This is a genomic window from Streptomyces sp. NBC_00075 (assembly GCF_045041225.1).
GTDB classification, from domain to species: Bacteria; Actinomycetota; Actinomycetes; order Streptomycetales; family Streptomycetaceae; genus Streptomyces; species Streptomyces adonidis.
Genome location: NZ_CP108243.1, coordinates 11,189,150 through 11,244,847 on the forward strand (window position 1 = coordinate 11,189,150; position 55,698 = coordinate 11,244,847).

The following is a 55,698-nucleotide window of genomic DNA, read 5'->3' on the forward strand; positions in this document are numbered from 1 at the left end:
GTCCAGCCCCAGGTGGCGGGCTTTTGCACGATACGGCTGTGAATTGCCTGTCCGCCCCGGCGGCCTTTTCGCTGGTGGTCATCGCGCCCTCCGTTCCCAGTGGTCTTCGCTCCAGAGACCACTGGGAAGCGGAGCGGTGATCGTGAATCCCGCGCTCCCCGGGAATCCCCGTGGATCCGCCGACGGTAAAAGAGACCGTCCCGTCGGATTCTGGTCCATACCTGCCGGGAATATGCCAGGCGAATGCCTGGAGACTGGCCGGAAAGGCGTGGTGACAGAGTGTCAATAGTGAAGATACTCAACTGGTAGAACACTGCACGACCGAGTGAGCCGCAGGGAAAGCGAGGCAGGACCGGCACGCGATCGGGGGAAAGACCGTGCACGACGAGTTCCTTTGCCATGTCACGGCGTACGGCGTCTGCGCGGGTCGGCGAATAGGCGTACCGCTGGGTACGTATCGCGCGCCCACCCTGGCGCTGGCCCTGTGGTGGTTACGGGACCGGGCGAACTGGATCGCCGAACGGCTCGATCCGCAGCCCGAGGAGCAGTACTTCCCCCCGAACTCACTCGTCCCGGTCGCCGGCACCGTGCCCGACGTCCCCGGTCTGCTGCGCGCCTGGAGCATGGACCAGTACCAACAGGAGCTGGTCGCCGACGAGTTGGCGGCCGGCCGGCTCGTCCGGATCGCCACGTACGACGAGACCACCGAGTACGAACTGCTCGCCGAGTCCGTCGACGCCCTGCGGATGCAGCGGACCACCCCGGCGCTGGTCGTGCCGGTCGCCTAGGTTCCGGGACTGCGGAGCCCCCGGGCTGGCCAGGCGTATATACGGACGAATCGCTAGAATTCTGGGCATGGCAGACCGGTCGGTTGCGCCGCCTGCGCCCGAACTCGTCCTGGAGACGGAGTCGGGCTCCACGCTGATGAGTCCGGGCCACGCCTACCACGTCGGACGTGATCCGCTCAGTGAGATCGTCATCGACGACGCCCGGGTCTCCTGGCACCACGCGGTGCTGCGGCAGGAGGACGGCCACTGGACGGTCGAGGACGAGAACAGCACGAACGGCACGTACGCCGACGGTCTGCGCGTCCATGAACGGGACATCGGACCCGGCAGCGTCCTGCGCTTCGGCAGCCCCGCCGACGGGCCGCGCGCCGTCCTCGTCAGCCCGCCCCCGCCGGCCCGAGAACGCCCCTCGGCGGTCTCCATGCCCGGCCTGACCGGCACCTTCCGGCAGCCGACCACCGTCCGGCCGCTGTCTGCCCGTACCGTCCGCATCGGTCGCGCCGCCGACAACGACCTGGTCGTCGACGACCTCCTCGTCTCCCGCCGGCACGCCGAACTGCGCGCCGACCCGGACGGGACGTACGAGATCGTCGACCTGGGCAGCCACAACGGCACGTTTCTCAACGGCGGGCCCGTCGCTCGGGGGATCGTCGCGCCCGGTGACATCGTCGGCGTCGGGCACTCCGCGTTCTGCCTGGTCGGCGACCAGCTCCAGGAGTACGTCGACACCGGCGAGGTCTCCCTGGACGTCCAGGACCTCACCGTCGCCGTCGACCACGGCCGCAAGACGCTGCTGGAGGGCGTGTCCTTCCCGGTGGGGGAGAAGTGCCTGCTCGCGGTCGTCGGACCCAGCGGCGCCGGCAAGTCCACCCTCCTCAACGCCCTCACCGGCCAGCGCCCCGCCGACCACGGCACGGTCCTCTACGACGGGCGCGACCTCTACCGCGACTACGCCGAACTCCGTCAGCGCATCGGTCTCGTCCCGCAGGACGACATCCTGCACGCCCAGCTGACCGTGCGCGGAGCCCTCTCCTACGCCGCCGAACTGCGCTTCCCGCAGGACACCGCGAAGGCGGAACGGAGGGCGCGGGTGGACGAGGTGGTGCGCGAACTCGGCCTGGAACAGCGGGCCAAGCAGCCCGTGCACAGCCTCTCCGGCGGACAGCGCAAGCGGGTCAGCGTGGCCCTGGAACTGCTCACCAAGCCGTCGCTGCTCTTCCTCGACGAACCGACCTCGGGCCTCGACCCCGGGATGGACCGCTCGGTGATGCACATGCTGCGCGGCCTCGCAGACGACGGCCGGACCGTCATCGTCGTCACCCACAGCGTGCTCAGCCTCGACGTCTGCGACCGCCTGCTGGTGCTGGCCCCCGGCGGCAAGGTCGCCTACTACGGGCCGCCCGAGGACACCCTCGCCTTCTTCGGGTACGAGCAGTGGCCCGAGGCGTTCGAGGCCTTCGAGCGCGACCGGGAACGGGACTGGGCGGGGGACTACCGTGCCTCGCCGTTCCATCGGCAGTACATCGTCAACTCGACCTCACAGCCCCGGCTGCCGAGTCCGGGCCCGGTCGCCGCCGCCCCACCCCCGCCCAAACCGCAGAGCTGGGGCGCCCAGTTGAGCACCCTGGTCCGCCGCTACACGGCCGCGCTGAGCGCCGACCGCACCTTCCTCGCCATCATGATCGCGCTGCCGTTCGTGATGGGCGCGATGGCCAGGGCGCTGGCGGGCGGCAAGCTGGACCGGGAGACGGCGATGAACGCGCTGCTCATCCTGTGCGTCGGCGGCGTCCTGACGGGGGCGGCAAACGCCGTGCGCGAACTGGTCAAGGAACGGGTGATCTACCAGCGCGAACGGGCTGTCGGCCTGTCCAGATCGGCGTACCTGATGTCGAAGGTCGTCGTCCTCGGGACGATCACCGTCGCCCAGGCCGTCGTACTGACCCTCGTCGCGCTGCTCGGCGTCGACCTCAACGCACCCGGCGGTGAAGGTGTGTTGATGCCGCCCCTGGTGGAGATCACGGTCGCCGTCGCGCTGCTCTCCTTCACGGCGATGATGCTCGGGCTGCTGGTCTCGGCGCTGGTCCGCAAGGAGGAGGTGACGATGCCGCTGCTCGTGCTGCTGGCCATCGTCCAGGTCGTGTTCTGCGGAGCCCTGCTTAAACTCGACGGCGTCCCCGGTATCGAACAGCTCTCCTGGCTGGTGCCCTCGCGCTGGGCGCTCGGCGCGATGGCGGGCACGATCGGGCTGTCCCGGATCGTCCCCGGGGAGCTGACCGGCGACCCGCTGTTCGAACACTCGGCCGGGGTCTGGCTGCTCAACACGGGCATGCTGGTCGTGCTCTCGGTGGTCTTCGGCTACCTGGTCCTCCGGCTGCTGCGGCGGCACGAACCGGCTGTCATGCGGAAGTAGAAGGGGGCGGGAGAGATGGGGTGGGTGAGATGACGTCCCCCGGTTTCCGGATCACCGGGTTCCGGCCCACGCACGTCGTCCCCGGGGACGGCCTGGCCGCCTGGGAGGAGCCGGACCCGTCCCGGCCGACGGTGCCCCTCGACGCGCTGCTGCCGGTCGAGCTGGTCGAGCGGCGTGGTGACTGGGGGCACGTGCGGTGCGCGAACGGCTGGTCCGCCTGGGTCGACGGACGGCTCCTGGTCGCCGTACCGCAGGACCCGCCCGCCGAGGGCGCCCCGCTGGCCCGCACCGCCGACCCACGGCCCCTGCTGGCCCGAGCGGAACAGGCGCTGGCTCGGTATCGCGCCGCCGTGGAGGAGCTGACCGGGGGCGGGCTCGACCGGGAGTCGTTCCAGGGGCGTACGCACGGACAGCGGATCGGGATCGTCGTCGACGGGGAGTCCGTGTGGCTGTACGACGCCGAGCACGAGCGGTGGGTGTACACCGACGGCACCCGGCTCAGCACCTACGCCGCCGACCGGGAACCCGCCGCCCCCGCGCACGAGCCGACCCAGGTGGTGCCCGACCTGGGCCACGCGCCCACCCAGGTCGTCAGGGACGACGGCGACGGCGGCGGCCGATGAGCCGCGACCCGGACCGCGACACGCGTTCGCACGCGGGACGCCCCTCCGACCTGATCGGGAAGCAGCTCGCCGGCTACCGCGTCGAGGCGGAGATCGGCCGGGGCGGCATGGCCGTCGTCTACCGGGCCAGGGACCTGCGGCTCGACCGGACCGTCGCCCTGAAGCTCCTCGCCCCCGAACTCGCCCGCAACGACACCTTCCGCAAGCGTTTCACCCACGAGTCCCGGGTGGCCGCCGCGATCGACCATCCGCACATCGTCCCCGTCTTCGAGGCCGACGAGAAGGACGGCATCCTCTACATCGCGATGCGGTACGTCGAAGGCAGCGACCTGCGTCATCTCCTGGACCGCAAGGGCCCGTTGACACTCACGGCCGCGACGCGCATCGCCGCCCAGGTGGCCTCCGCGCTCGACGCCGCCCACGAACACGGCCTCGTCCACCGGGACGTCAAACCCGGCAACATCCTGGTCGCCCGGGGCACCGACAGCGACCACCCCGAGCACGTCTACCTCACCGACTTCGGCCTGACGAAGAAGTCGCTGTCCCTGACCGGCTTCACGACGGTCGGCCAGTTCGTCGGCACCCTCGACTACGTGGCCCCCGAGCAGATCTCGGGCCGCCCGGTCGACGGCCGCTGCGACGTCTACGGCTTCGCCTGCGTGGTCTACGAACTCCTGGTGGGCCACCCGCCGTTCCGACGCGACGACGACATGGCCCTGCTGTGGGCCCACCAGTACGACGAGCCACCTCCGCCGACCGAGGAGCGCCCCGAACTCCCGGCCGCCGTGGACCCGGTGTTCGCGAAGGCCCTGGCCAAGTCCCCCGACGACCGCTACGACTCCTGCCTCGACTTCATCGCCGCACTCCGCGCGGCCCCGACCTCGCACACGGGGCACACGACCACGAAGGTGGTCCACCTGCCCGAGCCCACCGAGGAACCCCCACCACAGCCTCCGGACTGGGCCCGCCCGGTGTTCACCCGGCACGGTCACCGGCAGTCGGGATGACAGGCCCCGGGGCGCGTGCGGTCGGCGCTAACTCTGCCCGAGCCCACCCAACGGCACCCGTCGCGCGGACACCTTCCGGTACGAGATGCGCCAGCCGCCGTCGACCCGCACCACCGTGTCGTCGTACGTCACCGAGCCGCACGAACCGTCCGCCATGACGCCCAACCCCTTGGAACGGGCGCGCACTTGGCCGTCGGAGCCCTCGGTGACGACCACGTTCGTGACGTGATGGGCGACGGGATTCGCCGCGCCGCGGGCGAGTGCCGCCTCCGTGAGCGAGGCGAGACCGGTGACCAGGTCCTGGCCGAAGTCGGCGAGGTCGTACACCACGTCCGGGGTGAACACCTCCGCCGTGCGGTCGAGGTCCCCGTCGTCGACGAGGTGACCGTGCAGTGCGATCAACTCCGTGACGGCCAGCCGGTCTTCGGCACTCAACGCCATGGCGCCACGCTCCCATGCCCGCCGGGCACCCGCCTAACGGTTTTCGACCTCGCCCCTCCGACGCACCCTCCGGGCAAGGAGTGCCCCCAGGAACCCCGTGACCAGCCCCCAGAGCAGCGCCAGACCGAGCGCTCCCCACAGCTGGGGGCGCAGGAACAGGCTGCCCGAGAGGTTGCCACCGAAGTCGCCGAGGCCGAGGACGGACAGGCCGTAGTGGGCGTCGATCCGGCCGATCAGGCAGATCATCAGGACCGTGAGGGCCAGCGCCACCGCCATGTGCACGGCGTGCTGCCAGGCCCGCATCCGGGCCGGTGAGCGGGCCGCCATCAGGAACGCGACGGCCAGCAGCAGGACCGCGTCGACCACCACCAGCCACCACACCCTGCCGTCGTAGTCGGCGAGGGTGCTCAGGTTGAGCCTGGCCGTGTCGTCGGTGCGCAGGACCTGGTCGAGGACGTGCGGCATCGGGAGTCCGAAGGGGCCGTCCACCCGGCCCTCCCAGGTGGCGCCCAGGCCGGTGGTGAGGGCCAGCCAGACCAGGTTCGGCATGCCCAGCAGGACCAGCGCGAGCGACTGCGCGGGCTGGCCGCGTGTCACCGCCACGACCAGCGCGATCACGGTCCCGAGGGCCACGAGGACGAGCAGCAGCACGACCATGGCGTACGCGGCCGGACGTACCGACTCCTGGAACCGCAGCAGCCGCGCCGGCAGCGGGGCCCCGCGCGAGACCAACAGGGCCAGCACCAGGACGCCCGCCAGCCACACCACGCCCGCGAGAAGCGTCAGCGGTACGTCCGTCTCGAAGCCGACCTGTGGTGAGGCGCCGAAGATGTCGCCGATGTCGCCGAGCGTGCCGTCGCCCAGCGACACCGCGAAGGTCTGGCGGGCCGCGAACGCCAGACCGGTCAGACCCAGCACCCACAGAACGGCGATCCGAGCCGCCCAGCCCGCCAGCTCACGGGCCCCGGCGACGGCCCGGTGCCGCAGCGGGCGCAGAAAGCCCGCCCCGGTCACGAGCGCCCCCACCAGCGTCACCGACAGCGGCATCACGGTCAGACCGCCCGCTGTCTCGGCGAGGCCTCCCGCGTCGCCCGTGAGGTCGACGGTCCCGCCGACCGCCGTCACGACGGTGGCCGCGACGACCCGGGGGAACGCGCCGTCCGGCAGATCGCCCGCACCGGCCGCCCACAGCCCCAACCCGGCGGCCAGCACCATGGCGGCCAGGCCGGTCAGCACCACGGCCAGTGCCTGCACCCAGCCGTGCCGGGAGACGGTCCGCTCCTCGCCCAGGATCGGCACGGGAGCGGGGGTTCGCGTGCTCACCCTGCCACGCTAAGCAGCACTCGGGCGGTGCGCCTGTCGGGGCTCCCGCCGAGCGGATCGACGGCGTCCGCTTGCGGGCGGCCCGGGGGCGGGGCGCACAATGGGCACGTTGTGGAAGAAAGCGGCGTGAATCGGGGTGAGTGCCGCAGAAGCCCACGTCGGAAGAAGAGCCCGTGAGCGTCGAACAGCCGTCCTCCGACCGCCCTAGCGGACCGCCCTCCGGCCCCTTGTCGGGCCCCTCCCAGCCACCCGCGGGCCCACCGTCCCAGCCGCCCACCGACGGCGGAAGCGGCGGAGACGGGGGAGACGGTGGCGGCACGGGAGAGGGACCCGGGCGTGACCGGCCCTGGTGGCGGTCGGCGCCCCGCATCGCCGTGCTCGTCACCTCGGTCGTGGCCGCCGTCGCCCTGATCGTCGTCCTCACCCGCTCCGACGGCGGCTCCGGGGGCACCTCCGACCAGGCGGGCGGCGAGGTCTTCCTCCAGGCCGCGGACACGTCGGGCCCCGACCCCTTCACCGAGTCCACGGCCAAGGACAGTTCCGCCCCGCCGGCCACCACCCCCACGGCGACCGTCTCGGAGACAGCCACCGCGAACGTCGTACGGCGCGTGGACGGCGGCGCGGCCGGCCTGTACGGAGGCACCCGCAAGGTCGCCAGCTGCGACGTGGAGAAGCAGATCCAGGCGCTCCGCGCGGCCCCTGCGAAGAACAGCGCGTTCGCCTCGGTCCTCGGCCTCCAGCCCGCCCGGGTCCCCGGGTATCTGCGCTCACTCACCCCCGTACAGCTGCGCATGGACACCCGTGTCACCAACCACGGCTACCGCGACTCCGCCGCCACCACCTACCAGGCCGTCCTCCAGACCGGCACGGCCGTCCTCGTCGACGACCGCGGACGCCCGCGCGTGCGCTGCGCCTGCGGCAACCCGCTCACCGACCCGGTACGGCAGAGTGCCGCGCGCCCGCGAGGCGACGCGTGGCCGTCGTACCGCACCTCGAACGTCGTCTACGTGGCGCCCGCCGTCACGGTCGTGAACATCTTCGTCGTCTACGACCCCGACCGCCGTGACTGGTTCCACCGGCACCCGGGCGACACGGGCGGCAAGGACAGGAAGACCGATCCGCCGGTCAAGGATCCGACCCCGTCCGTGAGTTCGTCGGAGAGTTCGTCGACGCCGTCGCAGGGGTCCTCGGAGCCCTCGTCGCCGGACTCGTCGGCGCCTGAGTCCTCGAAATCCTCGGAGTCGACGTCCGAGGCGCCCGGTCTGCTGCCGCAGCGGTCACCGGTGCCGTGCGTGTCCTCGCCCACCGCCTCGCCCGCGCCACCGGCCGCGACGGACACCGCGAGCCCGTCCGCCACACCCTGCCCGTCCGCATCGAGTGCGCCTCCCTCCTCCTCGTCCCCGGCCGTCGGGTCGTCGTCTCCGCCCGCCGAGAGCCTGTCGGAGGGGGCGCCCCGGTCGGCCTCCACCTCGCCGTCCTACTGAGGTTCCGTCAGGGGCGAACGCAGCCTCCGGGGACAGGGGGACTGCGTCGCGCGGCTCGGGGTACGAGCAGTGATGCGACCGGGTCCGGCTGGACCGGTCACCGAGAGAGAAACGCATGATCGACCACCTGGGCGGAGCAGTGATACCGACTGGTTTCGACGCGCCCGTCGAACCGCTGCGACGGGCGACGCACTTCACCGGCGAGCCGGGCTGCATCGCGGAGGCACGCGCCTTCGCCGAGCACTTCCTGGAGCAGCTGAGGAAGGAGTGGTGTGCCCCGGCAGACGGGCGTGCCGACGGTGAACTGGTGCTGGTGGTGAGCGAGTTGGTCACCAACGCGGACCGGCACAGTCACGGACCGTACGTCCTCGAACTCGAGGGCACGGACACCGCCGTGACGGTGTCCGTGTACGACAGCAGCGCCGCGCTGCCCCTGCGCTACCCGCGGGACCCGGAACGGATCGGGCGGCACGGTCTGGAGATCGTCCACGCGCTCGCCACCGAGGTGACGGCGCGCAGGGTGCCGGTCGGCAAGTACGTGCGGGCCGTGCTGCCGCTCAACCAGAGCCAGGCAGCCGGCCGGTCATCGGCGCAACCGGCGAGGCAGGCGTAGTCCGAGGACTACGCCTGCCTCCGTGGCGGGGGCCGGGTGGGTCAGGCGTAGTCCAACTCGCCGAGCATGCCCTCGCGCAGCCCGGTGATGATGCGCTTGATCAGCCGCGAGACATGCATCTGCGAGCAGCCGAGCAACTCGCCGATCTCCGCCTGGGTGGCCTCCTCGACGAACCGCAGATGGATGATCTGCCGGTCGCGATCGCTGAGTTCGGCGAGCAGCGGGGCGAGCGACTGGAAGTCCTCGACCAGCCGCATCCCGTGCTCCTCGACCCCGATGAAGTCGGCCAGCACCGCTTCGCCGCCCTCGGGCCCGTCGCCGGTCAACGCGGCGTCGAGCGACGCGGAGTTGTAGCCGTTGGCGGCTATCTGGCCCTCGACGACCTCTTCCTCGGGCAGGTTCATCAGGGTGGCGAGTTCGGCGACCGTCGGATCGCGGTCCAGCCTGCTCGCCAGTTCCTCACGGGCCTTGGCCAGCTCGACGCGCAACTCCTGGAGCCGGCGCGGAACATGCACCGCCCAGGTCGTGTCACGGAAGAACCGCTTGATCTCACCGATGATGTACGGCAGCGCGAACGACGTGAACTCCACCTCGCGGGACAGCTCGAACCGGTCGATGGCCTTGATCAGGCCGATCATCCCGACCTGGACGATGTCCTCCATGTCGTCGCCGCGGCCCCGGAAACGCCCGGCGGCGAACCGCACGAGCGACATGTTCATCTCGATCAGGGTGTTGCGCGCGTACTGATGGTCGTGCGTGCCCTCTTCGAGTTCGGTCAGGCGCTGGAAGAACTGGCGGGACAGCTCCCGTGCGTCACGAGGGGCCACCTTTCGCGGTTCCGGGACTCCGGGCAGTGGGGCGTCACCCGTCCTGGTCCTGGCGGTGTCCTCGACGACCTCTGCCTTCGACCGGATCATGGCGGTGTCCATTACCTGTTACCTCTCCCACGAAACATCACACTACGGATGATGGAACCGTTCCGGAATGCGCGTACCCGGTCAGCCGCCGAGCATGCCACCTGTGATGTTCCCTACCAGGAACGGGTGGACGCCAGGTGTGAAAAGCCCACGGAACGACGGGTGTTGACCTGGGAGTAAGGTCCGTGGCGCCGGTCGGGGCGGCGGCGTAGACGCCGTGGGGCGATTGCTGGCCGGCGGTCGGGGGATCGGCGTAGGGGACCCGCTTGCTCAGGACACCCGGGTCGCCGTGATCAGCTCGTAGAGGTAGCGCTTGGTGATCCGGCCGTCGTACCGCGTCTCGATCAGGTCCCGGATGCAGGCGAGCAGGCCCTGTCGGGAGGGCGCGTCGAGGGCGCGGTGGCCCGAGTAGGTGAGCAGGACGTCGCTGTACTCGTCGACGGTGTACGCGATGTCCCGGGCGTGGCGCCGGACGGTGACGTCGGTGAAGTGCTCGGAGCGGTCCCACTCTTCGGTGTCCGTCGCGGTGTCGGCCTCGTCGACCTGTTGCAGATCGGGCGGCGTGGCCGGGTCCCACTGCTCGTAGCAGCGCTGCACCCGATCGAAGAAGTCGACCGTGCCGCCCTTGACGTGGTGGGTGGTGACGACGGCGAACGTGCCGCCCGGCCGTAGTACCCGGGCGACCCTGGGCAGTCGTGTCGCCGGATCGAGCCAGTGGAACGCGGTCGCCACGACAGCCAGGTCGAACGGCTCGGGCGGCAGCGGCCACCGCTCGAAGTCGGCGACCGTCACCTCCGCGAGCGGGAACGCCCGCAGGTTGCGCCGGGCCACGGCCGCAAGCGAAGGACCCAGTTCGACGGCCGTGATCCGACAGCCCAATTCGGCGAGCGGGACGGTGAGTTGGCCCGTGCCGGGGGCGATCTCCAGGACGCGGCTGCCCGGACCGAGACCGGCCGCGTGGGCCAGGTCGGCCACGAGGGCTTCTGGATACCGGGGGCGGGCCCGGTCGTACAGTTCCGCCGCCTCGTCGAAGGTGTCACGCAGCATGCTCGCTCGCCCCTTTTGCCCGTTCGCCCCGCCGTGGTGATTCCACCCAGGGCAGAATGCCGATCCCTTCCCTCCGAGGCGACGGCTTTTAGGCTGAAGGGGTGAGCAATCAAGCGCCGAACCAGGCCCGCGTGATCCCGCTGCGTCCGAAGACCACGTCCGCACCGGCCCCCGCCGCCCCGGTGGCCCCGCCGGTGCCCACACCCAAGGAGCCGCTCTTCCGCGACCTGGTCGGCGACGTCCTGCGCCGTGAACGGCTCGCGCAGGAACGCACGTTGAAGGACGTGGCCGACGCGGCCAGGATCTCCATGCCGTACCTGTCCGAGCTGGAGCGGGGCCGCAAGGAGGCCTCCTCGGAGGTTCTCGCGGCCGCCGCCCACGCCCTCGGCCTGGGCCTGGGGGACCTGCTGTCCCTGACCCAGACCGAGCTGACGCGGCACACGCTGAGCCGTACGCGTACGCGTACGCGGACGACCACCGGCACGCCGTACAACGGGCTCTGCCTGGTCGCCTAGCGGACCGGCCCCGTCAGGCCCTGGCCAGACGCCGGCTCACCACCTCGTCGGCCAGGCCGTACGCCACCGCCTCCGCCGCGGTGAACACCTTGTCGCGGTCCATGTCCGCGCGCAGTGTCGTCACGTCGTGGTGCGTGTGCCGCGAGAGCACCTCCTCGACCTGTGCACGGATCCGGACCATCTCCTTGGCCTGCACGGCCAGGTCGGAGACCATGCCCCGGTGTCCGCTGCTCGCCGGCTGGCCGAGCAGCACCCGCGCGTGTTCGAGGACGAACCGGCGCCCGGGATCGCCCCCGGCCAGCAGCACGGCCGCCGTCGAGGCCGCCTGCCCGACGCAGAACGTGGAGATCGGCGCCTGGACGTACGTCATGGTGTCGTAGATCGCCATCAGCGAAGTGAACGAGCCGCCGGGCGAGTTGATGTAGATCGCGATCTCGTTCTCCGGCGACGACGCCTCCAGATGCAGGAGCTGCGCGATGACGACGTTGGCGACGCCGTCGTCGATCTCGGTGCCGAGGAAGATGATCCGCTCGGAGAGGAGGCGGCTGAACACGTCGTACGACCGCTCGCCCTGCGGGGTGCGCTCGACGACGTTCGGAATCGTGTACGTCCCCATGTCAGAGCCCCATCCGTCGTCGTGAGGCGGCCGGGCGTACGTCGGCCAGCGAGCCGACGACCTGGTCCACCATGCCGTACTCCTGGGCCTGTTCGGCCGTGAACCAGCGGTCGCGGTCGCCGTCCCGCGAGATGGTCTCCTCGCTCTGGCCGGTGTGCCGGGCGGTGATCCGCTCGACGGCCTTCTTCGTGAACTCCAGGTTCTCCGCCTGGATCTCGATGTCGGCGGTGGTGCCGCCGATACCGGCAGACGGCTGGTGCATCATGATCCGTGCGTTCGGCAGCGCGTACCGTTTGCCCGCCGCGCCCACACTGAGCAGGAACTGGCCCATGCTGGCCGCGAATCCCATGGCGAGCGTGGAGACGTCGTTCGGGATGAGCTGCATGGTGTCGTAGATGGCGAGGCCCGCCGTCACCGAGCCGCCGGGGCTGTTGATGTACAGGCTGATGTCGGTGCGCGGGTCCTCCGCCGACAGTACGAGCAGCTGGGCGCAGATCCGGTTCGCGGAGACCTCGTCGACCTGCGTGCCGAGGAACACGATGCGCTGGGCGAGCAGTTGGGCGGCCAGATGGTCGTCGAACCGGGAGGGCGGGGTGTCGCCCTCCTCGGCCCGGGGCAGCAGGGCCGGCCAGGGACCGGCGGCGGTGAGTGGGGACATCAGGGCTCCTGGGTGAGAGTTGGGGTGCGGGTCGTCGTACGGCGGATCGCTCCGCGCTCCCCACTCTCGGCCCGGCCCGACGTCAGCGGCCGGTTTCTCGGCCTGCGGCAGATTCGCTGTCGGCAGAGCCGTCGGTCCGGCCCGGTCCACCGGCCCGCCAGGGGCGGAGTTTCTCGGGGTTGCGGACCGCCCAGATGCGCCTGATGCGGTCGCCCGCGATCTCGAACGCGAACACGGTCGCGACGGTCCCGTACTGGTACGCCACCAGGCCGGGCAGACCGTTGACCGTGCACTCCACGAACGTCGTGCGGTCGCCCGCCACCCGGGCGATCTCGGCGTAGGCACGCGCGATCCGCTCACCGCCGACGAGCGGGCGCACATGGGTGACGGCCAGCCCGCCGCCGTCGGCGGTTGCGGTGGCATCGGGGTCGAGCAGGCCGATCAGGGCCTCGATGTCCTTGGCCTCCCACGCCGCCCTGAACCGCTTGACGACGGCGGCCTGCCCGGCGCTCGGGCCCGCCGGTGTCCGCGCGGTGCGGATGCGACGGCGGGCGGACGAGGCCAGTTGGCGGCACGCCGCCGGGGTGCGGCCGACGATCTCGGCGACCTCGCCGAAGGGGTAGCGGAAGACGTCGTGCAGGACGAACGCGACGCGTTCGGCCGGGGTCATCGAGTCGAGGACGACCAGGAAGGCCATTGTCACCGACTCGTCGAGGGTGATCCGATCGGCCGGGTCGGTGACGCCGACGCCGGGGCGCCCGGTGATCCACTCCGAGGGCTCGGGCAGCGGTTCCGGGATCCAGTCGCCGACGTACGTCTCCCGCCTGGCGCGCGCCGAGCCGAGCAGGTTCAGGCAGATCCGGCCGGCGACGGTCATCATCCAGGCGCCGGGCGACTCGATGGCCCGCTGCTCCCGTTCGGACAGGGCGTACCAGCGGGCGTAGGTCTCCTGTACGACGTCCTCGGCGTCGGCGAGGGACCCGAGGAGCCGATAGCCGAGGTTGAACAGCCGACGCCGCTCGCCCATGATCGCGCCGAGGCCCGGATCGTCCCGATCGTCGCCCGGCTCGGCTCTGGTGGTCATGGTTCGGCCGCCTCCCTCGTCCACTCGCTTCTCCGCCTCTACCCGTTACGACAGGACAGCGCATCGGAATGTGAGGCGGACGCGCCACCTCACATTCCGCGGGGCCGCGTTGTCGTACCGGTGGAGACGACGACAAGAAGGAGAGAGGCCCACTGATGAACGACTTCCAGACCATCGCGGACCGCGTCGAGATCGAGGCACTGCGCGGCGAGTTCACCGACGCGGCGATGATGCGCGACCGGCCCCGCCTGGCGTCGCTGTTCATACCGGACGGCGCCCTGCGCATGCCCAACATCCCCGTCGAGCTGGTCGGCCGCGAGGAGATCCTTGCCGGGGGCGAACGCTTGCAGAGCCAATGGGACTTCTTCGTACAGAACACTCACCCGGGCACGATCCTGCTCGACGGCGACACCGCTACCGGCCGTGCCTACATCCAGGAACTGGCGCGCGCCCTCGACGGACGCCAGGGCCTGAACTACGCCGTCTACCACGACCGTTACCAGCGCACCGGGGAGGGCTGGAGGTTCGCCGAGCGGCGGTACGAGGTCAGATACCTCGACACCTCCCCGCTGGCGGGCACGGCACCCGACGCGGCGGGGAGTGCCCCGGCTCCGGCCGCGTCCTTCGCCGACCCGGTATCGGCCGAACGTCTGGAGCGGGCAGCCGCCGCCCTCCGTACCAACGGCTTCGCCGTCGAGATCCTCGACGACGCCGCAGCCGCGCGCGTCCGCGTCAAGGACCTGCTCCCCGAGGGCGCGAGTGTGCTCACCGGAGCGAGCGAGACCCTTCGGCTGTCCGGCATCGACGAGGACATCAACACCGGGGACCGGTACGACGCCGTCAGGCCGCGTGTCCTGGCCATCGACCGGGCCACGGGCGCCGACGAGATCCGCAGGCTGGTCGCAGGCCCCGACTGCGTCGTCAACAGTGTCGCCGCCGTCACCGAGACCGGCTCGCTCGTCCTCGCCTCGGGCAGCGGCAGCCAGCTCCCCGCCAATGCGGGCGGCGCCGCCCGCGCGATCTGGATCGTCGGCGCGCAGAAGGTGGTGCCCGACCTGAGCACGGCCCTGCGCCGGGTCGAGGAGCACGCCCTCCCGCTGGAGAACGTCCGGGCCCAGGCGGCGTACGGCGTGCCCAGCGCCGTGAACCGACTGCTCGTCCTCAACGCGGAGCCCCACCCGGGGCGGGGTACGGTCCTGCTGCTCCGCGAGGCCATCGGGTACTGACCCGGCCGGGACCTGTCCAGGAGGCCGGCTTCCGCACTCCGTCGGCGGAGACGAGTCAGTCGAGTGCGCGCACCACCAGCCGGACAACTGCCCTGACTCCGTGCCAGAGCCACTCGAACAACCCGCCCGTCACGGCCAGATCGGCGGCGTTCCCGGCCGCCTCCGTCCGGCCCGACCCCGAGCGGCACTGGGAACAGGAACGGGGCCAACTGCGCTTACGCGCCCCGCACTTCTTGCACATCGTCATGAGGCCATTTTCCCTGCTTCCGCACCCCTGTGGATCACTTCGTACCTCATCTACCAGCCACGGGCGGCCAGTTGGACGGTCTCGCGGACCCGGAGCACGTCGGGGTTCGTCTCGGAGCCGGACCGCTGGACGAGGAACAGGGTGTTCAGCGGCGGTTCCTCCGGTTCGTGGAGGAGGGTGAGGCGCCCGGAGTCCAGGTACTCCTGGCACAGCGACCGGGGCAGCACGCTGATCCCGGCGCCGGCGTTGACCGCCGACAGGACCGCGTACAGGTTGGGCACCGTGACGGCGGCGTGCGTGGCGAGTTGTTTACCGAAGACGGTCCGCCAGTAGCGGCGCACGATGGGCAGATCCTCGGCGTAGGTGACGAGAGGGACCTCGCGCAGGGTGGCGCACAGGTCGTCGCTCTGCGGATGCGTGGCGATGCGCGCGGCCCAGCTGGGGGCGGCGACCAGCAGATACTCCTCGTCGGCGAGCGGCACCGAGTCCAGGGCACGGCCACGGGGCCGCCGGGTGGCGATGACCAGGTCGTGCCGGCCCGCGCGCATCTCCTCCAGCAGCGGCTCCGGCAGCCCCTGGGCGACGCGCAGTTCGACACCCTCGGCGACCAGCGGAGCCAGCGCGGGCAGCACCCGTACGCACAGCAGTTCCGACGGACCGGCCAGATGCACGGGTGCCGTACGCCCGGCGAGTGGGCCACCGCCTTCGAGGGCGGCGAGCGTGTCGAGCGGCGCCGCGATCCGGGCCGCGAGGTCGTGGGCGAGGGGAGTGGGTTCCACGCCGCGTGGCAGACGGGAGAACAGCTCACGGCCGGTCTGCTGTTCCAGGGTGCGGATCTGCGCCGTGACGGTGGGCTGGGACAGCCCGAGCGCGGGAGCGGCGGCGGTGAACGTACCGGCGCGGTAGACGGCGAGGAAGGTGCGCAGCAGGTTCAGGTCGGCGTGCGCGGGCAACTGCCTGCCGGGGGCGACCGCGGTCTCGGGAGTGCCGGGTGTCCGGTTCTTCATGGCAGCCATCGTATGCGGTGGGTGCATCGGAGTTCCGATAGCTGGTATCGGACTTCCTATTGGGATTCCTATTGGGATTCCGATGGGAGGGGGGATTGGCGTCACCTTCGGCTTTCCGCCCCTGGACGCGCACGTCGTGGAGTTCCGGGCCCCGGCGGAGGGCGTCCCGGGCCGCCTGTCCTGGACCGCCGAGCAGGACGGCAGGCCGGAGGAGCGGCTGGACGTGTTGCACGCCTGGCTGGTGGAGGACTTGTCCGGCGGCCGGGTGCGCATCCTGACCCAGGAGACCCAGATCGGGCAGCCCGCCGCCGCCCTGGCCGCCGAGCGCCCGAACCCCATGCTCAACGGCCATCAGGCGTGGCTCGACGGTCTGGTCGGGGCCGCTGCCGAGTGACGCGCGTGAACGGCGCCGGTGGGCTCAGGCCATCCGGTCCTCGGCCGACAGGTGTTCCACCGTCCTGCCGGTCTCCGTGAAGGTGCGGGTCACATGGCCCGAGGTGTACACCCACAGGATGCGCAACGGGGTCTCTCCGATGTTGCGGAAGAGGTGGGGGAGAGGGGACGGCACGTACGTGGTGTCGAACTGCTCCAGCTTCGTCACCTCGCCGTCGACCCAGACCTCCGCCTCGCCCTCCAGGATCGTCACGTGCTCGTCGCAGTTGTGCGAGTGCAGTGGCGCCCCGGAGCCGACCGGGTACACGCTCATCCCGCTGGTGATCCTGTTCTCCCCGCCGGCCGACGGCGTGGTGATCAGCGGTGTCGAGACGACCGCGCCGCCACGGCTGAGCGGCGGTACCGACGAGACCTTGATGATCGTGGTCATCCGGGAGTTCCTCTCCACTTCACGGTGATGCGCGTCGACCGACGGTAGGTCGCACGTCCGCTCATGGGTGCCCTCCGGCGTGCAGTTTTACCTTGCGTTCCGGGAGGGGTGAGCTTCGCGGACCCGGCTGTACCGTCGGCTCGCATCGCACGGCTCGCGAATGCGTGCCGGACACGCGCCGCACAGAAAAGGCAGGTATCGGCCGATGAGGCTCCCCGTTCTCAGTGAAGAGGAAATGGACCCGCGGCAGCGGGAGTTGGCCGCCCGGATCGCCGGACGCCGCGGCGCCGTCCGTGGACCCTTCCGGGTCTGGCTGCACAGCCCGGAGATGTGCGAGCGGGCGGAGTCCCTCGGCGCCTTCGCCCGCTTCGACTGTGACCTGCCCGGGCATCTGCGCGAGCTGAGCCTGCTGATGGCCGCCCGCAACTGGGACGCGCAGTACTCCTGGAACGCGCATGTGCACCAGGCGATCGAGGCGGGCATCCCGGAGGCCGCCGTGAAGGCCGTCGCCGAGAAGCGGGAGGCGGTCTTCGACAACGAGGCGGACCAGGCCTTCTACCAGTTCTGCCGGGAGATCCTGGAAGAGCACTTCGTCACCGACGCGACCTTCGCGCGCGCCCTCGGCCACTTCGGCTCCAAGGGCCTGGTCGACACCGTCGGCGCGCTCGGCAACTTCACCATGCTCGGCATGTGCCTCAACACCTTCCAGGTGGACCTTCAGGCCGACAAGGAGCCCCCGTTCCCCGATGTGCGTGGGTACGGGCGCGTGGTCCCCGACGGCGATCAGCCGTGACTCCCCACGCCGGTACGGCATCCGACACCGGTACGGCACCCCGCGACGCCATTGTTCGCGTCCGGCGCGTCACCAAGAGCTTCGGCGGGGCGACCGCGCTGAAAGGTGTCGACCTCGATCTGTACCCGGGCGAGATCCACGCGCTGATGGGCATGAACGGTGCCGGCAAGTCGACCCTGGTGCAGATCCTCTCCGGAGTGCACCAGGCCGACGGCGGCACGATCGAGGTCGGCGGGCAGGAGCACTCCGCGCTGACCGTGCGCAAGGCCCGCAAGCTCGGCATCGCGTGTGTGCCGCAGCGCCGTGAACTGGCGATGGGGCTGACCGTCGCCGAGAACGTCATGCTCGGTGACCTGCCCACCCGGGGCCGTGCCGTGCGCTGGCGGGCTGTCAGGGACGAGGCGCGCGGGGCACTTTCGGGCCTCGGGATCGACATCGACGTGGAGCGGATCGCCGGCACCCTCACCGTCGCCGAACAGACCATGGTCGAGGTGGCCCGCGAGGTCCGGCGCGGGGGTCGGGTCCTGATCCTCGACGAGCCGACCGCCTGTCTCAGCGCCAAGGACGCCGACCGGATCCGTGGACTGGTACGCACCCTGCGGGACGACGGGGTCGCCGTCGTCTACATCTCGCACTACATCGACGAGGTCATGGCGGTCGCCGACCGCCTCACCGTCCTGCGCGACGGGGAAGTGGTCACCACCGGCCCGGCCACCGGGATGGACCCCGCGTCGCTGGTCCGCAGCATGGTCGGCCGGGACGTCGTCTCGCAGCGGCCCGAGCGGCCCGCCCCGAAGCACGAGAGCGGCCTGACCGTACGCGGCCTGAGTCATGGCCGGGCCGTCCAGGACTTCACCGTCGACGTGCGCAGGGGCGAGATCGTCGCCGTCCTCGGACCGGCCGGGGACGCCCAGTCGCGGCTGTTCGACCTGCTCTCCGGACGGCAGCGCCCCGACACCGGCGAACTGCTCGTCGACGGCCGAACCGTGCCCTTCGGCCGGGTCGCGGCCTCGCTCGCCAGCGGTCTGCGCTGTGTGACCGGCGACCGCCGCACCCTCGGGCTGGTCCCGGGTATGACCCTGGACGAGAACCTGATGCTGGCCGGTGACCGCTTCGCCCGCCGCAGACTGCACCGCCGAGGTGAACTCGCCCGCCGCGCCGCCCCGTTGCGCAACAGCTACGGCGTGGTCGCCCTCACCGGCAACCCGCCCGTGGGCGCGCTGTCCGGCGGCAACCAGCAGAAGGTCCTGCTCGGCAAGTGGCTGGAGACCGAGCCGGTCGCCTGCTTCCTGGAGGACCCGACCAACGGCGTCGACGTCGCCGCCATGGCCGACATCCACGCCCTGGTCGACGACCTCGCCTCGCGTGGCGTGGCCGTCCTGCTCGCCTCCTGCTCCGCCGAGGAGGTCATGCGCCTCGCCGACCGGGTCGTCGTCGTCAGCGCCGGGCGCACGGTCGCGGAACACGACATCACCGCCATCACCCGCGACGAACTCGTCGCCACCGCACTCGGAGGTCAGCCGACGTGAGCCTCAAGACCCCCTCCGCCGCCCCGGACGTCGCGGCCGGCCCGGCGCGGCGCCCCGCGTCCCGGCTGTCGGCGCACGCCGTGCTGCGTGTCCCGCACGGCGGTCTGATCGTGGTCCTCGTCCTGGTGGCCGTGTTCACCGCCGTCCAGGCGGACTCCTTCACCAGCTCGCAGAACCTCCTGAACGTGCTGCGGCAGATCAGCGTGACCGCCGTCATCGCGGCCGGGCTGACCCTGCTGATGACCGCGGGCGGCATGGACTTCTCCATGGGCAGCAACGCGGCCGTCACCGTCTCGGTCGGCGCGACCCTTCTGCACGACGGCAGGCCCACCGCCGTCACCGTGGTGGTCACGCTCCTCCTGGCCACCGTGATCGGCCTGCTCAACGGCCTGGTCGTGACCTTCACCCGGGTCGCCCCGTTCGTCGCCACCCTCGCCTCCGCGATGCTGCTCGACGGCGTCGCCCTGCTCGTCCTCGACGGCGAGTCGATCACCATCGGGCAGCGCATGTGGGCCCTCGGCAACGACAAGGTGCTCGGCATCCCCTACCTGTGCGTCGTCGCGGTCCTCGTCCTGGCCGCGATCGGGCTGGCGATGCGGTTCACCACCTTCGGCCGGGACGCCTTCGCGATGGGCGGCAACGAGCACGTGGCCCGCCTCAGCGGCATCAACGTCTCCGGCCGCAAACTCGCCCTGTACGCGCTTGCAGGCGCCCTCGCCGGTCTGGCCGGGCTGATGCTGCTGTCCCGGCTCGGTGCGGCGGCCCCCAACACCGGTGGGCTGCAACTCCAGTTGACCGCCGTCGCCGCGGTGGTCATCGGCGGCACCTCGCTGGCGGGCGGCCACGGCACGGTCGTAGGAACCGTCCTCGGCGTGGTGCTTCTCGGAGTCGTCGCCAACGCCCTGAACCTGCTCCAGGTCAACAGCTACTACCAGCTCGTCGTGACCGGCGGGGTGCTGCTCGTCGCGGCGATAGTCAACGAGTTCCAACGCAAGGCGACACCGGGCCACTGAGCTCGGGCACGCCCCAGAGAGGCACGCCCCAAAGGGGCGCGGGGAACTGCGCGACCAGCCACGACGGCGCCGCAGTGGACCGACAGCATCCCGCGGAACCTCCATCGCACCTTCCCCTCAAAGATGCAGGAAAGGCCGACCCATGAAGCCCACCACCCGTCCCCGCCGCACCACCAGAGCAGCCTCGCTCCTGGGCACCGCCGCCCTCGTCCTCGCAGGCTGCGGCACCGCGGACGAAAGCTCGGGATCCGCCGGAGGCGCCCTCACCCTGGGGTTCGTCAACGGAGCCAACACCCACTTCCACCAGTGTCTGCTCAAGTCCGTCGAGCAGACCGCCAAGGCGGAGAAGGCCACCGTCTTCTCCGCCAACTCCAAGCAGGACGCGGCCACTGAGCTGTCCAACATCGAGGACATGATCGCCCGGAACGTGGACGCCCTGATCGTCCAGACCGTCAACGTCGACGCCCTCGAAGGCGACATAGCCAAGGCCAAGAGCGCGGGAATCCCGATCTTCCTCACCTCCGTCGCCACCTCGGACCTGTCGGACGTCCTGGGCGTGGCCAAGGTCGACCTGAAGAAGGTCGGCGCGCTGGACGCCGGATGGATCGCGAAGGACGCCGCAGGAAAGGACGTGAAGGTCGGCATCGTCGCGGGTGCCCCGGGCGCCGCCTCCGACCTGCTGGTGGGCGGGTTCGAGGCCGCCCTGCCGGCCACCGCCGAGGTGGTGGCGAACCAGCCCGGCATGTTCAACCCGGCCAAGGCGCAGGACGTCGCCGAGAACATGATCCAGGCCCAGCCCGACCTGGACTACGCCTTCGTCGCCAACGAGGAGATGGCCTTCGCCGTCCGCAAGGCCTTCGACGCGGCCGGTGCGAAGGACGTCAAGATCGTCACCGCCAACGGCACCGAGGACGGCATCGCCGCCGTCGAGAGCGGGCAGCTGTCCGCGACCGTGGCCAACTCGGCCATGGCGATCGGCGAGACCGCGGTGAAGAACACGATCGGTCTGCTCGACAAGGAACAAGGTGTTGACAAAATTGCCAACATTCCTCTTGTCTTGGTCACCAAGGACAACGTGAGCGACGCACCCCAGTACTGCCCGAAATAGAGGCCCACATATGGATCGCTTGCTCCTCATGCACAGCTTTGTCACTGTCGCTCAGGTCGGCAGTTTCAGCGGAGCCGCCAAGAAGCTGGGCTCTTCCGGCTCACTGGTGTCACGGCATGTCGCCGAACTGGAACGGCAGGTGGGTGTCCGGCTGGTCAATCGCACAGCCCGTTCGGTCAGCCTCACCGAACCGGGGCAGCGATACTCCGAATTCGCCGCGCGCATTCTGGGGGAAATCGAGGCGGAGGACGCCGGAATAGCCCAACTCCACGACCGGGCCGAGGGGACTCTGAGCATCATCTGCCCCAAGTGGATAGGCAGCCTGGATCTCGGGGATGCCATCGCCGCGTTCTCCGCCGAGCATCCGAAGATCCAGGTCCGTTTCGAACTCGGCGGAATGTCCGACCGGACGTACGACTTCCTGGACAGTGGATTCGACGTCGCCTTCCACACCCGGGACCTGAGGGACTCCAGCGTCCGACTCAAGAAGATCTCGTCGCTGCCCTTCGTGCTCTGCGCGTCCGAGGCGTACATCAAACGGCACGGAGCCCTAGCCCACCCCAACGACATCGCCGCCCACGACTGCCTGGTCCACGTCAACGACCCGGTGTGGCGCATCGGCCACGGCCACGCCAGCACCCTGCACAAGATCCGCAACATCGCGTTCTCGTCCAACTCCTACATCGCCCTACAGAAGGCTGCCCTCCACGGCCGGGGCATCGCCCTGCTCCCGCAGCGTCCGGCGTACGACGATCTGCTCTCCGGCGCCCTCCAGACGCTGCTGCCCGACCTGGCCGTGCCCGACCGCCCCCTGTACGCGATCTACGGGCCCGGACAGGACGCCCCACGTAAGGTCAGCGTGTTCCTCGACTTCCTCGCCGGGTGGTTCTCGCAGAATCCGATGCCGGCGATCCGGCCGTAATCGCAAGAAACGATTGCACACCTCGTGCGGCTCGGGACATTGAGGCTGTCGCACCCCGGTACCTACGCTCACGAGGCGACCCGGAAACGAGGAATCCATGGGAATCCAGAGAATCGAATCGGTCACCTACAGCGTCGACGGACTCGACGAATGCGCCCGGTTCTTCGACGACTTCGGGCTCTTCCCGCTGGAGCGGACCGACGACCACGCGGTGTTCGAAACACTGACCGGTCAGACGCTCCATCTCGACGCCTTCCCGAGTCCGTTACTGCCGCCCCCGGTGGAGTCCGGGCCCACCCTGCGCGAGGTCGTGTGGGGCGTCGACACCCGGGAGGAGCTGGAGCGTCTGGTCGCCGCGGCCGGCAAGGACCGCGCGGTCCGCGAGAGCGCCGACGGCGTCCACCACACCGTGGACGAGACAGGCTTCGGCGTCGGACTGACGCTGGCCCGGCCGAAGCCGGTGCCCGTCACCCCGAGGTCCGCCAACGCGCTCGGCAACGTCGACCGCTGGAACACCGCGCTGGAGCCGATCGAGCGGGTCCGGCCGCTGCGGATGTGCCATGTGGCCCTCAACATCGCCAAGTTCGGCAAGGAGGAGGCGGTCGCCTTCTACGCCGAGCGCCTCGGCTTCCGGCCCACCGACGTGGTGGAACCCATGGGCGTGTTCATGCAGGCCCCGGGCGACGACGACCAACACACGATGCTGCTGTGCCACCGCCCCGACCGGGCCGGCGTCAACCACATCGCGTACGAGGTCCCCGGCTTCGACGATGTGATCGAGGGCGGCAACTACATGATCGAGCACGGCTGGCGGGAGGCCCGCAGACTCGGCCGCCACACCATCGGCTCCAACGTCTTCCGCTTTCTGCACGCCCCCTGCGGCGGCCGTGTGGAGTACGCCGCCGACATGGACCGGGTCGACGACACCTACGAGACCCGCGTCCACGAGACCACCCCGCCCCACCACATCTGGGCCCTGCGCACCAACCGCGATCAGGACGCCACCGCTTCCTGAACCGCCCTTTCCGGCCCCCGACTTGCTTCGCCCGCCTGCCTGAGAGGCACCCATTCCATGACCACCACAGACCACGGCTACCCCGCCGTCCGTATGTACATCGCGGGCGAGTGGTGCCAGGGCGGCACCGGCAGTACCGCCCCGATCGTGAACCCGGCCACCGAGGAGGTGATCGGAGAGGTACCCCTGGCCACCACCGCCGACCTGGACCGCGTGCTCATCGCCGCCGACGAGGGCTTCCGCGTCTGGCGTGCGACGCCGATCGCCGAGCGCACCGCGATCCTGCACACCGCCGCCGACCTGATCGGCGAACGCGCCGCCGAGATCGGCCGCGTCATGACCCTGGAGCAGGGCAAGCCCCTGAAGGAGAGCACCGGTGAGGCCCTCCGCACCGCCGACACCCTGCGCTGGCACGCCGACGACGCCCGCCGGGCGTACGGCCGCATCATCCCCTCCGCACCAGGGACCGTCCTGACGGTCCGGCGCGAGCCCATCGGCCCCGTCGCCGCCTTCGTCCCGTGGAACTTCCCGGTGGGCGGCCCCAACCGGAAGATCTCCTCCGCGCTGGCGGCAGGCTGCTCGATCATCATCAAGGGATCCGAGGAGACCCCCGCCACCGCCGCCGCCCTCGTCCGGTGCTACGCCGACGCCGGGCTCCCCGCCGGTGTCCTCAACCTCGTCTTCGGTGAGCCCGCAGAAGTCTCCGCCCACCTCATCGCCTCCCCGGTCATCCGCATCGTCGCCTTCACCGGCTCGGTCCCCGTCGGCAAGCTGCTCGCCGCCGAGGCCGGCAAGGTCATGAAGCCCTCCCTGATGGAACTGGGCGGCCACGCCCCGGTGGTCGTCTGCGCGGACGCCGATCCCGCGCAGGCGGCCCGCCGGGCCGCCCAGGCCAAGTTCGCCAACGCCGGACAGGTGTGCACCTCACCGAGCCGCTTCCTGGTCCACGAGAGCCTGGTCGAGGACTTCACCGCCGAGTTCGTGAAGGCCGCCGAGGCGGTCGTCGTCGGTGACGGCCTGGCCCAGGGCACCACGATGGGACCGCTCGCCAACGAGCGCCGCCTGAAGGCGACGGAACGCCTGACCGCAGACGCCGTCGCCCGGGGCGCCAAGATCCTCACCGGCGGCGAACGGCCGGACCGCGCCGGGTACTTCTACCCACCGACCGTCCTGACCGACGTACCGGCGGACGCGGAAATGCTGCACGAGGAACCCTTCGGACCACTCGCCCCGATCGTCCCCTTCACCGACCTCGACGAGGCGCTCACCGTCGCGAACGGGCTGCCGTACGGCCTGGCCGCCTACGGCTTCACCCGGTCCGCCGCCACCGCCGAGCGCCTCTCCGCAGGACTGGAAGCGGGGATCCTGTCGATCAACCACTGCGGCGGCTCGGTCCACGAAGCGCCCTCCGGCGGGGTGAAGGACAGCGGCTACGGCCGGGAGGGTGGGCCCGAAGCACTGGACGCCTATCTGGTCACCAAGCGCGTCTCCCATCTGCTGGCGCCATGAGGTACACGCGAGTCTCGGTCGAGGGCCGGGCGCTGTGGGGCCGGGTGGGCGAGTCACGGATCGAGCTGCTGTCCGGCTCGCCGATCACGGACACCCCGGAGACCATCGGCGTGATCCCGCGCTCAACCGCAGTATGGCTGCCGCCTGTTGTCCCGCCCGTCTTCTACGCCGTCGGCTTCAACTACCCACGGCACATCGCGCACGCCGGCGCCGCGACCCCGGAGCGGCCCGAGGTCGGCTACCGGGCCAACAACGCGCTCACCGGCCACGGTTCGCCGATCGTGAAGCCCGCCGAGGTCGAGGGCCGCTTCGAGGCCGAGCCCGAACTCGTCGCCGTCATCGGACGTACGCTCCGCCACGCCACCCAGGAGGAGGCGCGTGAGTCGGTCTTCGGCTGGACCATCGGCAACGACGTCAGCGCCCGCACCTGGCAGCACCAGGACCGCACCTTCTGGCGCAGCAAGAACAGCGACACCTTCAAGCCGATGGGCCCCTGGATCGAGACGGACGTCGACGCGCTCGCACAGACGACCACACTCAGGGTGAACGGCGAGGAGCGGGCCGAGTTCCCCACCGGCGACATGGTCTTCGACCCCTTCGACCACATCGTCGAGATCACCAGGCACATCACCCTGCACCCCGGCGACGTGCTGTGGATGGGCGCCGAGGCGACCTGCCAACTGGAACCGGGAGACACCGTCGAGGTCGAGATCAGCGGCATCGGTGTGCTGTCCAACCCCGTAGAACACGAAGGGAATCGAGCATGAGCAACGCGCCCCGCTACATCCACCACGTCAACTTCCCGACCACCGACCCCGACCGGACCGCCGAGTGGTACACGAAGGTCTTCGGGATGAAGCGGATCATGCCCAAGTCCAACACCCGGGTGGTGCTGATGACCCGGGGCAACTTCGACCTCCACTTCACCCCGGTCGAGGAGATGGAGCGCATGGCGCCCTACCACTTCGCCGTCGAGGTCGACGACTGGGACGACTTCATGGAGCACCTGGGGGAGTTGGGGATCCGGCACACCCGCCCGATCCAACGCCCCGAGAACCAGTCGAAGTTCTGCTACATCCACGACCCCGACCACACCATGATCGAGCTGGTCTGGCACGGCAAGCGCCCCAACTGACCCTGCATATACGGGAGTTGTTCCCATGCCCCTTGCCGATTCCGACGGCACCTCCATCTACTACGAGCGACACGGCAGCGGCCCGGCGATCCTCCTCGTGCACGGCAGCGGCGGTCACCATGCCGCCTGGTGGCAGCAAGTGGCGGCGCTGCGCGAGGAGTTCACGGTCGTCACCGTGGATCTGCGTGGCTTCGGCAAGTCCGACAGCTCCATGCCCGAGTTCGACGGCCAGGACTTCCCCGGTGACGTCGTCGCCGTCCTGGACCAGGAGGACCTGACCGACGCGATGCTGGTCGGCCAGTCCATCGGCTCCGTCGCCGCCCTGCGCGCCGGACTGCTGCGCCCCGAGCGCGTCTCTTCCGTGGTCCTCGGCCACTCCCTCGGCGGCATCAGTCACCCCGAGCTGAAGGAGCTGGCCGCCGCCGACCGTGCCGAAGCGGTCAAACTCCCCGTCATCGACCGCCTGTTGACCAAGCCGTTCCAGCGGGAGCGCGCCGATCTGACCTTCCTCTTCCAGCAGATGGGCACCTTCAACGTGGCCAGGATGCAGGACCTGCGCAACCTCGACACCAACGGCCCCTCCCTGGAGGAGATCCAAGCCTCGGGCGTGCGGGTCGCCTTCCTCGCGGGCGAGAAGGACGCGGTCCTCAGCGTCAAGACCGTCACCCGCGCCCACGAACTGCTGCCCGGCTCCCACCTGGAGATCGTCCCGGGCGCCCCGCACTCCATGTACTGGGAGGCGCCCGAGCAATACAACGCCGCCGTCGCCCACCTGCGCCGCACCCTCACCGCACCGAAGGAAGCCGCATGAGCAGCCTCACCCTGGACGCCGCCGAGGAGATCATCGATGCCGCCCACAAGCGCGCCCAGGCCATCGGCAAGGCGGTGAGCGTGGCCGTGGTCGACGCGGGCGGATTCCCGATAGCCATCCGCCGCCCGGACGGGGCCCGCCCGCTCACCCCGGACATCGCCCGCGCCAAGGCATACACCGCCGCGATCATGCAGCGCCCCGGCAAGATGCTGAAGAAGTGGCAGGAGAGCCAGCCCGTCTTCTTCTCCCAGCTCTCCCAACTGCCCGGCGCCGCCATGCCGATCATGGCCACCGAGGGCAGCGTCACCATCAAGAGGGACGGCGAGATCATCGGCGGCCTGGGCATAGCCGGCGGAACCGCCGACGAGGACCAGCAGATCGCCGAGGAGGTTCTCCAATCCCTCGGCTACGAACTGGAGTTCGCGGCCTGGGGCATCACCGGCAAGCCCGCTGGAACCTCCGAAACCTCCGGAACATCCGGAAAGGACGCGTGACGTCATGGCGGACACCTTCAACTACCGCATCGACCACCACGGCAGCCTGGTCCGCCCCACCGGCCTCGCGACGACCGGCGTCGAGCAGGCGGTCGAGGACGCGGTGGTCCTCCAGCGCAAACTGCGCTCCACGGTCGTGACCGACGGCGACTATCCCCGTGAGGACTTCCGCAGCGCGGTTCTCGACGGGGTGTCAGGATTCCGCCGTACGGAGGGAACGACCCCCGACGGCCTGGTCCGTTGGATCGCGGAGTCCCTCCCCAAGGCGGGCGGCCCCCTGGTCGCGGACTGGGCGGAGAAACTCACCGAGCTGACGCTGATCGCCCCCAAGGTGTCCCTCCCCTCCCCGGCATATCTGGCCGCGACGACGTACCAGCCCGGGCTCGGCCCCTCGTCGCCCCGCGAGCTGGGGGAGGCCCTCGCGGAGATCGTCCGAGCGGAGATCGCCCTCCTGGTCTCGAAGGGCGTACGCCTGATCCAGCTGAACAACCCACTGCTCCTGGACGGCGACCCGGGTGCACTGTCCTTCGAGGACGCGCTGGCGGTCGACGCCCTGGCGGTACGGCCGGCCGAGCGCCCCGAGGGGGTACGCATCGGCGTCTGCCCCGGCTGGACGGCCCCCGCCGAAGTGGACCGCGCCCGTACCGAGCAGTTGTACGCGGGCATCCCGGCCGACCGCTGGATCCTCCCCTTCGACCAGGGCACCGAGTCCGAACTCGACCTGCTCAGGGCACTGCCGAGCGACCGTGACTTCTGCCTGGGCGTGGTCGACGCGACCGTACCCGGGGTGGAGGACATCGACACGGTGATGGAACGCCTCGACGCGGCGGCCGAGTTCAAGGACCTGGAGGACGGCGCCGTATCCCCGTCGAGAGGTTTCGCAGACGCGGCATCGCACCCCTTGCTGACAGCAGAGCAGCAGCGCCGCAAGCTGACCTTGGTGGAGACAGTCGCCCGGTACGTCTGGGGCAACGAGTTCTAGAACCCACCCCAGGGGCGCGGGGAACTGCGCGACAAGCCACAGACAACCCGCGCCCAAAAAACACACCTAAAGCACCTCGGCAAAAGTAACCACCCGCTCGACAAGCAACGGCCACACCGTCTCCACGATCACCTCCCGGAAGTGATCAGCGACTTTGTGCGCCTCGAACCCGCCCTTGTCGGCATAGCTCTCATACAGCAGAAAAGCCCCCGGCTGATCAACCACCGAATGCACCTCGTACACCAGGTTGGCCGGCTCCGCACGCGTACCTTCCCGCGCCTTCAACAACGCGTCCCGCACCACCCCCGCGTCAGCGGGCTCGCAGCGGTACTGGGCGACAACGACGAAAGCCATATCGACTCCTCCGGAGAATGCGCGGACACCGCCGATTCGAACACGAATCCCCTGATGAGCGGCTCGCGCAGAGCGCAACCTATGTCTGCCGCCCCGGTGCTGGTCCCACCCCCGCCCAGTGAGGTGTTGTGAACCGTATGCGTACCCTCGAAACCCTCTCCGGCGGCGAGTGGGTGTCGACCGGCGACTGGATCGACGTCCACGACCCGGCCGACGTCCGCGCCCCCATCGCCCGCGTCCCCGCCCTCGCCGCCAAGGACGTCACCCGGGCCTACGACCACGCCGCGCGCGGATTCGTCACCTGGAAGCGCACCAGCCCCTTCGAACGGGCCCGCGTCTTCACCGACGCCGCCCGGCTGATCCGCGAACGGGTCGACGAGATCGCCGCAGACGTCACCGCCGAGAACGGCAAGACCCGCGCCGAGGCCACCGGCGAGACGCTCAAGGCCGCCGACTTCCTGGAGTACTACGCCGGTCTCGCCCGGCAGGGCTACGGCACCCTCCTGCACGACGTACGCCCCGATCACCGCACCCACACCCAGCGCGAGCCCATCGGCGTGATCCTCGTGATCAGCCCCTGGAACGACCCGCTGATCACCCCGGCCCGCAAGCTCGCCCCGCTGCTCGCGGCAGGCAACGCGGCCGTGTTCAAGCCGGCCACCGAGACCCCGCTGTCGGGCCTGCACTTCGCCCGCGCCCTGTACGACGCGGGTCTGCCGGCCGGTGTCCTGAACGTCGTGACCGGCCGTACGGCGGAGATCGAGGAGGCACTCCTCGACGACCCGCGGATCGTCGGCATCACCTTCACCGGCTCCAACGCCGTCGGCAACCGTATCCGGCGTCGCCTCGCCGACCGCAACGTCCGCTTCCAGGGCGAACTCGGCGGCAAGAACGCCTCCGTCGTCCTGCGCGACGCCGACCTGCCCGCGGCCGCGAAGGCTGTCGTCGCCGCCTCCTTCGGCCAGGCAGGCCAGCGCTGCACCGCCACCAGCCGGGTGATCGTCGAACAGCCGGTGTACGAGGAGTTCGCCCGTCTGCTGGTCGCCGAGGTCGAGACGCTGAGGGTCGGCCCGGGCAGCGACCCGGCGACGACCCTGTGCCCGTTGTCGAGCCCGAAGCAGCGCGACAGCGTCCTCACGGACCTGGACAAGGCGATCGAACAGGGCGCCACCGTCCTCACCGGCGGCCGGGCGGACACCGAGGGTGAGCGCGCGCACGGCTGCTATGTGCAGCCGACCGTCCTCGCCGGGGTCACGCCCGAGACGGCGATCTGGCGCGAGGAGGTCTTCGGCCCGGTCCTCGCCCTCCGCGCGGTCGACGACTTCGCGACGGCCGTCGAGGCGGTCAACGACTCGGACTTCGGCCTCGCGGCGGCCGTCTTCACCCGCGACCTGGGCAGCGCCTACCGCTTCGCAGACGAGGCCGAGTGCGGACAGGTCGCGGTGAACACCACGACCACCGGCTGGGACGTCCATCTGCCCTTCGGCGGCTTCCACGACTCCGGTACGGCCTACAAGGAGCAGGGCGACGAGGTGCTGCGCTTCTCCACCCGGGTCAAGACGGTCGCGATCCATCTCGGGGAGCCGGTTCGTGGCTGACGAGACCGTCGGCATCGTCGGCGCCGGCATCGTGGGCCTGGCCACGGCCCGCGAGATCGCCCTGGGCCGCCCCGGCACCCGGGTCGTCGTCTTCGACAAGGAGCCGGAGGTCTCCCTCCACCAGACCGGCCACAACTCGGGCGTCGTGCACGCCGGCATCTACTACACGCCCGGCAGCCTGAAGGCCGACCTGTGCGTACGGGGCGTGGCGCTGCTGCGCGAGTACTGCCGGGACCGCGAACTGCCGTACAAGGAGATCGGCAAGCTGGTCGTGGCGGTCCGCGAGGACGAACTGGGCCGGATGAACGACCTCTACGAGCGGGCCAGGAACAACCACGTGCCCGATCTGCGGCGGATCTCCAAGGAGGAGATCCGGGAGTTCGAACCGAACGGCGCCGGTGTCGCCGCGCTGCACTCGCCCCGGACCGCCATCACCGACTACCCGGCGATCGCCCGCTCCTTCGCCAAGGACGTCGTCGACTCCGGCGGCGAGGTCAGGCTCGGCTTCCCCGTCACGGGCATCACCACCGTGCCGGGCGGCATCGCGGTGGCCTCGGGCCAGGAACGTGTCCGCGTGGACCGGCTGATCCTGTGCGCCGGCCTCCAGTCGGACGCCGTGGCACGGCTCGCGCAGGACGAGCGGGAGCCGCGGATCGTCCCGTTCCGGGGCGAGTACATGCTGCTCAAGCCGGAGAGGACCGGCCTGGTCCGGGGGCTGATATATCCGGTGCCCGACCCGCGCTACCCCTTCCTCGGCGTGCACTTCACACCGCGCGTCGACGGCTCGGTGGAGGTCGGCCCCAACGCGGTCCTGGCCCTGGCCAGGGAGGGCTACACGCGGACGAGGATCTCCCCGAAGGACCTCCTCGGCCTCGCCGCCTACCCGGGCACCTGGAGGATGGCGGCCCGGCACTGGCGTACCGGCATCCGCGAATACCGCGGCTCCTTCTCCACGGCCGCCTTCATGAAGGACGCCAGGCTGTACGTCCCGGACGTCGGCGTCTCCGACGTCGTGCGCGGCGGAGCAGGTGTCCGCGCCCAGGCCCTGGACCGCGACGGCACCCTCCTGGACGACTTCCGCATCCATCGGGTGGGCCGGGTCACCGCCGTACGCAACGCGCCCTCGCCGGCCGCCACGGCCTCCATGGCGATCGCCGAGCACATCGTCGGCGCCGTCTTCGGCGACGCCTCCGCGAGCTGAGAATGCCCTGCTCATGGGGCGGTCACGTGCAACAAGTGCTTGCGCTCCCAGGGGCTCCGCAAGGTCTCGCACCACGCCTAGCGTTCGACCCGCACCCCCTCACCACCCTCCGCCGAAGAGAAAGAGCCCGCCGATGTTCGTTGTCGACACACAGATCCACATCTGGCTGGAAGAGTCCGAGGACCGCCCCTGGGTCCCGGGAGCGCGGGAGCGCATCCGCCTCAACGGACACCGCGAGGACCCCTTCTCGTACGAGGAGGCGCTGGAGCTGATGGACGAGGCGGGGGTGAACCGGGCGCTGATCCTTCCGCCCTCCTGGGAGGGCGACCGCATCGACTACGCCCTGGAAGCCTGCGAGGCGCACCCGGACCGGTTCGGCATCATGGCCCGTATCCCGCAGAACAAGCCCGAAGAGGGCAAGGCGATGCTCGCGGACTTCGCGCAGAACCCGCACGTCAAGGGCACCCGGCTCACCTTCCACCGGCCGATCGACCGCAACTGGATGATCGACGGCACCAACGACTGGTACTGGCCCCTCGCCGAGGAACTGCGCGTCCCGACGATGGTCCACGCGCCGATCTGGAAGCGCGAACTCGGCGAGATCGCCGCCAAGCACCCCGAGCTGAAGATCATCATTGATCACATGGGCATCATGGCCCGCTGCGTCGACGACTCCATCGGCTACTGGGTCTCGGAGACCGCCGACCTGGCCGCCCACCCCAACATCTACGTCAAGCTCTCCGCGCTGCCGGGCTACTCGACGCAGCCCTTCCCGAACAACAACATCCAGAAGTACGTGCGCGAGATGGTCGACAAGATGGGCCCGCAGCGCTGCTTCTACGGCACCGACATCACCCGGCTGCTCGGCCACGGCATCACGTACACCGACACCATCGAGCAGTTCACCAAGCACTGGGACTTCACCCCGGAAGAGCTCGAATGGATCATGGGCCGGGGTATCTCCGAGGTCCTGAACTGGCCGATCGAGGGCTGACATGAGCCAGAGCCACAGTCAGTACATGGACGGCGGCGACGCGGCCGTCCGCGCCTTCACCGCCGCCGGCGCCGACTACCTGTTCTGCTCCTCGGGATCCGAATGGGCCCCGGTGTGGGAGTCGTTGGCCAGGCACCACCGCGACGGACTGCCCTGTCCGCGCTACCTGGATCTGACCCACGAGACCGTCGCGGTCGGCATGGCCACCGGCTACGGCCTCGTCGAGCGCCGGCCGCAGGGCGTGCTCCTGCACGCGGCCCCCGGCCTCCTCCAGGGCTCGATGGCGGTCCACGGCGCGCTGCTCGCGGGCGTCCCCATGGTGGTCGCCTCCTCGGAGTCGACGACCTACGGCGACGGCCCCGGCCAGGACCCGGGCGGCCAGTGGTACCGCAACCTGTCGATCGTGGGCGGCCCGCACGGCGTCGCCCAGCCGTTCACCAAGTGGTCCACGGAGGCGGCGAGCGTCCACACGCTGCCGACGATGATCACCCGTGCCGCCGAACTGTCCTGGCGGGCCCCGGCGGGACCGACGTACCTCAACATCCCGCTGGAGATCCTCCTGGAGGAGTGGGACGGCCGCGAGGCCAAACCGATCGTCCCGCCCGGCTCCACCCACAGCTCGCCCGAAGAGGTCGACCCCGTCGCCCGGTTGATCCGCGAGGCGGACAACCCCGTCGTCGTCACCGAGACGGCGGGCAGGGAGGCAGGAGGCTTCGAGGCCCTGGCCGCGTTCGCCGAGGCGTGGAACATCCCGGTCGTCGAACCGGACTCGGCCGTGTGCGGCAACTTCCCGCGTACGCACCCCCTGCACGCCGGCTCCGACATCGGCCCGTGGCTGGACGAGGCGGACCTGATCCTCCTCGTCAACTGCCGGGCCCCCTTCTACCCGCCCTCCCGCCGCCCGGACCACGCGAAGGTCGTCGTCATCGACGAGGTACCGCAGCGCCCGCACATCACCTACCAAGTCCTTTTCGCCGACCACTACTTGGAGGGCAATGTCGTCAACACCTTGCGCCAGCTCACCAAGCGCGCCCACGGGCTCGACACGGCTGCCGTCACCGCACGCCGTACGGCACAGGAGCAGCGGCACGCCGACGAACAGACGGCGATCGCCGCGACGGAGGCGAAGGCGGCCGGGGGAGAGGGCATCGACCCGGTGCTCCTCGCCGCGACCCTGCGGGGGCTCCTCGACGGACGGGACGCGATCGTCGTCGATGAGACCATCACCCACAGCCGGGTCGTCAAACGCCATCTCCAAGTCTCCGACCCCGACTCGTACTTCTACGTCCAGGGTGGACTCGGCCAGGGCATGGCGGTCGCCCTCGGCGTCAAACTCGCCGCGCGGGAACGCCCGGTGGTGCTCACGATCGGCGACGGCGCGTTCGCGTACAACCCGGTCGTCCCGTCGTACGACGCCTCGAAGACATACGAACTCCCGCTGCTGATCGTGGTGTTCAACAACCGTGTCTACAAGTCGATGAACCTCAACCACCGCCGCTTCTACCCCCAGGGCGCGGCGGCCGAGACCGGCGAGTGGCTCGGCACCGATCTGCACCGCCTGCCCCGACTCGCCGCGTTCGCCGAGCCGTTCGGGATGCACACCGAGACGGTCGACGCGCCCGATGCCCTCGCGCCCGCTCTGGAGCGCGCCCTCAAGGCCGTGGCGGACGGTACGACCGCCGTCGTCGACGTTCTCGTCACCCGCTGACCCAGGAGACCCCGCCACCATGTCCGACACCCCAACGCCCAAGCCGGGCAAGGTCATTGTCCCCGCCGCCGAACTGCGTACCCTGGCCGCCGCCATCCTGGAGAAGGCGGGCCTCAGCTCCGGGCACGCCCGCACCACCGCCGACGTGTTCGTCTGGGCCGCACAGCGCGGCGTCGACTCCCACGGCATCGCCCGCGTCCCCGCCTACGTCGAACTGCTGGCCAAGGGCGTGGCCAACGCCAAGCCCGACCTCACGTTCGAGTCCACCACGCCGGCCGCCGCGGTGCTGGACGCCGACCGTGCCCCAGGCCCGGTGGCCCTGACCGCCGCTGCCGAGGAGGCCGTACGACGGGCCAGGACGACCGGTATCGCCTCTGTCGGCGTACGCCGGACCGTCCACACGGGAGCCATCGGCTACTACGTCTGGAAGATCGCCGAGCAGGGACTGGTCGGCATCGGATTCGTCGCCGGAATGCCGAACATGGGCTACACCGGCGTCAAGGGCGCCGCCGTGGCCACCAGCCCGATCGCCATCGCCGTACCGGCCCGCGAACACGCGCCACTGCTCCTCGACATGGCCACCGCGACCATCGCCCTGGGCAGGATCCGCCAGGCCAGGGCGAACGGCACCCAGTTGCCCGAGGGCGCCGCCGCCACCGAGGACGGCACCCCCACCACCGACCCCGAACTGGCGGTCATGCCGCTGCCGTTGGGCGGCGCCAAGGGCTCGGGCATGTCGCTCGCCTTCGAACTGCTGACCAGCGTGCTCGTCGGCGCCCCGATCTTCTCCGCCTTCCACTCGGACGACCCCCAGGGCCGCAAACACCGCCAGAACGCCCTGCTCATCGCCCTCGACCCGGCGGCCTTCGGTGACCCGGACGCCTTTGCCGCAGCCGTCGACACGACACTGGGCACCCTGAAGCAACTCCCGGTCGCGGAGGGCGCCGCAGGCGTCTTCTACCCGGGCGAGCGCAGCGCGGCGCTGGCCGAGGGCCGGGCCGAGGAGGGGGTGCCCGTGGCACCGAAGGTGTGGCGCGAACTGAGGGAAGGGGCGGAGAAGTTGGGCGTCGCGCTGCCCGAGATCGCGGGCACGGAATAGAGGAATCCGACGGTGGCCAGGGAGGCCTGAGTCGACTTGGGCCACGCGGTGACGGTGTCGCTGACGGTCCCAGCGGTCAGTTCGCTGCCCTCGACGCCGACCATCGCGGCTCGCGACTCCGGGCTCCGGAGGCGGTGGCGCTCACCGTGCCGGGCAGGCGGTTGCGGGGTCGCCCTCCTGGACTTGACCAGGGCGTGCATCGCGGAGCCCGTGGCGGGATCGAGTTCCTTGACGGCGTCCAGGGGGAGTGCCGGGGTGAGGCACTGGTCGCCGTCGTTGCACTGGCGCGGCTTGCGGGACGTGGAAGCGGCCCCGCCGTGGACGCTCTCAGACCGGATACGCGTGCGTCTGTGTCGCCTTCACCGTCGCCCAGACCTCAGCCCCCGGGTGCAGTTCGAGTTCGGCGGCGGCGACCGTGGTCAGGTCCGCGGCGAGCGGTAGCTCTCCCGTGAGGTCGGCGCGGATCTGGTCGCCGTGGGTCTCCAGGCCCGCGACCTCGCAGCGCCACAGGTTGCGGGCGCTGGCGCCGGTCGGGCGGTCGCGGTAGAGGGTGACCGCGCTCGGCGGGAACGCGACGAACACCGGGCCGGACAGCACCTCCGTGGTGGTGATGGCGGGGCCGGTGTCGAGACGGACGCTGTGGCCGTCGGCCTTGCCCCGGTAGAGGTTGAGGCCGACCAACTGGGCGATGTAGTCCGTACGGGGATGGCGGGCGATGTCGGACGGGCCGCCTTCCTGGACGACCCGGCCGTCCTCGACCACGACCAGTCGGTCGGCCAGCACCATCGCGTCCAGCGGGTCGTGCGTGACCAGGACGGCGACGGCCTCGAACTCGGCCAGGTGGCGCCGGAGTTGGGCGCGTACTTCCAGGCGGGTACGGGCGTCCAGTGCCGCCAGCGGCTCGTCGAGGAGCAGCAGGCGCGGGCGGGTGGCCAGCGCTCGGGCCAGGGCGACGCGCTGGGCCTGGCCGCCGGACAGCTTGCGCGGTTTGGCGCCGGCATGGTCCGCGAGGCCGAGGCGGTCGAGCCACTCGGCGGCCCGCGCACGTGCCTCCGCTTTGGTCGCGCCCTGGCAGCGCGGCCCGAACGCCACGTTGTCCAGGGCGGTCAGGTGGGGGAAGAGCAGGTAGTCCTGGAAGACGACGCCGACCGGGCGGGACTCCGGCGGCGTACGCTCCAACGCCGCGCCGTCCAGGCGAAGATGACCGTCGTTGAGCGGGGTCAGGCCGGCGAGTGCGCGCAGGGCGGTGGTCTTCCCGGCACCGTTCGGGCCGAGCAGGGCGACGACCTCACCGGGCGCGACACTCAGCGCCACGTCGAGACGGAAGGTGCCACGCTCGACGACGAGACGGGCGTCGAGCCCGTCGGGGGCATCGCGGAGGGTGGTCATCCTGCTGTCATCCAACGGTCGCGCAGGCCCGCCAGCACCGCGACGGACACGGCCAGCAGGACCAGACTGAGGGCGATGGCGGCCTCCGGATCGCTCTGAAGTGCCAGATAGACGGCCAGCGGCATGGTCTGGGTACGACCAGGGAAGTTGCCAGCGAAGGTGATCGTCGCCCCGAACTCGCCCAGTGCCCGCGCCCAGGCCAGCACCGCGCCGGCCGCGATGCCCGGCGCGATCAGCGGGAGCGTCACCCGGCGGAACGCGGTGAACCGGGAGGCGCCGAGCGTGGCCGCCGCCTCCTCGAAGCGGGGGTCGGCGGCGCGCAGGGTGCCCTCGACGCTGATGACGAGGAAGGGCATCGCGACGAACGCCTCCGCGACCACGACCCCGGCCGTGGTGAACGGCAGCGTGATCCCGAACCAGGAGTCCAGCGACCGCCCGACGATCCCGTTGCGGCCGAGCGCCATCAGCAGCGCCACACCGCCGACCACCGGCGGCAGCACGAGCGGAAGCGTGACCAGGGCCCGGACAAGGCCGCGTCCGGGGAACTCGACACGGGCCAGCAGCCAGGCCAGCGGCACACCGATGACCAGGCTCACGGCGGTGGCGGCGGTGGCGCAGACCAGGGAGAGCTGGAGCGCCTGCCACACCTCGGCGCTGGTCAGCAGTTCGGGCAGGCTGCGCCAGGGGGCCCGTACGAGCAGTGCGATCAGCGGTACGACAAGGAACGCCACGCCGATCAAAGCGGGGACCAGCAGCGGCAGGGGAGCCCCGCGACCGCCACGGCTGCTGCCGCCCGTCCGGACGCGCCGACGCCGCGGACCACCCCGGAGGGCGTCGGCCGCGGCGTCGGACTTGTCGGTCGGGAGGGTCACGGCTTGAGGAACCCGGCCTCGGTCAGGACCTGCTGGCCCGCCGCCGACCGCACCAGTGCGATGAACGCCTTGGCGGCCTCGGTGTTCTGGGCGTCCTTGAGCCGGACGATCGGGTACTCGTTGATGGCGTTGGCGGACTCGGGGAACTCCACGCCCTCCACCTTGTCACCTGCGGCGTGCACATCGGTCTTGTAGACGACGGCCGCGTCGGCCTCCTTCAGCTCGACCTTCGTCAGGGCGGCCTTGACGTCCTGCTCGTAGGAGACGGGGGTGAGCTTCAACTTGGTGGCGTCCAGGGCCTTCTGGGCGGTGGCGCCACAGGGCACCTCCTTGTCGCACAGCACGACCTTCAGTCCGGACTTGGTGAGGTCCTTGAGCGAGGCGATCTTGTCGGGGTTGCCCGGCAGGGTGGCGATCTCCAGCTGGTTGCGCACGAAGGTGGCGGGTGTGCCGGTGGCGTCGCCCGCGTCCGTGACGATCTTCATCGTCTTGGGGCTGGCCGACGCGAACACGTCCGCCGGAGCACCGCCGGTGATGCCGGCGGCGAGGGAGTCGCTGCCGCCGAAGCTGAAGGTCACCTTCGTACCGGGGTGGTCCTTCTCGAACTGCTCGCCCAGCGTCGTGAAGCTCTCCTTCAGCGAAGCGGCGGCGAACACGGTCACCGTGCCGGACAGCTTGTCCGACGACGCGGCGGACGCGGTGGAGTCCGACTTCGCCGACGAGGAGTCGTCGGACGACGAACAGGCGCTCAGGGCCAGCAGCGCGGTGGCCCCCAGGGCGGCCACCCGCATCGGTCGGCGGGTCCGGCGCACGGTACGGGTCATCACGGGTCCACTCTCTCTGGTCCTGACGGACACATTCACCTGGAGTCCTGACAGCGGGTTCAGGCGCTGATGATACTGCCGCAGATGCAAGGCAAATGTCTCCTGTGCCTTCGCATGATCCGTAACTGTGATCTGTTGAGATGGCATGTGCGTTTGCACGGGACCCGGGTCCGGGGGCTGGAATCGCGTTGCCGGAAGCGATCTGGGTAACTACGTTCGGCCCATGGCGGATGACGAACCCACGCGTGCGGCGCGGCTGCTGGACGCCCAGGCGAAGGCCGAGCGGCTCTTCACGGAGATCGAGAAGCGCGGGCTGATCGCGCCCGGTGAGGGCGAGCGGGCGGTCAGCGACCGGGTCCGGGACCTGGCGAACGAGCTGTTCGGCACGACCCGGCACTGGCACAAGCGGATCGTGCGCTCGGGGCCGAACACGCTGAAGCCCTACCGGGAGAACCCGCCGGACCGGGTGATCGGCGCGGACGACATCGTGTTCGCCGACTTCGGGCCGATCTTCGAGGAGTACGAGGCCGACTTCGGCCGCACCTTCGTCCTCGGCGACGACCCGGTCAAGCACCGGCTCCGCGACGACCTGCCGCAGCTCTTCGCGGCGGGCCGTCGCTTCTTCGAGGCCGATCCGGAGATCACCGGGGCCCGGTTGTACGCCGAGGTGGAGCGGCTCGCGAAGGAGGCCGGGTGGGAGCTGGGCGGCTGGCACGCCGGGCATCTGGTCGGCGAGTTCCCGCACGAGTGGATCGAGGGCGCGGACGTGGAGTCGTACGTCGCGCCCGCCAACACCACTCCCATGCGGCGCACCGACAAGGCCGGGCGCCACTGTCACTGGATCCTGGAGATCCATCTCATCGACCGGGAACGGGAGTTCGGCGGCTTCCACGAGGAACTGCTCACCCTGTGATCCCGCGGTCCCTCAGTCGAATGGGTGGCTTACGCCCGTACCCCGGCGGTCCCGGCCGCAGTGCCCGGCACCGCCGAGCTGCCGGGGATGGGGGTCCGGGCGGGGCGTTCGTCGAGGACGTCGAGGATGTTGTCGACCGCCAGGTCGACCATCGCGGCCCGGGCGGCCTCGGTCGCCGACCCGATGTGGGGGAGCGTGATCACATGGGGCTCGGCGACCAGCGGTGACAACTCCGGTCCCATCGGCTCGCGTTCGAAGACGTCCAGCCCGGCGGAGTGCAGCCGCCCCTCCCGTACGGCGTGCAGCAGGGCCTCCTCGTCGACGACACCGCCACGCGAGGTACTGACCAGCGTCGCCGTCGGCTTCATCGCGGCCAGTTCGCGGGCCGAGATCAGATGCCGTGTCTCCTCGGTGAGCGGCACATGCAGGGACACGACGTCGGACTCGGCCAGCAGCGTGGGCAGATCCACCGAGGCCGAAAGGTCGTCGTCGGGCGCGTACGGGTCGTGGTGGAGCACCCGCATGCCGAAACCGTGGGCCCGGCGGGCCACCGCGCGGCCGATCTGGCCGTAGCCGACCAGCCCGAGGGTCGCTCCGTGGACGTCCAGACCGAGGTAGTCGTCCATCCGGAACAGCCCCCAGGAGCCCGACGCCAGAGACGCGCCGGCGGCGCCGATCCGACGGCGGGCGTTGAGGATCAGGGCGAAGGTGAGGTCGGCGGTGGTCTCCGCGAGGACCCCGGGGGTGTGCGTGACGACTATGCCGCGCTCGGCGGCGGCAGCCCGGTCGACGTTGTCGAAGCCCATGCTCGCCAGCGCCACGACACGCAGCGAGGGGCCGGCGGCGTGCATCAGCGCGGAGTCCACCGGATCGTTGCCCAGAGCGAGAACACCGTTCACCCCCGGGGCGAGCGCGGCGAGATCCGAGGCGTCGGGTTTGCCGGTCCCCGGCCAGGACACGACGTCGGCCGCCTCGGAAAGGCGGTGCAGACCGTGGCCGGGCAGGTTTTCACGGGTGGTGAGCACGTGGAATTTCATTTCCCGGACACTAGCGGCGACACTCGCCGGAAACAAAGAGCGGTTATGTGTGACGCTATTGTCGATCCTTATCGAAGGCCGCGATGAGTTCCAGAAACAGATCGTGCACGGCGAGTGCGGGTTCGGACAGAGGCTGATTGTCGGAGGTCACCAGTGACAATTTGACCTGGATCGTCGGATCCACGATGCGGCGCACCGGCAACGAACGTACGTCGAGAATGGCCTGCGCGGCCGACCAGGGCAGCACGGTGGCGCCCAGGCCCGCGTCCACCGCGTTGACGAGCGTGAGCGCCGACTCGACCTCGCCCACCACCTTCGGCTCCAGCGAAGCCTGCTGGAAGGCGGTTTCCACCACCTGCCGGATCGTGTGGATGCGGCTGGGGAGGAGCAGGGGCACATCCTTGAGCTCCTCCAGGCTCACCTCGCCTTCGTCCGCCGGAGCCGTCCCGTCGGGTGCCCCGATCAGGAACAGGTCCTCCGTGCGCAGCGGTTCGAACTGCACGCCCCTCAACGGACCCGCCCCGTAGATGAACGCCATGTCCATCCGCCCGGTCATGATGGCCTCGCTGATCACCCCGCCGAAGTTCTCGTTGATGTGCAGCAGGATGTCCGGATAGCGCTCGCGCACGCTCTTGAGCAGCGGCAACGCGAGCGCCGCGCCCAGACTGTACGGCGCGAGCCCCACCGACACACTGCCGGCGGGCGCCCGGCCGGACACCCCGACGGCGGCGTGCGCGAGGTCCACCTGCCGCAGGATCAACTGGGCGTGCCGGTACAGCGCCCGGCCCGCCTCGGTCGGGGCGACCCCGCGTTTGCTGCGAATCAGCAGCTGCTGCCCGAACTGCGCCTCCAGCGCCGACAGCTGCTGGCTGAGCGCGGGCTGCGCGATGTGCAGGATGTCGGCTGCCCGCGTGATGCTCCCCGCGTCAATGATCTTGATGAACGAGTACAGACGCCTGGTGTCCATGCGGGGCCTTCCACGGGGAACGGAGCCTCATCGTAGGGAGGGGCCATCCCGAAGCACAGCCCCGGTGGGCCCCAGGTGTGCTCTGGGTCATAGCCGTTCGCGATAACGCCAGACCGAACGGATATTGGCGGTCATGTGAGCCGGGGATTAAGTTGAGCGGAACATCCGGCCCTGGATATTTCCCGGAATATCACCGAGGCGTGATCGCATTTCCTTGCTCATATTCTCTCGCGGAGGCCGTCATGACCCCCATGGTTGATCTCGTCGCCGATCTCGGCGAGGGATTCGGCGCCTATTCGATGGGCGACGACGAAGCCCTCCTGGAGATGCTGACCTCCGCCAACGTAGCCTGCGGATTCCACGCCGGGGACCCCCGCATCATGGACGCCACCGTCCGCGGCTGTACGGAGAAACAGGTCGCCGTCGGCGCCCACCCGAGCTTTCCCGACCTGGCCGGCTTCGGCCGCCGCGCGATGGACCTTACGCCCGAGGAGGTCCGTACGGACGTGCTGTACCAGATCGGCGCCCTCCAGGCGTTCGCCGTCGCCCACGGCACCCGCGTACGGCATGTCGCCCCGCACGGACGCCTGGGCAACCTGGTCGCCGTACGCGCCGACTACGCCCGCGCCGTCGTGGAGGCCGTCGCCGCCCTGGACGACTCCCTCATCGTCCTCGCGCAGGACGGCGAACTCGCCGACGCCGCCCGCGCCCGAGGCCTGCGCGTGGGCATCGTCGGCATCGCCGACCGCGCGTACCGCGACGACGGGACACTCGTCCCCCGCTCCGAACCCGGCGCGGTGATCCACGACCCCGACGAGGTCGCCCGGCGCACCCTGCGCATGGTCACCGAGGGAGTCGTCCGCAGCGCCGACGGCAAGGACATCCCGGTCGCCTGCGACACCGTCCTGCTGCACGGGGACAGCCCCGGAGCGATCGCGCTGGCCCGCCGTATCCGCGAACAGCTCCTCGCCGCCGGAGTCGGGATCACCTCCCTCGACAAGGTGCTGAGCGAGAAGGGCGTCTGACATGAACGGCCACGTCACCATCACGGACTGCGGCGACTCCGCCCTGGTCGCCAAGGCCGTGGGCCTCGACGCCGAGGACGCCTGGCGGCTCGTCCACGCCCTCGCCGACGCCCTGGACGCCGTACGGCTCACCGGTGTCCACGACGTGGTGCCCACCTACGACGCCCTCCTCGTGGAGTTCGACTGCACCGCCACCGACCATGACGCCGTCCGGCGCGTCCTGTCGCGCGAGGCCGCGCGTCTCGGCCCTGACCCCGCCCCGACGACACCTCCGCGCCGCTTCGTCGTCCCCGTCGTCTACGGCGGCGAGCACGGGCCCGACCTGCCCGAGGTCGCGCGTCAACTCGACCTGACCGAGAGCGAGGTCGTCGCCCTCCACTCCGGGTCCGACCTGACCGTACGCTGCCTCGGCGCGCCCGCCGGTGCCCCGATGACCGACGGCCCGCCCTTCCCGAGGCCGGTGCCGAGGCTGGCCTCGCCCCGCACCCGCGTCGATCCCGGCTCGGTCGCCGTCGCCGGCCGGCAGGCCGTCATCTGCCCGATGCCCTCACCCGGCGGCTGGCCGCTCCTCGGCCGCACCCCCGTACGTGTCCTCGACCTGCACAGCGACCCGATCACCGCCTACCGGCCCGGCGACACTTTTCGGTTCCGCCCCATCACATCCCAGCAGTGGGACGAGTACGCCGACATGCCGCTGGCGGCCTGCCATGGCTGACACCCTCACGATCCGCACCGCGGGCATCGTCACCGTCCAGGACCTCGGCCGTGTCGGCCGCTCCCGCTACGGTCTGCCCGCCAACGGGGCCGCCGACCAGCACTCGGCACGCGTCGCCAACGTCCTGTGCGGCAACGACGACCGCGCCCCGCTGCTGGAGATCACGGCGCTCGACTTCGCCTGCGTGCCCTCCGCCGACACCCTCGTCGCGGTGACCGGCGCCCCCGCCGATGTGACCGTCGGGGAAGTGGCCCGCCCGCAGTGGGAACCGCTCTCCGTACGGGCCGGGGAGACGATCCGCGTCACCGGCATCCGGCGCGGACTGCGCGTCTACCTCGCCGTCCTCGGCTCGTTCGAGGCGGACTACCTTCAGGGCAGCTGCGCCCCCGACACCATCCTGGGATTCGGCCCCGCCCTGCGCGCCGGCGACGAACTCGCCCTGCGCACCTCCTGCCCACCCATCGACCACCCCTTCTCCCGCATCCCGCTGTTCCGCCTCAACGCCCCCGTCCTCCCGTTCCCCGCCACCTGGACCATCGACGTCACCGACGGCCCCGACCGGGCCGAGTTCGGAGACACCGGACGCCGCCTGTACGACGCCCCCTTCAGCGTCGGTCCGCAGAGCAACCACATCGGTCTGCGGCTGCGGGGCGACGTGCCCCGGAGGGTCACCCGGGGCGAGGTCCTCTCCCGCGGCGTCCCCATCGGCGCCGTCGAAGTGCCCGCCGGGGACGAACTCCTCGTACTGCACCGCGGCCGCGGTGTCACGGCCGGCTACCCCGTCCTCGCCGTCGTCACCGCCACCGGACTGTCCGCCCTGGGACAGGTCCGCCCCGGACAGACCGTCCGCTTCCGCCACCGCACCCTCGACCAGGCAGTCACCGCCCACCGAACCCAACGCCACGCCGTCGACGCCCTGAGAACCCGCGTCCGTGCAGCCTTCGACGCCCTGCGCATCCGCGCGCCCGCGGGGGCCTGATGACCGGCACGGGTTCCCGCCGGGGCCTGACGCCCCGCGCCTCTTCACACAGGCCCGCTTACGAAGGGGCGCGGGGAACTGCGCGACCAGCCCCCACCGGCCCGCACGAAATCCACTCACCCCCGCCCTCCCGCACATAGCTCACCCGCACACAAACCCACCCGCACTCGCTCACCCGCTCCCCGCCAACCCGCTGGAAGCACCCGCACGGAGCCGCACGTCCCCCGTCCCCAGCCTGCTCCCAGACAGGAGAGCCATGACCGCCGTGGCCGCCCAGCCAGTCCCCAACACCGTCGACCCCAGAACAGCACGCAAGGTCACCCTCGCGGGATGCGTCGGCATCTTCGCCGAGCTGTACGACAACGGCATCTTCGGCTTCATGGCCGGAACGCTCGCCGCCGTCTTCTTCCCGGGCTCCGACAACGCCATCCAGCTCGTCTTCCTCGGCTACGCCGTCTCCTTCTTCTTCCGCCCCCTCGGCGGCGTCATCTGCGGCCACCTCGGCGACCGCATCGGACGCCAGCGGATGCTGGTCTTCGTCATCCTGCTCATCAGCGTCGCCACCGCGGCCATCGGCGTCCTGCCCACCTACGCGAGCATCGGCATCGCGGCCCCCGCCCTGCTGATCCTGCTCCGCGTCGCCCAGGGCTTCTCCGTCGGCGGCGAGGCGTCCGGCGCGATGAGCTTCCTCGCCGAGCACGCCCCGGAGGGCAAGCGAGGCCTCTACACCAGCTACGCCCAGATCGCCTCGTTCCTCTCCCTGCTCACCGGTACCCTGATCGCCGCAGCCCTGACCAGCGGACTCGGCACCGAACGCATGGAGTCCTGGGGCTGGCGCATACCGTTCCTGCTCGCCGTCCCGCTCGGCATCACCGGCATCTACATCCGCAAGCGCATCAGCGACACGCCCAACTTCACGCGCCTGAAGGAAGAGGGCGGCCTGTCGAAGAACCCCCTCAAGGAGGCCTTCGCCTCCGCCGAGCACCGCCGCGCCATGCTGCTCGCCCTGTTCATCCCCCTGATGAACGGCTCCGGGTACTACGTCCTGTTCGGCTACATGCCCACCTTCATGAGCAGCGAGCTGGAGTTCACCAAGGTCCAGGGACTCCTCGTCACCGCCTCCAGCCTGGTTGCGATCTGTATCGCCATCCCCTACATGGGGCGCCTCTCCGACCGGGTCGGACGCAAGAAGGTCATCGCCGGAGCCGCGATCGCCATGGCCGCCATCGGCGTCCCTTGTTACCTCCTGATCGGCACCGGCAACGTCGCCCTCGCCGTCCTCGGCGCCTGCGTCATGGCCGTCGTGTTCGCCGGGCACACCGGAGTCATCCACATCCTGCTCGTCGAACTGTTCCCCACCCGGGTGCGCTACTCCGCCTACGGCCTGGGCTACAACGTCTCCGCCGCACTCTTCGGCGGCACCGCACCCCTGCTGATGACCTACCTCATCGACCGCACGGGCAACATCAACATGCCGGCCTTCTACGCCGTCCTCACCGCCCTCGGCACCCTCGTCGCCGTCTCACGGGTGAAGGACCGGGCCCACCTGCCCCTGCGCGACGCCTGACCGACTTCCAGGCACCCGCACACCCCCCACCCCGCACCCCGTACACCAAGGAGCACATCAGCATGCCCATCTCCGACTACAGGACGGCCCTCGTCACCGGAGCGTCGACCGGCATCGGAGCCGTGGTCGTCGAGCGACTCGCCAAGCGCGGCCTCGAAGTCCACGCCGTGGCCCGCAACGCCGAACGGCTCGACGCCCTCGCCGACGCCACCGGATGCATCCCGCACGCCGTCGACATCACCGACACCGAGGCGCTCACCGCCGCACTGGCCGGCCTGGAGATCGACGTCCTCGTCAACAACGCGGGCGTCTCCCGCACCGGCAACATCCTGACCGCCGACGCCTTCGCCGTCGACGAGCAGGTCGCCGTCAACATCCAGGCCGTCCTGCACCTCGTACGGCTGCTGATGCCCGGCATGGTCGAGCGCGACCTCGGCCACATCGTCAACATCAGCTCCATCGCCGGTGTCTACAACTTCGGCGGCAACACCATCTACCACGCCACCAAGGCAGCCGTGCACACCCTCTCCCGCCAGCTCCGCGTCGACGGCTACGGCCGCCGGATCCGGGTCACCGAGATCTGCCCCGGCCGGGTGGAGACGGAGATCTTCGGCCGCCTCCTCGGAGACATGGAAGAGGCCCAACGGCAGTACTACGACGGCTACGAGTCCCTCAAGCCCGAGGACATCGCCGACTCCATCGAGTTCGCCGTCGACGCGCCCCGCCACGTCAACCTCGGCCACATCGAGATCCTGCCCACCTTCCAGGTCCCCGGCGGCCTCAACTTCGAGCGCCGCGAGGGCTGAGGCCATGCCTGCGAACATCGCCGAGCGCGTACGCCGTATCAAGCCCTCGCCCAGCACGGCGGCGGCGCAGCGCGTACGCGAACTCAAGAGCCAGGGCCTCACCATCCTCGACCTGACCGTCGGCGAGCCCGACTTCGACACCCCCGACCATGTCAAGGCCGCCGCGATCGCGGCCATCGAGGCGGGCGAGACCAAGTACACCCCCGTGAACGGCACCCCCCGGCTGCGCGCCGCCATCACCGGCAAACTCCGCGCCCGCCACGGCATCGACTGCACCGACGCGCAGATCACGGTCGGCGGGGGAGCCAAGCAGGTCATCTTCCTCGCCCTGATGGCCACGCTGGACGCAGGGGACGAGGTCATCGTCCCCGCCCCCTACTGGGTGTCCTATCCGGACATGGTCCGCGCGAACGACGGCACCCCGGTCGTCGTCGACTGCCCCGAGACGGACGGCTTCAAGCTGACACCGGAGCGGCTCGCGGCGGCGATCACCGCACGCACCCGCTGGGTCGTCCTCAACACCCCGGGAAATCCCACCGGATCGGCCTACTCCACCGCCGAACTGCGCGCGCTCGCCCAGGTGTTGCTGGCGCACCCGCACGTGAGCGTCCTCACCGACGAGATCTACGACGAGATCTGGTACCGCGAGGAGTCCGCCCCGTCCCTGGCCGCCGTCGAACCCCGCCTGGCCGAGCGGGTGTTCCTCACCAACGGCGTCTCCAAGACGTACGCGATGACGGGTTGGCGCCTCGGATACGGGGTCGGCCCGGCGGACCTGGTCACCGCGATCAACACCCTCCAGTCCCAGACCTCCTCCTGCCCCTCTTCCGTGAGCCAGGCCGCCGCCGCTGCCGCGCTCACGGGGCCGCAGGACTTCGTCCAGGACACCGTGCGTGTCTACCGGGCCCGCCGCGACGAGACCGTGAAGCTCATCAACGACGTTCCGCAGCTCGGCTGCGCGGTCCCGGACGGCGGCTTCTACCTCCTCGTCAACTGCCGGGACGCCATAGGCCAGTTGACACCGGACGGCCGCCGGATCGAGAACGACGAGGACTTCGCCCGCCACCTCCTCGACGACCAGCAGGTCGCGGTGATCCACGGAGCCGCGTACGGCGCCCCCGGCTACTTCCGTATCTCGTTCGCCACGTCCACGGACGTCCTCACCGAGGCCTGCGAACGCATAGCGACGGCCTGCGCCGCACTGACCTCCGCTCCCGCACCCTCCGTCTGAAAGGTCATCATGATCCGCGTCAGCACCAAGTTCGAGCGGCCGGACGACGCCCTGGTCGAGCAGCTGAGCGCCTTCTCCTCGGCCACCATCCACGAGGCACAGGGCCGCCTCGGGGCGCTGGACTCGGCCATCAAGCCGGTCGACCGCACCATGTCCCTGTGCGGCCCCGCCTTCACCGTCCAGTGCGCCCCGCGCGACAACCTCATGCTCCAGACCGCCATCGCCTACGCCCGCCCCGGCGACGTCGTCGTCGTGTCCGCCGGCAACTACGAGGAGGCGGGCTCCTTCGGGGACGTCCTCGCCAACGCCTGCCAGGCCAAGGGGCTCGGCGGCCTGATCACCGACACGGGCGTCCGGGACACCGAGGACCTGCGCGCCCTGGGCTTCCCCGTCTTCTCCCGCAGCGTGTCCATCAAGGGCACGGTCAAGGAGACCGTCGGACCGATGTGCGAGCCCGTCACCGTCGGCGGCGTACTCGTCCGCCCCGGCGACGTGATGCGCGCCGACGCCGACGGTGTGGTCGTAGTCCGCCGCGAGGACGCCGAGCGGGCGGTCACCGCGTCGCAGGAGCGGGTCGACGCCGAGGCGGGGTACATCGCCGCGTACCGGGCGGGCAGAACAGTCGTCGAGATGTGCGGTCTGGCGCCGCTTCTCGCCGCGAAAGGACTGGTGATCGAGGACGAGTGACGGGGAAGCACCCGGCCGGGCGGGCGTGACCCGGCCCGGCATCGGCACTCATCCTCAAGGAGGACAGGGCCCCGCCGCCTCGTGCAGCGGCACCAGACGGGAGTGCCAGCACGAGCACGATGTCCCGGCGCACCCCCGCGAGCCAGGCTGGTGATCCACCCGAACCCAGACCTGGAGATCCCTTTCTCGTGGCTACCTTCCTCTACCGGTTGGGCCGGACCGCCTTCCGGCGGCGCTGGCTCGTGGCGCTGCTGTGGGCCGTGCTCCTCGGCGCCGTCGGCCTCGGCGCCGCCAAGGCTCCGGCCGCCTCCGACGACGGCACGTCCTTCATGCCCGGCATCGAGGCGCAGCAGGCGTTCGACCTGATCGGAGAGCGCTTCCCGGGCGGCGACGCCGACGGCGCCGACGCGAGGATCGTGTTCGTCGCCCCCGACGGCGAGAAGGTGACCGCGTCCGCCAACCGTGCCGCCATCGACACGCTCGTGACCGGTGCGGCCGACGCACCGCGGGTCGAGTCCGCCGTCGACCCGTTCACGACGGGCGCGGTCAGCAAGGACGGCTCCACCGCCTACGCCACGGTGAACTACAAGGTCAAGGCCGACGACCTCACCGACGCGGACAAGGCCGCGCTGGAGCAGGCCATCGCCAAGGTCCGCGGCTCCGGCCTCACGGTCGAGGTCGGAGGCACCGCACTGGCCACCCAGCCCGCGGCGGGCGGCTCCGCCGAGGCCATCGGTGTCGCCTTGGCCGCCGTCGTCCTCCTGATCACCTTCGGCTCCCTCGCGGCCGCCGGCCTTCCCCTGCTCACGGCCCTCGTCGGGGTCGGGGTCAGCATGGCCGCCATCCTCGCCCTGGGGAGCGTCTTCGGCCTGTCCCTGACCACGGGCACGCTCGCCACCATGCTCGGACTGGCGGTCGGCATCGACTACGCCCTGTTCGTGGTCTCGCGCTACCGGGAGGAACGCGCCAACGGCCATGCCCCGCGCGAGGCGACGGGCCTCGCCGTCGGGACGGCCGGATCCGCCGTCGTCTTCGCCGGGCTCACGGTCGTCATCGCGCTGGCAGGCCTGTCGGTGGTCGGCGTACCGATGCTGACCAAGATGGGCCTGTGCGCGGCGGGTGCCGTGGTCGTCGCCGTCCTGGTCGCCCTCACCCTGGTCCCCGCCCTGCTCGGCATGTGGCCGGACGCCGTACTCTCCCGTGCCCTGCGCAAACGAGGTCCCGAGGCAGGCCGTTCGACCGGGAACGCGGACAACGGCGGTACCCGGTGGGCGCGGTTCGTGCTGCGCCGCCCGTGGACCGTGCTGGTGGCGTGCGTCGCGGGCCTTGGTGTGCTGGCGCTGCCCGCCGCGAGCCTGGAGATGGGCATGCCGGGTGCCGAGTCCAAGCCCGTCTCCTCGACCGAGCGACGCGCCTACGACGCCCTCGCGGACGGCTTCGGCGCGGGCTTCAACGGCCCCCTGACGATCGTGGTGGACACCAAGGGCGTCGCCGACCCCAAGGCGGCCGTGGCCGGGATCGCCCAGGAGATCGGCGCGACCCGCGGTGTCGTGTCCGTCTCTCCGGCGCGGTTCAACCCGGCCGGTGACACCGCGCTCTTCTCGGCGGTCCCGACCGCAGGACCGAACACCGAGGACACCAAGAACGTCGTCAGGACGATCCGCGCGGAACGCGCCGACCTCGAACACGAGACGGGCGCGACCTTCGAGGTCACCGGCAGCACCGCGATGAACATCGACATCGCCCAGGCCCTCCAGAACGCCCTCGTGCCCTACCTGGCCGTCATCATCGTCCTCGCCCTGCTCCTGCTGCTGGTGGTCTTCCGTTCGGTCCTCGTCCCCGTCAAGGCCGCGTTCGGGTTCCTGCTGTCGGTACTGGCCGCCCTCGGCGCGGTCGTGGCGGTCTTCCAGTGGGGCTGGGGCGCGGACCTGCTGGGCGTGGAGCAGGCCGGTCCGATCATGAGCCTGATGCCGATCTTCCTCGTCGGCATCGTCTTCGGCCTCGCGATGGACTACGAGGTGTTCCTCGTCGCCCGCATGCGGGAGGCGTACGTCCACGGTGGCCGGGCCCCGCAGGCGATCGTCACCGGCTTCCGGCACAGCGCGCGGGTGGTCGGCGCCGCCGCGGTGATCATGATCGCGGTGTTCTCGGGCTTCATCGGTGCGGGCGAGGCGATGATCAAGACCATCGGCTTCGGTCTCGCCGTAGCCGTCCTGTTCGACGCCTTCGTCGTACGGATGGCACTCGTACCCGCCGTACTCGCCCTGCTCGGCGACAAGGCGTGGTGGCTGCCCGGCTGGCTCGACCGACTGCTGCCCCGCGTCGACGTCGAGGGCTCCGGGCTCACCGCGTCGCCGGCACCCGGCACCGGACCGACGCACAGCGAGCCCGCGCGACAGGAACCGGCCCGTCTCTGACGCGATCCGCACGGGTGGGCCGCGGCGCCGGACACGACGGCGCCGTGGCCCCGCCATGCCCAAGTACTCTGCCTGTGGAACCGTCTCGGAGCGTGATGAGCACAAACTGGCAGCGCAGGGCAGCGAACCGCCCGCAAGCCGTCGACGCCGCGATCCTGGTCCTGCTGTTCGCCTTCACCGGCTGCGGCGTCGCCTTCACCCGCGTGATCATGTCCGAGACACCGCTCCTGTGGCCCGGCCTGGCCCTGTCCGCGATCGCCTGCGCGGCGCTCCACTGGCGCCGCGACCGCCCGCTCCCGGTCCTCGCCGTCACCCTGTTGTGCAGCATGGGCCAGGGGTTCCTCGGCTACCTCCTGACGCCCGGGCTGATGGGCCCGCTCCTGGTCTCGCTGTACTTCACGAGCGTGCGCACCTCCCGCCGGACCACCTGGAACAGCGCGCTGACGGCCGCCGCCGGCATGATCGTCGCCGGGCTGTTCCTCCCCTCGTACCACAACTCCCTGATCCTCGCCCTCGTCAATCCGGCGGCGTGGGCGCTGCTGTCCGCGGTCTTCGGCAGTTACGTCCGGGTGCGCCGCGAGTACGCCGTGGCCCGCACCGAACACGCGGCCCGCGAACGGGAGGAGGAGACCCGCCACCGGGTGATCCAGGAACGGATGCGCATCGCACGCGAACTGCACGACGTCGTCGCCCACCATCTGACCCTGGCCGACGCCCAGGCGGGCACCGCGGCCCACCTCGCACGGACCGACCCCGACAAGGCCTTGGAGATCGTCGCCAGACTGCCGGAGTCCACAGGCGCGGCGCTGCGTGAACTCAAGGCGACCGTGGGGCTCCTGCACCAGGACACCGATCCCGCGGACGAACTGGCCCCCGCACCGGGACTCGGGCAACTGCCCGCCCTGATCGACGCCTGCTCGGCGGCCGGCCTGGAGGTGACCGTCACCACCGAGGGCCCGCCGCACCCGCTGACCCCCGTGCTCGACCTCACGGCCTACCGGATCCTCCAAGAGGCACTCACCAACGTCACCAAACACGCCACGACCCGTACCGCGCGGGTCCGGCTCTCCTACACCCGCCGCCGGCTGACCCTGACGGTCACCAACGACACCCCACTGGACCGCCCCGCGCCCGCCCGCCACTCCGCAGGCGGCTTCGGACTGCTCAGCATGCGCGAGCGCACGACGGCGGTGGGCGGCACCTTCCACGCCGGCCGCGGTCAGCAGGGCGGCTTCGAGGTCACCTGCACCCTCCCGCTCACCGGCAACGAAGTCAGCGACAAACGCCGTCACGACGAAGGCCTGGCCCCATGACCATCCGCGTCCTGCTCGCCGACGACCAGGCCCTGCTCCGGGCCACCTTCCGCATCCTCGTCGACTCGGCCGAGGACATGACCGTCGTCGCGGAGGCCGCCGACGGCCAGGAAGCCGTCGACCTCACCGCGACGCACCGGCCCGACGTGGTCGTCATGGACATCCGGATGCCGAACCTCGACGGAGTCGCCGCCACGGCGGCCATCTGCGCGCGCCCGGACCTCTCGGACACCCACATCCTGATCCTCACCACCTTCGAGAACGACGCGAACGTGGCCAAGGCCCTGCGCGCCGGCGCGAGCGGCTTCCTCGGCAAGGGCGTCAGCCCCGACACCCTGCTGGCAGGCATCCGCACGGTCGCCGACGGCGACGCCCTCCTCTCATCCACCGCCACCCGGGCCCTCGTCACCCGCTTCCTGACCACCCCGGACACCGACCACTTCCTCGCCCTCCCCGACGCCGTCAAGACCCTGACCGACCGCGAACGCGAAGTCATGGCCCTGGCGGCGTACGGCAGGTCCAACGCCGAGATCGCGGAGCAGCTCGTCCTGAGCCCACTGACCGTACGCAGCCACATCCAGCGGGCCATGACCAAGCTGGACGCCCGCGACCGCGCCCAGCTCGTCGTCATCGCCTACCAGAGCGGCCTGGTGAAACCACGTCCGCAGCCCGGTAGTTGAGACCGGCCGTTCTCCTCACCACGGGTCACGGCTTGCGGGCGAGCCCACCGTGTTCGGCGACCACCTGGGGCGCGGGCGATGTGGTGTCCGGCCGCCAGAGCGGGACGGAGACGACACCGGGATCGAGCAGCTCCAGACCGTCGAAGTAGGACGTGATCTCCTCGACGGTACGCAGGTTGTAGGGGACGGCGCCGCTTTCGTTGTACGCGTTCTGCGCCTGCTCGAAGACGGGATCGATGCCCGCCGAACCGTCGTTGACGGAGAGATGACTGCCGGACGGCAGCGCGGCCATCAGCTCGGTGACGATCGACCGGGCCTGCTCGTAAGTGGCCACATGCCCGAGGATGTTGCTGAGGATCAGCGCGGTCGGCCGGGACAGGTCGAGCGTCTGCGCGGCGGCCTTGAGAATGCGGTCGGTGTCCACGACGTCGGCCTCGATGTACGAGGCCGCCCCCTCCGGCGTGGAGTGGAGCAGGGTACGGGCATGCGCGAGAACCATCGGGTCGTTGTCGACATGGACGATCCGGGTCTCGGGCGCGATGCGCTGGGCGACCTGGTGGGTGTTGTCGGCGCTGGGCAGCCCGGTCCCGACGTCCAGGAACTGCCGTATGCCCGCCTCGGTAACCAGAAAGGTGATGTTGCGGGCCAGAAAGGCACGGCTGCCGCGGGCGATGGCGACGATGCCGGGGAAGACGTCCGTGTAGGCGTCACCGGCCGCCCTGTCGACGGGGTAGTTGTCCTTCCCTCCCAGCCAGTAGTTCCAGATGCGTGCCGAATGCGGCACCGATGTGTCGATCTGCTCGCTCATGGGCGGCGTTCCGTCTCTCGGCAGGGCGTGGGCCATGGACAGGGCAAGGATGGTTCGACGCACAACCTACGTCCCAACAGCCTCTGTGTGTACGTCAGTTGAGCGCATCCTTGCCCCGTGTTCCTCAACTTGCGCCGGGTGCCGTGTACGTACCGAAGAAGCGCACCTCGGAGAGGTTGATGATGTTCGTGTTGGACAGCCGTACGTACCGGTAGGGCACCGGGTCGTCGGCGGTGTCGATGCGGGCGAGGTTCTGCCACTGGAGGGTCGCCTGGGCCTTGGCGGTGATGGCCGTCCAGGTGACGAGGTCGTGGGAGCCGAGGAGTTGGAGCCCGGCGGCGCGGGTGGTGCCGTACGAGTCCTGGCGCACGATCAGGTCGGCGCGGTCGAGGGCGAGCGAGCCGCCCTCGCGGAAGTCCCAGACGATGTAGTACTGGCCGTTCACCGCGCGGGTGTCGGTGTACGTGGTGAGCTTCGCGTCGAAGAGCAGCGCGGTGGCCGCCGCCTTGGTGGACTCGGACGTACCGGTGAGGCTCACCAGGTCCGCCTTGGCCATGACGCCGTTCACGATGTTCTGTTCGTTGGAGAGGTAGAGGTACGAGTCGTCTGTGGTCGCGTAGAGGGTCGAGCCCTTGGCGCCGGCCGCCGTGGTGTAGTCGGCGCTGAAGCGGAGTGGGCGGCCGGAGTCGATGTCGTCGGGCAGGACGGCCCGCGCGCGGAACGTGGTGTCCCCGCCCCGCGTGACCTCGGCCGGCTGCCCCTCGATGGCCACCGCGACATCGGTGACGGCCTCCTTCGCGGCGAGCGTGAGGGTGACGGTGTCGCCGCCCACGGCACGGCCCGGGAGCGCGTTGTCCGACGAGAGGACCGCCGAGGAGATCTTGTTGACGGCCTCGTGGCGGTCGCCGTGGATACGGAGTTCGCTGAAGGAGGAGATGCCCGGGTAGGCGGGATCGGTGGGGACGCCCGGGGAATCCACCTGGACCTTGAGGAACCGGTACTGCTCGCCTTGCAGTTGGTCGAAGACGTCGATGGTCTCCAGGGCGAAGTCGTCGTCCGTGGTGTCGGTCGTCTCGCTGACCGTCAGCTTCGTCCAGGTGACCTTGTCGTTGGAGCCGTAGACATTGGCGCCCTGCGAGCGGTTGGCGAAGTTGTAGCGCGCCTGGAGGCCGAACGCGGTCGCGGAGAAGCGGTGGTCGACGCCGAAGTCGAGGACGAACGGGGCCCGCAGATCGCCGCTGGTGGTGTTGAAGTCGCCGTCGGTCATGTTGGCGATCGCGGCGGCGGTCAGGGTGGGGGAGGAGACGAGGGAGGGATAGGCCAGGCTGCCGTCATCGGCCAGGCGGGGAGAGAGGAGTTGAAGCTTGCTCACCGCCGCCTGGAGGGTGGCCAGGTTCGCGAGGAACGTCTCGTCGTCCGCCGTGTCCGTCGACGCCCTGACGGAGTCGGCGACGGGCTGGAAGAGGGCGAGGGAGGCGGTGGTGTAGGTGGCGGCGGTGTCGTAGGCGGCGAGGGCGAGTCGGTAGGCGGACGCCCGGTCGGCCGCCACCGGGAGGGTCACGTCGAGGACGGTGTCGACCGTGCCGTCCGAGGCGACGACATGGAAGGTGTGCGGGCCTGTCTGCGAGGCGCCGGGGGTCCAGGTCAGCGTGCCGGTCGCCGCGTCGAGCCGCGCGCCCGCCGGAAGCCCCTCGGCCTCGTACGTGACCGTGTCCGAGGAGTTCGGGTCGGTGGCCGCGAGGGAGCGGGTCAGGGGTGCGCCCCTGAGCCCGATCATCGTCGTGGTGAGGCCCTGCGGGAACAGTGGCGGCGAAAGCTGGCTGACCGCCAGGAGGTTGACGTGGTCGAGGTCGACGGTACCGTGCGGCCGGCCCTTGATCCGGTAGTAGGCGATGTAGTTCCCGACGACGGTCGTGGGGACGACGGAGGCCTGGAGGTTGTAGGTGAGGTAACGCCACTGGCCGTGTGTGTCGGGCACGGTGAGTGTGTAGTAGGGCGCGCTGCCGCGGTCGCGGCTGATCTCCAGGGTCGCGGAGGCGGTGGTACGGAAGCGCACGCCGACCGGGTAGTACTTCGAGGTGTCGCCGTACATCAGCTGCCGGATGGCGACGACGCTTCCCTTCTTCGAGGGGCGGACCCGGACGAACTCGTGCCCGTCCTCGGCCCGCACCTTCGAACGGCCGTCCAGCAGGATGCTCTTGGTCGCGAACGGCACGTTCGGGCCGCTGGGCTCGGGCGGGGTCTGGCCCGCGACGGCCCTGGGCAGGGACAGCCAGTACTCGGGATTGGGCTGGATGCCGCCCCAGAAGTTCGCGAGCGAGCTGCCGTAGTAGTAGGTCGGGCCCTCGGCGTCGCGGTGCGTCTCCAGCAGGCC

At 70.5% G+C, this 55,698-nt stretch carries 55 protein-coding genes (1 of these 55 running past the window's edge); 37 read left to right on the top strand and 18 right to left on the bottom strand.

Annotated elements, in window-relative coordinates; all coding sequences use genetic code 11:
• Window positions 1–377: 377 nt before the first annotated feature.
• From OG787_RS49215 to OG787_RS49230, 4 genes are all read left to right on the top strand, one after another.
• Complete coding sequence (locus OG787_RS49215; RefSeq protein ID WP_369031622.1) at window positions 378–788, top strand: hypothetical protein; 411 nt, start codon at window positions 378–380, stop codon at window positions 786–788.
• 67 nt (window positions 789–855) lie between these two features.
• Window positions 856–3,198: an FHA domain-containing protein gene (locus tag OG787_RS49220; protein WP_405539981.1), complete on the top strand. Its 2,343-nt coding sequence runs from the start codon at window positions 856–858 to the stop codon at window positions 3,196–3,198.
• Window positions 3,199–3,227: 29 nt separating this feature from the next.
• Entirely contained in the window at window positions 3,228–3,821 is a 594-nt protein-coding gene (locus tag OG787_RS49225) for a hypothetical protein (RefSeq protein ID WP_405539982.1), read from the top strand.
• Complete coding sequence (locus OG787_RS49230) at window positions 3,818–4,828, top strand: serine/threonine-protein kinase (protein WP_405539983.1); 1,011 nt, start codon at window positions 3,818–3,820, stop codon at window positions 4,826–4,828. Before OG787_RS49225 ends, OG787_RS49230 begins: the two co-directional genes overlap by 4 nt.
• A gap of 27 nt (window positions 4,829–4,855) precedes the next feature.
• On the opposite strand, the gene OG787_RS49235 is transcribed toward OG787_RS49230, so the two are convergent.
• A complete protein-coding gene (locus OG787_RS49235; protein ID WP_405539984.1) occupies window positions 4,856–5,269 on the bottom strand; it encodes a nuclear transport factor 2 family protein in 414 nt (137 codons plus the stop codon).
• A 33-nt stretch (window positions 5,270–5,302) separates the two neighbouring features.
• The gene (locus tag OG787_RS49240; RefSeq protein ID WP_405539985.1) at window positions 5,303–6,592 is read right to left on the bottom strand and encodes a streptophobe family protein; all 1,290 of its coding nucleotides are present in this window, start codon (window positions 6,590–6,592) and stop codon (window positions 5,303–5,305) included.
• A gap of 173 nt (window positions 6,593–6,765) precedes the next feature.
• On the opposite strand from OG787_RS49240, the gene OG787_RS49245 reads away from it, so the two are divergent.
• Window positions 6,766–8,076 carry a DUF6777 domain-containing protein gene (locus OG787_RS49245; RefSeq protein ID WP_405539986.1) on the top strand — a complete coding sequence of 437 codons (1,311 nt, stop codon included), beginning with the start codon at window positions 6,766–6,768 and terminating at the stop codon, window positions 8,074–8,076.
• Window positions 8,077–8,191: 115 nt separating this feature from the next.
• Window positions 8,192–8,689, top strand: a complete 498-nt coding sequence (locus OG787_RS49250) for an ATP-binding protein (RefSeq protein WP_369031615.1) — start codon at window positions 8,192–8,194, stop codon at window positions 8,687–8,689.
• 41 nt (window positions 8,690–8,730) lie between these two features.
• Here the strand turns inward: OG787_RS49250 and OG787_RS49255 are convergent, their stop codons facing one another.
• Both OG787_RS49255 and OG787_RS49260 read right to left on the bottom strand, forming a co-directional pair.
• Window positions 8,731–9,618, bottom strand: coding sequence for an RNA polymerase sigma factor SigF (locus tag OG787_RS49255; RefSeq protein ID WP_369031614.1), 888 nt, complete (start codon window positions 9,616–9,618; stop codon window positions 8,731–8,733).
• Window positions 9,619–9,876: 258 nt separating this feature from the next.
• Complete coding sequence (locus OG787_RS49260) at window positions 9,877–10,653, bottom strand: class I SAM-dependent methyltransferase (protein WP_405539987.1); 777 nt, start codon at window positions 10,651–10,653, stop codon at window positions 9,877–9,879.
• 101 nt (window positions 10,654–10,754) lie between these two features.
• Here OG787_RS49260 and OG787_RS49265 point away from each other — a divergent pair, with 101 nt between their 5' ends.
• Entirely contained in the window at window positions 10,755–11,168 is a 414-nt protein-coding gene (locus OG787_RS49265) for a helix-turn-helix domain-containing protein (protein WP_405539988.1), read from the top strand.
• 13 nt (window positions 11,169–11,181) lie between these two features.
• Here the strand turns inward: OG787_RS49265 and OG787_RS49270 are convergent, their stop codons facing one another.
• From OG787_RS49270 to sigJ, 3 genes are all read right to left on the bottom strand, one after another.
• A complete protein-coding gene (locus OG787_RS49270) occupies window positions 11,182–11,784 on the bottom strand; it encodes a ClpP family protease (RefSeq protein ID WP_405539989.1) in 603 nt (200 codons plus the stop codon).
• A gap of 1 nt (window position 11,785) precedes the next feature.
• Window positions 11,786–12,442: an ATP-dependent Clp protease proteolytic subunit gene (locus OG787_RS49275; RefSeq protein ID WP_369031609.1), complete on the bottom strand. Its 657-nt coding sequence runs from the start codon at window positions 12,440–12,442 to the stop codon at window positions 11,786–11,788.
• Window positions 12,443–12,524: 82 nt separating this feature from the next.
• On the bottom strand, window positions 12,525–13,526 hold the full coding sequence (gene sigJ, locus OG787_RS49280; RefSeq protein ID WP_405539990.1) for an RNA polymerase sigma factor SigJ: 1,002 nt from the start codon (window positions 13,524–13,526) through the stop codon (window positions 12,525–12,527).
• Window positions 13,527–13,681: 155 nt separating this feature from the next.
• Between sigJ and OG787_RS49285 the strand changes: the two genes are divergently transcribed.
• Window positions 13,682–14,752, top strand: a complete 1,071-nt coding sequence (locus OG787_RS49285; RefSeq protein ID WP_369031607.1) for an LUD domain-containing protein — start codon at window positions 13,682–13,684, stop codon at window positions 14,750–14,752.
• 55 nt (window positions 14,753–14,807) lie between these two features.
• On the opposite strand, the gene OG787_RS49290 is transcribed toward OG787_RS49285, so the two are convergent.
• Window positions 14,808–14,999, bottom strand: coding sequence for a hypothetical protein (locus OG787_RS49290; protein WP_369031606.1), 192 nt, complete (start codon window positions 14,997–14,999; stop codon window positions 14,808–14,810).
• A 50-nt stretch (window positions 15,000–15,049) separates the two neighbouring features.
• The gene (locus OG787_RS49295) at window positions 15,050–16,006 is read right to left on the bottom strand and encodes a LysR family transcriptional regulator (RefSeq protein ID WP_405539992.1); all 957 of its coding nucleotides are present in this window, start codon (window positions 16,004–16,006) and stop codon (window positions 15,050–15,052) included.
• A gap of 82 nt (window positions 16,007–16,088) precedes the next feature.
• Between OG787_RS49295 and OG787_RS49300 the strand changes: the two genes are divergently transcribed.
• Window positions 16,089–16,400 (top strand): hypothetical protein, encoded by a 312-nt coding sequence (locus OG787_RS49300; RefSeq protein WP_369031604.1) that lies wholly within the window; start codon window positions 16,089–16,091, stop codon window positions 16,398–16,400.
• Between the two features lie 24 nt (window positions 16,401–16,424).
• Here OG787_RS49300 and OG787_RS49305 read toward each other — a convergent pair whose 3' ends face one another.
• Complete coding sequence (locus tag OG787_RS49305) at window positions 16,425–16,829, bottom strand: cupin domain-containing protein (protein ID WP_369031603.1); 405 nt, start codon at window positions 16,827–16,829, stop codon at window positions 16,425–16,427.
• A gap of 235 nt (window positions 16,830–17,064) precedes the next feature.
• Between OG787_RS49305 and OG787_RS49310 the strand changes: the two genes are divergently transcribed.
• The 12 genes from OG787_RS49310 (at window position 17,065) to OG787_RS49365 (ending at window position 28,140) form a co-directional block, all read left to right on the top strand.
• Window positions 17,065–17,622 (top strand): carboxymuconolactone decarboxylase family protein, encoded by a 558-nt coding sequence (locus OG787_RS49310; protein WP_405539993.1) that lies wholly within the window; start codon window positions 17,065–17,067, stop codon window positions 17,620–17,622.
• Window positions 17,619–19,151, top strand: coding sequence for a sugar ABC transporter ATP-binding protein (locus OG787_RS49315; RefSeq protein WP_405539994.1), 1,533 nt, complete (start codon window positions 17,619–17,621; stop codon window positions 19,149–19,151). The genes OG787_RS49310 and OG787_RS49315 overlap by 4 nt, the downstream gene beginning before the upstream one ends.
• Window positions 19,148–20,164, top strand: coding sequence for an ABC transporter permease (locus OG787_RS49320; RefSeq protein WP_405539995.1), 1,017 nt, complete (start codon window positions 19,148–19,150; stop codon window positions 20,162–20,164). Before OG787_RS49315 ends, OG787_RS49320 begins: the two co-directional genes overlap by 4 nt.
• 142 nt (window positions 20,165–20,306) lie before the next feature.
• Window positions 20,307–21,272 carry a sugar ABC transporter substrate-binding protein gene (locus OG787_RS49325; protein WP_405539996.1) on the top strand — a complete coding sequence of 322 codons (966 nt, stop codon included), beginning with the start codon at window positions 20,307–20,309 and terminating at the stop codon, window positions 21,270–21,272.
• 10 nt (window positions 21,273–21,282) lie between these two features.
• A complete protein-coding gene (locus tag OG787_RS49330) occupies window positions 21,283–22,194 on the top strand; it encodes a LysR family transcriptional regulator (RefSeq protein WP_369031598.1) in 912 nt (303 codons plus the stop codon).
• A 97-nt stretch (window positions 22,195–22,291) separates the two neighbouring features.
• The gene (locus tag OG787_RS49335) at window positions 22,292–23,209 is read left to right on the top strand and encodes a VOC family protein (protein WP_405539997.1); all 918 of its coding nucleotides are present in this window, start codon (window positions 22,292–22,294) and stop codon (window positions 23,207–23,209) included.
• A 57-nt stretch (window positions 23,210–23,266) separates the two neighbouring features.
• Window positions 23,267–24,718, top strand: coding sequence for an NAD-dependent succinate-semialdehyde dehydrogenase (locus OG787_RS49340; protein ID WP_405539998.1), 1,452 nt, complete (start codon window positions 23,267–23,269; stop codon window positions 24,716–24,718).
• Window positions 24,715–25,485 (top strand): fumarylacetoacetate hydrolase family protein, encoded by a 771-nt coding sequence (locus OG787_RS49345; protein ID WP_405539999.1) that lies wholly within the window; start codon window positions 24,715–24,717, stop codon window positions 25,483–25,485. Before OG787_RS49340 ends, OG787_RS49345 begins: the two co-directional genes overlap by 4 nt.
• Window positions 25,482–25,853 (top strand): VOC family protein, encoded by a 372-nt coding sequence (locus OG787_RS49350; protein ID WP_389347111.1) that lies wholly within the window; start codon window positions 25,482–25,484, stop codon window positions 25,851–25,853. Before OG787_RS49345 ends, OG787_RS49350 begins: the two co-directional genes overlap by 4 nt.
• Before the next feature lie 25 nt (window positions 25,854–25,878).
• On the top strand, window positions 25,879–26,664 hold the full coding sequence (locus tag OG787_RS49355) for an alpha/beta fold hydrolase (protein ID WP_405540000.1): 786 nt from the start codon (window positions 25,879–25,881) through the stop codon (window positions 26,662–26,664).
• A complete protein-coding gene (locus OG787_RS49360; protein WP_405540001.1) occupies window positions 26,661–27,158 on the top strand; it encodes a heme-binding protein in 498 nt (165 codons plus the stop codon). The genes OG787_RS49355 and OG787_RS49360 overlap by 4 nt, the downstream gene beginning before the upstream one ends.
• A gap of 4 nt (window positions 27,159–27,162) precedes the next feature.
• On the top strand, window positions 27,163–28,140 hold the full coding sequence (locus OG787_RS49365) for a methionine synthase II (cobalamin-independent)-like protein (protein ID WP_405540002.1): 978 nt from the start codon (window positions 27,163–27,165) through the stop codon (window positions 28,138–28,140).
• 66 nt (window positions 28,141–28,206) lie between these two features.
• Here OG787_RS49365 and OG787_RS49370 read toward each other — a convergent pair whose 3' ends face one another.
• Entirely contained in the window at window positions 28,207–28,494 is a 288-nt protein-coding gene (locus OG787_RS49370; RefSeq protein ID WP_405540003.1) for a putative quinol monooxygenase, read from the bottom strand.
• Window positions 28,495–28,631: 137 nt separating this feature from the next.
• On the opposite strand from OG787_RS49370, the gene OG787_RS49375 reads away from it, so the two are divergent.
• From OG787_RS49375 to OG787_RS49395, 5 genes are all read left to right on the top strand, one after another.
• A complete protein-coding gene (locus OG787_RS49375; RefSeq protein ID WP_405540004.1) occupies window positions 28,632–30,092 on the top strand; it encodes an aldehyde dehydrogenase family protein in 1,461 nt (486 codons plus the stop codon).
• Window positions 30,085–31,293: an L-2-hydroxyglutarate oxidase gene (gene lhgO, locus OG787_RS49380; protein ID WP_405540005.1), complete on the top strand. Its 1,209-nt coding sequence runs from the start codon at window positions 30,085–30,087 to the stop codon at window positions 31,291–31,293. Before OG787_RS49375 ends, lhgO begins: the two co-directional genes overlap by 8 nt.
• Window positions 31,294–31,426: 133 nt before the next feature.
• On the top strand, window positions 31,427–32,287 hold the full coding sequence (locus OG787_RS49385; protein ID WP_369031586.1) for an amidohydrolase: 861 nt from the start codon (window positions 31,427–31,429) through the stop codon (window positions 32,285–32,287).
• A 1-nt stretch (window position 32,288) separates the two neighbouring features.
• Window positions 32,289–33,995 carry a thiamine pyrophosphate-dependent enzyme gene (locus OG787_RS49390; RefSeq protein ID WP_405540006.1) on the top strand — a complete coding sequence of 569 codons (1,707 nt, stop codon included), beginning with the start codon at window positions 32,289–32,291 and terminating at the stop codon, window positions 33,993–33,995.
• A 19-nt stretch (window positions 33,996–34,014) separates the two neighbouring features.
• Window positions 34,015–35,094, top strand: a complete 1,080-nt coding sequence (locus tag OG787_RS49395) for an Ldh family oxidoreductase (protein ID WP_405540008.1) — start codon at window positions 34,015–34,017, stop codon at window positions 35,092–35,094.
• Window positions 35,095–35,421: 327 nt separating this feature from the next.
• Here the strand turns inward: OG787_RS49395 and OG787_RS49400 are convergent, their stop codons facing one another.
• From OG787_RS49400 to modA, 3 genes are read right to left on the bottom strand one after another with little or no spacing between them, the layout of a single operon-like run.
• A complete protein-coding gene (locus OG787_RS49400) occupies window positions 35,422–36,483 on the bottom strand; it encodes an ABC transporter ATP-binding protein (RefSeq protein ID WP_405540009.1) in 1,062 nt (353 codons plus the stop codon).
• Window positions 36,480–37,355 (bottom strand): molybdate ABC transporter permease subunit, encoded by an 876-nt coding sequence (modB, locus tag OG787_RS49405; RefSeq protein ID WP_405540010.1) that lies wholly within the window; start codon window positions 37,353–37,355, stop codon window positions 36,480–36,482. The genes OG787_RS49400 and modB overlap by 4 nt, the downstream gene beginning before the upstream one ends.
• Complete coding sequence (gene modA / locus OG787_RS49410) at window positions 37,352–38,179, bottom strand: molybdate ABC transporter substrate-binding protein (protein ID WP_405540011.1); 828 nt, start codon at window positions 38,177–38,179, stop codon at window positions 37,352–37,354. The genes modB and modA overlap by 4 nt, the downstream gene beginning before the upstream one ends.
• Window positions 38,180–38,402: 223 nt before the next feature.
• On the opposite strand from modA, the gene OG787_RS49415 reads away from it, so the two are divergent.
• Window positions 38,403–39,092 (top strand): M24 family metallopeptidase, encoded by a 690-nt coding sequence (locus tag OG787_RS49415; RefSeq protein ID WP_405540012.1) that lies wholly within the window; start codon window positions 38,403–38,405, stop codon window positions 39,090–39,092.
• Between the two features lie 29 nt (window positions 39,093–39,121).
• Here the strand turns inward: OG787_RS49415 and OG787_RS49420 are convergent, their stop codons facing one another.
• Together OG787_RS49420 and nac are read right to left on the bottom strand one after the other, a co-directional pair.
• On the bottom strand, window positions 39,122–40,129 hold the full coding sequence (locus OG787_RS49420; RefSeq protein ID WP_405540013.1) for a 2-hydroxyacid dehydrogenase: 1,008 nt from the start codon (window positions 40,127–40,129) through the stop codon (window positions 39,122–39,124).
• 55 nt (window positions 40,130–40,184) lie between these two features.
• Window positions 40,185–41,096, bottom strand: a complete 912-nt coding sequence (gene nac, locus OG787_RS49425; protein ID WP_405540014.1) for a nitrogen assimilation transcriptional regulator NAC — start codon at window positions 41,094–41,096, stop codon at window positions 40,185–40,187.
• A gap of 242 nt (window positions 41,097–41,338) precedes the next feature.
• Between nac and OG787_RS49430 the strand changes: the two genes are divergently transcribed.
• From OG787_RS49430 to OG787_RS49475, 10 genes are all read left to right on the top strand, one after another.
• Window positions 41,339–42,121 (top strand): LamB/YcsF family protein, encoded by a 783-nt coding sequence (locus tag OG787_RS49430; RefSeq protein WP_405540015.1) that lies wholly within the window; start codon window positions 41,339–41,341, stop codon window positions 42,119–42,121.
• Window position 42,122: 1 nt separating this feature from the next.
• A complete protein-coding gene (locus OG787_RS49435) occupies window positions 42,123–42,836 on the top strand; it encodes an allophanate hydrolase subunit 1 (protein WP_405540016.1) in 714 nt (237 codons plus the stop codon).
• Complete coding sequence (locus OG787_RS49440) at window positions 42,829–43,815, top strand: biotin-dependent carboxyltransferase family protein (protein WP_405540017.1); 987 nt, start codon at window positions 42,829–42,831, stop codon at window positions 43,813–43,815. The genes OG787_RS49435 and OG787_RS49440 overlap by 8 nt, the downstream gene beginning before the upstream one ends.
• Before the next feature lie 256 nt (window positions 43,816–44,071).
• Window positions 44,072–45,382, top strand: a complete 1,311-nt coding sequence (locus OG787_RS49445) for an MFS transporter (protein WP_389347051.1) — start codon at window positions 44,072–44,074, stop codon at window positions 45,380–45,382.
• Between the two features lie 62 nt (window positions 45,383–45,444).
• A complete protein-coding gene (locus tag OG787_RS49450; RefSeq protein ID WP_369031574.1) occupies window positions 45,445–46,188 on the top strand; it encodes an SDR family oxidoreductase in 744 nt (247 codons plus the stop codon).
• A 4-nt stretch (window positions 46,189–46,192) separates the two neighbouring features.
• On the top strand, window positions 46,193–47,419 hold the full coding sequence (locus OG787_RS49455) for an aspartate transaminase (RefSeq protein WP_405540020.1): 1,227 nt from the start codon (window positions 46,193–46,195) through the stop codon (window positions 47,417–47,419).
• Between the two features lie 9 nt (window positions 47,420–47,428).
• A complete protein-coding gene (locus OG787_RS49460) occupies window positions 47,429–48,106 on the top strand; it encodes a 4-carboxy-4-hydroxy-2-oxoadipate aldolase/oxaloacetate decarboxylase (RefSeq protein ID WP_405540021.1) in 678 nt (225 codons plus the stop codon).
• 188 nt (window positions 48,107–48,294) lie between these two features.
• Complete coding sequence (locus OG787_RS49465) at window positions 48,295–50,523, top strand: MMPL family transporter (RefSeq protein WP_405540023.1); 2,229 nt, start codon at window positions 48,295–48,297, stop codon at window positions 50,521–50,523.
• A gap of 95 nt (window positions 50,524–50,618) precedes the next feature.
• The gene (locus tag OG787_RS49470) at window positions 50,619–51,836 is read left to right on the top strand and encodes a sensor histidine kinase (protein WP_369031570.1); all 1,218 of its coding nucleotides are present in this window, start codon (window positions 50,619–50,621) and stop codon (window positions 51,834–51,836) included.
• The gene (locus OG787_RS49475) at window positions 51,833–52,516 is read left to right on the top strand and encodes a response regulator (RefSeq protein ID WP_369031569.1); all 684 of its coding nucleotides are present in this window, start codon (window positions 51,833–51,835) and stop codon (window positions 52,514–52,516) included. Before OG787_RS49470 ends, OG787_RS49475 begins: the two co-directional genes overlap by 4 nt.
• 25 nt (window positions 52,517–52,541) lie before the next feature.
• Here OG787_RS49475 and OG787_RS49480 read toward each other — a convergent pair whose 3' ends face one another.
• Window positions 52,542–53,324 (bottom strand): SAM-dependent methyltransferase, encoded by a 783-nt coding sequence (locus tag OG787_RS49480; protein ID WP_405540024.1) that lies wholly within the window; start codon window positions 53,322–53,324, stop codon window positions 52,542–52,544.
• A gap of 124 nt (window positions 53,325–53,448) precedes the next feature.
• A protein-coding gene (locus OG787_RS49485) for a putative Ig domain-containing protein (RefSeq protein ID WP_405540026.1) crosses the window boundary here: on the bottom strand, window positions 53,449–55,698 show its 3' portion. Its footprint extends 1,281 nt past the window's final position; the window shows 2,250 of its 3,531 coding nt (coding positions 1,282–3,531); the start codon falls outside the window, past its right edge; its stop codon occupies window positions 53,449–53,451.

Excerpts from the sequence above, each read along its gene's own strand:
- OG787_RS49220 (WP_405539981.1), top strand. The coding sequence starts at position 856 with ATGGCAGACCGGTCGGTTGCGCCGCCTGCGCCCGAACTCGTCCTGGAG.
- OG787_RS49225 (WP_405539982.1), top strand. The coding sequence starts at position 3,228 with ATGACGTCCCCCGGTTTCCGGATCACCGGGTTCCGGCCCACGCACGTC.
- OG787_RS49230 (WP_405539983.1), top strand. The coding sequence starts at position 3,818 with ATGAGCCGCGACCCGGACCGCGACACGCGTTCGCACGCGGGACGCCCC.
- OG787_RS49235 (WP_405539984.1), bottom strand. The coding sequence starts at position 5,269 with ATGGCGTTGAGTGCCGAAGACCGGCTGGCCGTCACGGAGTTGATCGCA.
- OG787_RS49250 (WP_369031615.1), top strand. The coding sequence starts at position 8,192 with ATGATCGACCACCTGGGCGGAGCAGTGATACCGACTGGTTTCGACGCG.
- OG787_RS49255 (WP_369031614.1), bottom strand. The coding sequence starts at position 9,618 with ATGGACACCGCCATGATCCGGTCGAAGGCAGAGGTCGTCGAGGACACC.
- OG787_RS49260 (WP_405539987.1), bottom strand. The coding sequence starts at position 10,653 with ATGCTGCGTGACACCTTCGACGAGGCGGCGGAACTGTACGACCGGGCC.
- OG787_RS49270 (WP_405539989.1), bottom strand. The coding sequence starts at position 11,784 with ATGGGGACGTACACGATTCCGAACGTCGTCGAGCGCACCCCGCAGGGC.
- OG787_RS49275 (WP_369031609.1), bottom strand. The coding sequence starts at position 12,442 with ATGTCCCCACTCACCGCCGCCGGTCCCTGGCCGGCCCTGCTGCCCCGG.
- sigJ (WP_405539990.1), bottom strand. The coding sequence starts at position 13,526 with ATGACCACCAGAGCCGAGCCGGGCGACGATCGGGACGATCCGGGCCTC.
- OG787_RS49285 (WP_369031607.1), top strand. The coding sequence starts at position 13,682 with ATGAACGACTTCCAGACCATCGCGGACCGCGTCGAGATCGAGGCACTG.
- OG787_RS49290 (WP_369031606.1), bottom strand. The coding sequence starts at position 14,999 with ATGACGATGTGCAAGAAGTGCGGGGCGCGTAAGCGCAGTTGGCCCCGT.
- OG787_RS49295 (WP_405539992.1), bottom strand. The coding sequence starts at position 16,006 with ATGAAGAACCGGACACCCGGCACTCCCGAGACCGCGGTCGCCCCCGGC.
- OG787_RS49300 (WP_369031604.1), top strand. The coding sequence starts at position 16,089 with ATGGGAGGGGGGATTGGCGTCACCTTCGGCTTTCCGCCCCTGGACGCG.
- OG787_RS49305 (WP_369031603.1), bottom strand. The coding sequence starts at position 16,829 with ATGACCACGATCATCAAGGTCTCGTCGGTACCGCCGCTCAGCCGTGGC.
- OG787_RS49310 (WP_405539993.1), top strand. The coding sequence starts at position 17,065 with ATGGACCCGCGGCAGCGGGAGTTGGCCGCCCGGATCGCCGGACGCCGC.
- OG787_RS49325 (WP_405539996.1), top strand. The coding sequence starts at position 20,307 with ATGAAGCCCACCACCCGTCCCCGCCGCACCACCAGAGCAGCCTCGCTC.
- OG787_RS49330 (WP_369031598.1), top strand. The coding sequence starts at position 21,283 with ATGGATCGCTTGCTCCTCATGCACAGCTTTGTCACTGTCGCTCAGGTC.
- OG787_RS49335 (WP_405539997.1), top strand. The coding sequence starts at position 22,292 with ATGGGAATCCAGAGAATCGAATCGGTCACCTACAGCGTCGACGGACTC.
- OG787_RS49340 (WP_405539998.1), top strand. The coding sequence starts at position 23,267 with ATGACCACCACAGACCACGGCTACCCCGCCGTCCGTATGTACATCGCG.
- OG787_RS49345 (WP_405539999.1), top strand. The coding sequence starts at position 24,715 with ATGAGGTACACGCGAGTCTCGGTCGAGGGCCGGGCGCTGTGGGGCCGG.
- OG787_RS49350 (WP_389347111.1), top strand. The coding sequence starts at position 25,482 with ATGAGCAACGCGCCCCGCTACATCCACCACGTCAACTTCCCGACCACC.
- OG787_RS49355 (WP_405540000.1), top strand. The coding sequence starts at position 25,879 with ATGCCCCTTGCCGATTCCGACGGCACCTCCATCTACTACGAGCGACAC.
- OG787_RS49360 (WP_405540001.1), top strand. The coding sequence starts at position 26,661 with ATGAGCAGCCTCACCCTGGACGCCGCCGAGGAGATCATCGATGCCGCC.
- OG787_RS49365 (WP_405540002.1), top strand. The coding sequence starts at position 27,163 with ATGGCGGACACCTTCAACTACCGCATCGACCACCACGGCAGCCTGGTC.
- OG787_RS49370 (WP_405540003.1), bottom strand. The coding sequence starts at position 28,494 with ATGGCTTTCGTCGTTGTCGCCCAGTACCGCTGCGAGCCCGCTGACGCG.
- OG787_RS49375 (WP_405540004.1), top strand. The coding sequence starts at position 28,632 with ATGCGTACCCTCGAAACCCTCTCCGGCGGCGAGTGGGTGTCGACCGGC.
- OG787_RS49385 (WP_369031586.1), top strand. The coding sequence starts at position 31,427 with ATGTTCGTTGTCGACACACAGATCCACATCTGGCTGGAAGAGTCCGAG.
- OG787_RS49390 (WP_405540006.1), top strand. The coding sequence starts at position 32,289 with ATGAGCCAGAGCCACAGTCAGTACATGGACGGCGGCGACGCGGCCGTC.
- OG787_RS49395 (WP_405540008.1), top strand. The coding sequence starts at position 34,015 with ATGTCCGACACCCCAACGCCCAAGCCGGGCAAGGTCATTGTCCCCGCC.
- OG787_RS49400 (WP_405540009.1), bottom strand. The coding sequence starts at position 36,483 with ATGACCACCCTCCGCGATGCCCCCGACGGGCTCGACGCCCGTCTCGTC.
- modA (WP_405540011.1), bottom strand. The coding sequence starts at position 38,179 with ATGACCCGTACCGTGCGCCGGACCCGCCGACCGATGCGGGTGGCCGCC.
- OG787_RS49415 (WP_405540012.1), top strand. The coding sequence starts at position 38,403 with ATGGCGGATGACGAACCCACGCGTGCGGCGCGGCTGCTGGACGCCCAG.
- OG787_RS49420 (WP_405540013.1), bottom strand. The coding sequence starts at position 40,129 with ATGAAATTCCACGTGCTCACCACCCGTGAAAACCTGCCCGGCCACGGT.
- nac (WP_405540014.1), bottom strand. The coding sequence starts at position 41,096 with ATGGACACCAGGCGTCTGTACTCGTTCATCAAGATCATTGACGCGGGG.
- OG787_RS49430 (WP_405540015.1), top strand. The coding sequence starts at position 41,339 with ATGACCCCCATGGTTGATCTCGTCGCCGATCTCGGCGAGGGATTCGGC.
- OG787_RS49435 (WP_405540016.1), top strand. The coding sequence starts at position 42,123 with ATGAACGGCCACGTCACCATCACGGACTGCGGCGACTCCGCCCTGGTC.
- OG787_RS49440 (WP_405540017.1), top strand. The coding sequence starts at position 42,829 with ATGGCTGACACCCTCACGATCCGCACCGCGGGCATCGTCACCGTCCAG.
- OG787_RS49445 (WP_389347051.1), top strand. The coding sequence starts at position 44,072 with ATGACCGCCGTGGCCGCCCAGCCAGTCCCCAACACCGTCGACCCCAGA.
- OG787_RS49450 (WP_369031574.1), top strand. The coding sequence starts at position 45,445 with ATGCCCATCTCCGACTACAGGACGGCCCTCGTCACCGGAGCGTCGACC.
- OG787_RS49455 (WP_405540020.1), top strand. The coding sequence starts at position 46,193 with ATGCCTGCGAACATCGCCGAGCGCGTACGCCGTATCAAGCCCTCGCCC.
- OG787_RS49460 (WP_405540021.1), top strand. The coding sequence starts at position 47,429 with ATGATCCGCGTCAGCACCAAGTTCGAGCGGCCGGACGACGCCCTGGTC.
- OG787_RS49470 (WP_369031570.1), top strand. The coding sequence starts at position 50,619 with ATGAGCACAAACTGGCAGCGCAGGGCAGCGAACCGCCCGCAAGCCGTC.
- OG787_RS49475 (WP_369031569.1), top strand. The coding sequence starts at position 51,833 with ATGACCATCCGCGTCCTGCTCGCCGACGACCAGGCCCTGCTCCGGGCC.
- OG787_RS49480 (WP_405540024.1), bottom strand. The coding sequence starts at position 53,324 with ATGAGCGAGCAGATCGACACATCGGTGCCGCATTCGGCACGCATCTGG.